The sequence below is a fragment of the Rhodoblastus sp. genome (genome assembly GCF_019449565.1).
Taxonomy (GTDB): domain Bacteria; phylum Pseudomonadota; class Alphaproteobacteria; order Rhizobiales; family Beijerinckiaceae; genus Rhodoblastus.
This window is the reverse complement of the sequence record NZ_JAGRPM010000086.1, coordinates 1-40722: the sequence shown is the minus strand read 5'-3', so window position 1 is coordinate 40722 and position 40722 is coordinate 1. Positions and strand designations below refer to the sequence as shown.

Here is a 40722-nt window from a genome sequence, read left to right as displayed (position 1 = left end):
TGAAGGCGGTCCTGTCGGGCGAGTCGGACACCGAAACGATCCTCGAAGAAGCGTCGCTGGAAACGTCGAAAGAAGACGTCGCCGCGGCGTAAACTGGAGCCGGCCGCACCGCGCGAAAAAAAAGCGCGGGCGGCATTCGCGGCGCTCAGAGGCGGGGCGCCCCGTCAGCCGTTCAGGCGCCAGACTTCGAAATTCAGCGCCGTGGCATAGGCGACCCAAAGCGCGAGCGGCAGCAGGCACAGGCCTGCGAGCCGGTCGAGCCGCCAGAACGCGAGCGCCGTGGCGATGACCAGCAGCTCCTGCGGGATGATGTCGATCAGGCCGAGCAGGGGGCTGTGCGCGGCGAAAAAGGCGAAGCTCCAGACGACATTGAGCGCCAGTTGGGCGAGGAAAAGCCCGATGGCGAGGCTGCGCCCCGGCTGCGGCGGCAGGATGAGGATTCGCCAGAAAGCCAGCGCCATCAGGGCATAGAGCAGGGTCCAGGCCGGGCCGAACACGAAATTCGGCGGGGTGAACCAGGGCTTGGCCAGGTCCTGATACCAGGGAACGAGATTGGGAAAGGTCGCGAGCTGGCCGAGCAGCGAATCGAAGAAGACCAGCGCAACGGCGATGAGCGCGGCGCGGCGCGGGGGCATTCCGGGGACAGGGCTGCCGGGAACAGGCTGCCCGGGGGCGGGCGATGCGGGAATGGCGTTGGGGGCTGATGCGTTCATGCTCTAACCTGCCGCATGGGCGCGAAAAGTCCAGTAGCGGTTGGCGGCGAAGCTCCAGAACATGACCACTCCCGTGGTGACGACCTGCGCGGGAAGATAAGGCGCGCCCCAGGCGACAACAAACAGGCGCATCAGGCCCCAGGTCAGGAAGAATCCGACGCTCGCGACCGTCACGAAACGCCAGCCGGCCTCGGTATGGGGACGGTCGCTGTCGAACACATGGCGGCGGGTGAGGACATAGGAGACCGCGCCGCCGACGCAATAGCCGGACAGGGTCGCCGGAATGACGCTCCAATGGGCCAGCTCCTTCAGGCCAATCAGGACGAGGTAATGCGCCGCCGTGGCGATCACGCCGACGAGGACGAAAGAGGAGAATTGCCGGCGCAGCGACATAGAGGCGGGTCCGTTTCAGCGCGGGGGCAGGCTGGAATAATAGGCCGCGAGCTCGCGCATGTCGTCGTCGGTCATTTTCCGGCTGATATAGAGCATTTCCTTGTGGCCGCGGCGGCCCGAATGGAAGGCTTTAAGCTGATTGTAAAGGTATAGCTCGTTCTGTCCGGCCAGATTGGGGACTTCCGAGTCGCGGCTGATCCCGTCCGGGCCGTGGCAGGGCACGCAGGATTCCTGCCGCCCCACCATATTGGTGGGCTCCGTGCGCGCCGGAGCGCCTATGCAGGAAGCGAACCCCGCCGTTAAAGCGAAGAGCCGCGCGACGTCCCTGGACCATTTTCTTTTCGGCATTGATCCATCCATAGGCGGGGCCGGTTACGATTTCTTAAAATAGCAGCCCGAACGCGCCGCGACATTCCTTCTGGGGGTTCACAGAGCTGAAAAACTCGGCTAACAGGAGCGTCATATTCGGGCCGGACGTCTCCAGACCGAAACCCTCACCCCTCGCGGGATGACCAGCGGAGGACGCGCTCCGGCTTTTCAGCCGAAAGTGCGGCCTTTTTTTGTGTGCGGCGAATGCTCGCGCTCAAGGCCGAGAGATGGGTTTGCCCGGCGAGCGCCTTGATCGTGCCGAGGCCGGGGGATGGAGTCTCGGCCAGCCCGGCAGGGCTGGCCAGGAGCGAATGCGACCAAAGCCCGTCGAAAGACGGGCGTCAGTTGACGCCCTTTGGCTGACGCGAGGGGCGCCTCGATCGCAAGGCGATCGAGGCAAAAACAGAAGAGCTTTCCAATGCCGAAACGGACAGACATCCAGACGATCATGATCATCGGCGCCGGCCCCATCGTCATCGGACAGGCCTGCGAGTTCGATTATTCCGGCGCCCAGGCCTGCAAGGCCCTGCGCGCCGAGGGCTACCGGATCGTTCTCGTCAATTCCAATCCGGCGACGATCATGACCGATCCCGATCTCGCCCATCGCACCTATGTCGAGCCGATCACCCCGGAAATCGTCGCCAAGATCATCGAGAAGGAGCGCTACGCCGTTCCGGGCGGCTTCGCGCTGCTGCCGACCATGGGCGGCCAGACCGCGCTCAACTGCGCGTTGTCGCTCAAGAAAATGGGCGTGCTGGAAAAATTCGATATCGAAATGATCGGCGCGACCGCCGAGGCCATCGACAAGGCCGAGGACCGCGAATTGTTCCGCGAGGCCATGACCAAGATCGGCCTCGACACGCCGCGCTCGCATCACATCAAGACCCTGACCCAGGCGCTTGAGGCGCTGGAGGACATCGGCCTTCCCGCCATCATCCGCCCGTCCTTCACGCTCGGCGGCACCGGCGGCGGCATCGCCTATAACAAGGCGGAATTCATCGACATCGTCGAGCGCGGCATCGACGCCTCGCCGACCTCCGAAGTCCTGATCGAGGAAAGCGTCCTCGGTTGGAAGGAATATGAGATGGAGGTCGTCCGCGACAAGGCGGACAATTGCATTATCATCTGCTCGATCGAGAACATCGATCCGATGGGCGTGCATACCGGCGATTCCATCACCGTCGCTCCGGCTTTGACGCTGACGGACAAGGAATATCAGATCATGCGCGACGCCTCTTTGGCGGTGCTGCGCGAGATCGGGGTGGAGACCGGCGGCTCCAATGTGCAATTCGCGATCAACCCGGCCAATGGTCGGATGATCGTCATCGAGATGAACCCGCGCGTGTCGCGCTCCTCGGCGCTCGCCTCCAAGGCGACTGGCTTCCCGATCGCCAAGGTCGCAGCCAAGCTGGCGGTCGGCTATACGCTGGACGAAATCGCCAATGACATCACCGGCGGCGCGACTCCCGCCTCTTTCGAGCCGACCATTGATTATGTGGTCACGAAGATCCCGCGCTTCGCCTTCGAGAAATTCCCCGGCGCCGAGCCGATTCTGACCACCGCGATGAAATCGGTCGGCGAGGCCATGGCGATCGGCCGCAATTTTGCGGAATCGCTGCAAAAAGCCTTGCGTTCGCTCGAAACCGGCCTGTCTGGCCTCGACGAGATCGAGATCGAGGGACTTGGCAAGGGCGACGACATGAATGTGTTGCGCGGCGCGCTCGGCACGCCGACGCCGGATCGCCTGCTTGTCGTGGGCCAGGCCTTGCGCATGGGCCTGAGCGAAGAGGCGATTCACGAAGCCTGCAAGATCGACCCCTGGTTCATCGCCCGCATCGCCGAAATCGTGGCGCTGGAAAAGAAGATCAAGACCTATGGCTTGCCCGAGGACGCCGAAAACCTTCGGGCGCTCAAGGCGGCGGGCTTCTCGGACATGCGGCTGGCCTCGCTCACCGGCAAGAGCGAATATGAGGTCGAGGCGCTGCGCAAAAATCTTGGCGTGCGCCCGGTCTACAAGCGCATCGACACTTGCGCGGCGGAATTCGCCTCGCCCACGGCCTATATGTACTCGGCCTATGAGACGCCCTTTGCCGGCGTCCCCGCCTGCGAGGCGCGGCCGACTGGCCGCGACAAGATCGTGATTCTCGGCGGCGGCCCGAACCGGATCGGGCAGGGCATCGAATTTGACTATTGCTGCTGCCACGCCTGTTTCGCCTTGAGCGACGCCGGCTATGAAACCATCATGATCAATTGCAATCCGGAGACGGTCTCGACGGATTACGACACCTCGGACCGGCTCTATTTCGAGCCGCTGACCCGGGAGGACGTGCTGGAAATCCTCGCCAAGGAGCGGGAGGCGGGGACGCTCAAGGGCGTGATCGTGCAATTCGGCGGCCAGACCCCGCTCAAGCTCGCCAAGGCGCTGCAGGACGCCGGGATTCCGATCCTTGGCACCTCGGTCGATTCGATCGACCTCGCCGAGGACCGCGACCAGTTCAAGCGCCTGCTCGACAAGCTCGGCCTGAAGCAGCCCAAGAACGGCATCGCCTATTCGGTGGAGCAGGCGCGTATCGTGGCGCAGGATCTTGGCCTGCCTCTCGTGGTGCGCCCGTCCTACGTCCTCGGCGGCCGCGCCATGGCGATCATCCGCGACCCGAGCGAGCTGGACGATTATTTGCTTGGCACGCTGCCGAGCCTGGTGCCCTCCGACGTCAAGGCGCGCTATCCCAACGACAAGACCGGCCAGATCAACACGGTGCTGGGCAAGAATCCGCTGTTGTTCGATCGCTATCTGGTCGACGCCATCGAGGTTGACGTCGACTGCCTGTGCGACGGCGAAGGCGTTTTCGTCGCGGGCATCATGGAGCATATCGAGGAAGCCGGCATTCATTCCGGCGATTCGGCCTGTTCGCTGCCGCCACGCTCGCTGTCGCCCGACATGATCGCCCGGCTGGAGGAGCAGACCCGGAAAATGGCGCTGGCGCTGAATGTCGGCGGCTTGATGAATGTGCAATTCGCGCTGAAGGACAGCGAGATCTATGTGCTCGAAGTCAATCCGCGCGCCTCGCGCACGGTGCCCTTCGTCGCGAAGGTCATCGGCGTGCCGCTGGCCAAGATCGCCTCGCGCATCATGGCGGGCGAGACACTGGCGAGCTTCGAACTGAAGCCCTGGAAGGGCGGCCATGTCGCGGTGAAGGAAGCGGTCTTCCCCTTCGCGCGTTTCCCTGGCGTGGACACTGTGCTGGGGCCGGAAATGCGATCGACCGGCGAGGTCATTGGTCTCGACCGCAGCTTCGACGTCGCTTTCGCCAAGAGCCAGCTCGGCGCCGGAACCAAGGTTCCGACCTCGGGCGCGCTATTCGTCTCGGTCCGCGAGGACGACAAGCTGCGCGTGCTGGAGGCGGTGAAAATGCTGGCCGATTTTGGCTTCAAGGTGCTTGCGACCGGCGGGACGGCCCGCTTCCTGAACGAGCATGGCATCTCCGCCCAGCGGATCAACAAAGTCTCGGAGGGGCGGCCCCATGTGGTCGACGCCATCAAGAATGGCGGGATCCAGCTCGTGTTCAACACCACCGAGGGCGCGCAGGCGCTGGCCGATTCGCGCTCGCTGCGCCGCGCCGCCTTGCTGCACAAGGCGCCCTATTACACCACTCTGGCCGGCGCGCTGGCGGCGGCCGAGGGCGTGCGAGCCTTCCGCGCCGGCGATCTGGAAGTCCGGGCGCTGCAGGATTATTTCGACTGAGGATCGAATGCCGGCGGCGGACCCGGGCGTTGATCCCGGCGTTGACCTTGGCGTCAGCCTGTACCATCATTACCGCTCTGGCTGACAGCCGATGACGCGCCCCATGGGGCGCGTCACGCTTTTGGCCCCATCGCGCCCCTAATCTTCGCGTTCAACGGGGCGCGTCACGCCTCATACCCCTGCGGCGCAGCGATTGCGCGCCCAAGAGAGAATTTGAAAGAGCCGTTAGATGGAAAAGCTGCCAATGACCGTCGCCGGATACGCGGCTCTCGAGGTGGAGCTGAAGCGCCGCCAGCAGGAGGAGCGTCCGCGCATCATTCAGGCCATATCCGAAGCGCGTTCGCATGGCGACCTGTCCGAGAACGCGGAATATCACGCCGCCAAGGAATCGCAGTCGCTCAATGAAGGCCGGATCGCCGAACTGGAGGACAAGCTTTCCCGCGCGGACATCATCGACGTCACCAAGCTATCGGGCAAGACCGTGAAATTCGGCGCGACCGTCACGTTGATCGACGAGGATACGGAGACCGAGAAGCGCTACCAGATCGTCGGCGACATGGAGGCAGACGTGAAATCGGGCAAGATCTCCATTTCCTCGCCGATTTCCCGCGCCCTGATCGGCAAGCAGGTCGGCGACACCGTGGAAGTGAACGCGCCCGGCGGCGGCAAGAGCTACGAGATCGTGAAAATCGACTTCATATGAGAGCCCGTTCCAACGGTTCGGAGCTGGGTTTGCTGGAGGCATTTTGTTTAAATCAGGCGCCTATGGCTGCCTGATCGTTTGACGTGCAATAACGCGCCGCTGGCTCGGCTGGCGGGATGTTTCCGACAGGCTCCAGAAGCCTTCCGTGATTGAATCGTCCAGCTCGCCGCCGTGACAAAGGCCGGAAAATCTACTTTCGGGCGATCCGATCAGAGTAAAATCCGCCGAGGCTTTATACCAACGGCCTTTATGAATGACCGATGTGAGCCTATTGGGGTCGTGTCCCGGGACGTGGTGTAGCTGGGAGGGTAGCGTAGCTGCTCGCGAAGCGCGCCTTCCAAAGGCGCCGTAGCGAGCCAGCGGCTTGCGGTGGTCATCGACGATTTCTGTGGTCAGAGTTGGGTTGCGAACATCAACGCGACCAAGGAAACCACCGATGACCGATGAGATGATGAACCTTCGCGCGCTCGTGGAAAAGGCCCCCGACGCCGATATCTTGCGTGAGATGATCGGCTTTGCCGCCGAGCGATTGATGGAGATGGAGGTCGCTGGACTGACCGGCGCCGGCTATGGCGAGAAGAGTCCCGAGCGCCTCGCCCAGCGCAATGGCTATCGGGCGCGACTGGGAGACGCGGGCAGCACGGTCGAGCTGCGCATCCCTAAATTGCGCAAGGGCAGCTATTTTCCGGGCTTTCTGGAGCCGCGCCGGATGGCCGAGAAGGCGCTGACCGCCGTGATCCAGGAAGCCTATATTCAAGGCGTCTCGACGCGCTCGGTCGATGATCTGGTCAAGGCGATGGGCATGAGCGGCGTCTCCAAGAGCCAGGTCAGCGGCCTGTGCGAGGAGATCGACGGCAAGGTCAAAGCCTTCCTCAACCGGCCGATCGAAGGGGACTGGCCCTATCTCTGGATCGACGCCACCTACGTCAAAGTCCGCAACAATGGCCGCATCGTCTCGGCGGCGGTGATCATCGCGGTCGGCGCCAACGCCGATGGCCGCCGTGAAGTGCTGGGCATGGACATCGGCCCCTCGGAAGCCGAGACCTTCTGGACGGATTTTCTGCGCAAGCTGCGCCGCCGAGGGCTGCGCGGCGTCAAGCTGGTCATCTCGGACGCCCACGAGGGCATCAAGGCGGCGGTGTCAAAAGTGCTGACCGCCAGCTGGCAGCGCTGCCGCGTCCACTGCATGCGCAATGTTCTCGGCCACGCCACGAAGAGCGGACGGCGCGTCGTCTCTGCTTTTATCGCCGCCGCTTTCGTCCAGGACGACGCCGAGGCCGCCCGCGGCCAATGGCGCAAGGTCGCCGACCAGCTGCGGCCAAAGACGCCCAAACTCGCCGCCTTGATGGATGAAGCCGAAGCGGATGTGCTCGCCTATATGGCGTTTCCGGCGGCGCATGGAACGAAGTTGCACTCAACCAATCCGATCGAGCGTCTCAACGGCGAAATCAAGCGGCGCACCGAGGTCGTCGGCATCTTTCCCAACGAAGAGGCGATCACCCGTCTGATCGGCGCCATCCTGCTGGAGCAAAACGATGAATGGGCCGTGCAACGAAGCCGCTATATGACGCTTGAGACCATGGCGCCGTTGAGCGATGATCCCCTCGTCAGCCTGCCCGTCGCGGCCGCCTGACACATCCCGGCTCGGCCAGGAAAACGACGGCGCCCACCGTCAGCTACACCACGATTTGGGACACGATCCCGGATTGCAAAGGCGAACATCCGCAAGCTCATCTCAAAAGCTTTCGCGGCGTTCTTCACGCTGACGGCTATGCCGGGTTCCGCGATCTCTACGAGCCGAAAAAGCCGGGCGAGTTCGCGACGATTGTTGAAGCCGCCTGCCTCGCCCATGTCCGGCGCAAGTTCTTCGATCTCGCAGCTGCCGGCCTGGCGCCGATAGCTGAGGAGGAGCTCCGGCGCATTGGCGAACTCTATGACGTCGAAGGCGCCATCCGCGGCGCGGCGCCCGATCGACGACGAGAAATACGCCAGCAACAAACGGCGCCACACTTCGCCGCTCTGCGCGAATGGCTTGAATCCGTGCTGAAGCAGCTGCCACGGAAATCCACGACAGCCGAAGCGATCCGCTACGCGTTGACGCGATGGACGGCACTTGCGCGCTTCATCGACGACGGCACGATCGAGATTGACAACAATGCCGCCGAGCGGTAACCGTCCGGTGAAAGCGCCTTTTGGTTTTCCGGCATTGGCCTGAGGTTACGTCGCTAATTCCGTATTTAGCGACGGAGCGATGGGGACCGATGGCTCGGGTGGAGATTTTGGCGGGGCTCGAACGGCGACGATTTTGGTCGGAAGAGCAAAAACGGGCGATCCTGGAAGAGGCTTTGACGAGCGGTTTGACGATGGCAGACGTGGCGCGTCGCCACGATATCGTCCCCCAGCAGATTTATACATGGCGTCGGCAACTGGGATTGAGTGCGCCGGTTGCGACAGATCCAACCTTCTTGCCTGTGGTCGTCGCCGCCAGCGAGAATGCCGAACCCAGGTACAGGGAACGCGACACGGCGCCCAGAGTGACGACACGTGGCAGCCGGCCCGGTCGTATCGAGATCCGCTGCACCAATGGTCGGGTTCTCAAAGTCGAAGCCGGGCTCGACGCGGGGATGCTGAAGGCGTTGATCCGTTCGGTGGAAGACGCATGATCGGCCCTGGGTCGAATGTCCGCGTTTATCTTGCTTGCGGCGCCGTCGACATGCGCAAGGGCATCGACGGATTGGCTGCATTGGCTCAGGCGAGCTTGCGCCAGAACCCGGCTTCAGGGGCGGTCTTCGCCTTTCGCGGCCGGCGCGGCGACCGGATCAAACTGCTGTACTGGGACGGCCAGGGCTTTTGCCTGTTCTACAAGGTGCTGGAGCGCGGTCGTTTTCCCTGGCCATCGGCGGCCGATGGAACCGCTCGCCTGACGGCGGCGCAGCTGGCGATGCTGTGGGAGGGTATGGATTGGCGTCGTCCCTCCTGGTCGTCGCCGCCGTCGCGAATGGCCTGAGAAACAAGGCGACTCATGGCAAAATTACTTTTTGGAAAGCGGCAAATCAGTTAAAATCCGGCCATGAGCCAAGCCGTCGCCGATTTGCCGGAAAATCTCGAATCCCTGCGCGCGATCATCGCCGCGCAGGCGGCGGAACTGGCCGAGGCGAACCGCCGGCTTCACACGCGCGACACGTTGATCGAAAAACTGAAGGCGCAACTGGCTCTGCTGCGTCGGGCGCGCTTCGGCGCCTCCTCTGAAAAAGTCGCACGCGAAATCGAGCAGCTTGAACTGGCGCTGGAGGACATCGAAGCCTCGGCGGGCGAGACCGCGCCGCCGCCGGTTCGCAAGGCGGAGGCCGAGAAGAACAAGCCGGCGCGCCAGCCTTTGCCGGAGCATCTGCCACGTATCGACGAAGTCCACGAGATTGGAGATTGCGCCTGTCCGACCTGCGGCGGTCGCGACTTCCTAAAGGCCGGCTCCGTGGTCAGCGAAGTGCTCGATTATGTCCCGGCCTCCTTCCGCGTCGTGCGGCATGTGCGGCGCAAGATGGTGTGCAAAGGCTGCGACACCGAGATCAAAGCCGCCATGCCGTCGCCACCGATCGAGCGCGGCAAGCCGGGTCCAGGCCTCCTCGCCCATGTGCTGGTGTCGAAATACTGCGACCACCTGCCGCTTTATCGCCAATCCGAAATCTATGCCCGCGAAGGCGTCGAGCTTTCCCGCTCCACCATGGCGGATTGGGTTGGTCAGGCCAATGCGCTGCTGGCGCCGCTGGTCGAGACCCTGCGCGCGCATGTGTTCGCCGGAAATCGTCTGCATGGCGACGACACGCCGGTTCCCGTGTTGGATCCCGGCAAGGGAAAGACAAAGGAGGGCCGGCTTTGGACCTATGTTCGCGATGGTCGTCCGTGGGCTGATGAGACAGCGCCGGCGGTCGCCTATTTTTATAGCCCCGACCGCAAGGGCGAACGTCCGCGAAAACATCTCGAAAGCTTCCGCGGCGTGCTTCACGCCGACGGCTACGCCGGATTCCGCCATCTCTATGAACCCAAAAAGCCTGGCGACGCGCCGGCAATCCTCGAAGCGGCCTGCATGGCGCATGCTCGCCGCCAGTTTTTCGACCTGACGGTCGCCGGCCCCGCGCCGATCGCGGATGAGGCGATCAAGCGGATTGGCGAGTTCTACGACATTGAGGCCACGATCCGCGGCGCGCCGCCCGAACGACGACGACAGGTCCGGCAGGAACAAACCGCGCCGCGCATTGCCGCCTTTCGCCGCTGGCTTGAAACCATGCTTGCTCAGCTGCCGCGAAAATCGGGAACGGCGGAAGCGATCCGCTACGCGCTGGCGCGTTGGACCGCGCTTGGCCGGTTCATCGACGACGGCACGATCGAAATCGACAACAACGCCGCGGAGCGCTCGATCCGACCGATAACTCTCGGCAGGAAAAATTGGCTGTTCGCTGGATCAGACCGTGGCGGGGAACGAGCCGCAGGCATATTGTCGCTGATCGGAACCGCCAAGCACAATGGCCTCGACCCTGAGGCCTACCTGCGAAGCGTATTCGTCCAAATCGCCGATTATCCCGCCAAAAAGGTCGCCGATCTCCTGCCATGGGGCGACGCGTTCAAGGCAAAGGCCGCTTGACCGGACGGTTACGCCGAGCGCGCCATTCGGCCGATCGCTCTCGGTCGTAAGAACTTGCTGTTCGCAGGCTCAGACAGGGGTGGCGAACGCGTCGCCGGCGTCCTGTCGCTCATTGAGACCGCCAAGCTCAATGGCCTCGATCCAGAAGCTTATTTGAGAACGGTGCTGACGCATATCGCCGATCACCCAATCAACAGGATCGGCGATCTCCTGACGTGCAACCTCGCCATCACCCCATCAGCTGCGTGATCGGATGCGCACCCTCGAACGAGGCCGTCGTCACGCGACATAGATTGGATCTGCCTGTTCGAGGATGCTGCGCCGACGGATATAATTGCCGCTGGCTTCGATGGCGCAGCGATCCATGAGGTCGACTTTGCGGCCGAGAATGCGTTCGAATGCCTCTTCGAGGTCGAGATAGAAGTCGGCTTTGGCGTCGGGGCGAAAAACGACCAGGAAGTCGAGGTCGCTACGAGCCGGGTCGAAATCATTGCCGCGCGCCGCTGATCCGAAAACATCGAGACGCGCGACATCGAACCGCAGACAGGCGGCGACGAGTTGGTCGCGTTTTTCCGAATTCATTAGATGCATGTTCGGCCTCGATCAGCTGAAAATCTAGAGCATTTTCTGATCAGATTGCGTCATAACCTGCTACGGCGAAGAAATTGGCGCATTCGTTTGGTTTGAAAGCCGGTATGAGCGCGCCGATCGCGGTCCACAAGCCCTCAACAGTGCGCTCCGACGCCTTGCGGAGCAGCGCTTTCAGCTTCGAGAAGGCCTTCTCGATCGGGTTGAATTCGGGGCTGTAGGGCGGAAGATAGAGCAGTTTCGCGCCCGCGGCTTCGATTGCGGCGCGAATAGCGGGGCGCTTGTGGCTGCCCAGATTGTCCATGATGACGATGTCGCTGGACGAGAGCGTCGGAACGAGAACCTGATCGACATAGGCCTGGAACCAGACGCCGTTGATCGGGCCGTCGAGAACCATCGGCGCGACCATGCCGGAGCGACGCAAGCCCGCGATGAAGGTCATTGTTTTCCAGTGGCCGTGTGGGATCGAGGCGCGCAATCGCTCGCCTTTGGGAGCGCGGCCGCGCGTTCGCGCCATATTGGTTGAGGTCCATGTTTCGTCGATAAAGACCAACCGGTCCGGGTCAAGGTCGAGTTGGTCGTCGAACCAGTCTTCACGTCGCCGTTTTACGTCGGGACGGTCTTGCTCGCTCGCATGAGCCGTCTTTTTTTCCACGTATATCCGCGACGCGCGAAAAACCGCCATAGCGTCGAAACCGCGACATGGACGCCTACGCCGGCTAGGCGCTCGCGAAGTTCTTCGAGCGTGATATCGGACTTTTCGGCGACGGCGGCCATGATGAAATCCCCATGCGCCTCGATGCGGTGAGAGCGTTGATCGCCGCCCATCGCCTTGGGCTTGGGATCGCCCTGGTCGCGCTCCAGCGCGCACCACCGCACCGCGCTGGCAGCGCTGACACCGAAGCGTTCCGCCGACTGCCGGCGCGAAAGGCCGTCAGTTACTGCCGCCACGACACGTTCTCTGAGATCAAGCGAAAGCGGTTTGCTCATGCATGCCGGCCTCCTTCGCCAGCATGCAGTTTGAATCTGACTCGCGCCTCTTTGGGAATCCCCTACGATTCAGAATGTTCAGAAAACGCTCTAGCACAACTGACCATTGACGCCAGCAACCGCCTGACCGGACACTTACATTTCATCGCCGCGTCATCGGTCGGAAAATGTGCCTTGGCTCGGACCGCCCGGCGCACTTTCGGATGAAACGCATAGAAGGGAACGACCTCCGTCCAGGCCCTTCGCCAGCTCTGGCCGATGGCCGGACACTTTTTCCCTAGATGCCGGCCCCGAAGGCCGCCGGGGCGGCTTCGCCGCCCGCCGCATCGTTGGCGCGAAAATACCCATGAGCTCTGCCGCCACGTTCCTGCGATCCTTGTAGGAGACGACGTCGATGCCTGCGTGATCGATCCGGCCTCGTTGATGATCGTGATAGCCAAGTAGGTTCAATTACACCGCGTCGAGAGTAACGATTTTTCTCGTAGACCACATGTCGCGAAGTTTCAAAAATGGCCGCTCTACCAAAATATATGTCATGAAAGCCATCGCATATGTTCCTGTGATATACAGCGGATATAAATAATACCAATTATCATAAATCGCCACCTTTCCATCACGGAAAGAAAATATATATTTATTAATCAATATAATCACAAGTATGTGTCCCAAGTAAATTGAGTACGACACGATGCTAGTATATACAAAAAACGTTTGAGCTGTCGGTTGTTTATTAAGCGAGATAGTTGACATATATGGAATAAGTAGTGCGCTGATAAAGGGGATAGCAGCGAACAGCGCGGATATCCGCGTGACGTGCTGCTCAAGTCCAGGCGTTTTAATCCAAAAATACACCAGCAACAGCGCGTAGGCCACAAAAAAAGCCCAAGCGTGACGCTGCAGTAATTTCCAAATCTCTGGCCGCCACGCCCGCACACTCGCCATCAGCACGCCATAGGTAATCGCGTCGAGCCGAAACATTACCGGGACCCGGATAAAGCCGAGCATATCGTTCGTCTGGTTGAACAATGGCGTCGTAAGACGCAGGGCGAGCGGCGTCATGACAAGAACGATCATTGCAGCGGCAACCGCGCGCCTGCCCGCGATAAACTTGGCTGCGATAATGAGCGTGAATGGAAATATGAGATAGAACCATTCCTCGATCGCCAAGCTCCAGGAGAGCTCAAAAAATGGAGGAGTGACGGAACTCAAATTTTGACCGAACAAAAAATATTGCCAATATTTGCTGTATGCAAATGGTCCACGCCAATCCATCTGGAAATATACAAGCAAAAAAAAGTAATATAATGGCAATGTTCGCATCCAGCGTCGAAACCAAAAATTGCTCAAATTCATGAAACTGTAGAATTTGCCGGCATCAAACTGACGAATAATGATGCCGCCAATCAAATAGCCACTCAATGCGAAAAATAGTTCCACGCCGAATATGCCCATCGGTCCAAAAAAAGTTCCGAACCATTGCGGCGGCAATGAATGTTGTGAAAAATGACCAAATATGACGAATAAAATCGCGCAAGTTCTGATTATATCAAGCCCAACGACGCGCGAGTTAATAGACAAGGAGTATTTTCCTTCGAGTTGCGTGCTTTCAGCGTGATTTTCAAACGCAATAGTGTGAGCTTGCATTAAGGCCGATAAAACCAGCTGAGAATTTTGGTGAAGCGTCGAAACGTCCGGCGTTCAAACATCGGCGGATTGGCACGCCAGATTTTTGCAAATCGTGATTCAAGAAAGTCTTTCGCTGTTGCGAACTCGGCATTTGCCTGATTTAGTTTCTCGGCGTAATGAAGCGCCCGTGCCCGCGCGGCCTCGAGTTCGGCTGACCGGCGGAGTAATTCCGGTTCGTACCATTCGTTCTTGAGTTTTAGCAAATCCTGAAGCTGCGCGCTCTGGTCTGCGAACTGCGTGTCAAATCGGACTTGCGACGTCCGCTGTTCATCCTGGAGCGCCTGTATTTGTCGCTGCGCCCCCGCAAGTTCAGACTTTAACCACTCGACCGCGCGCCAGGGCTCGAGAAAGCTCGGCAGCGACTGCGCCGCCAACACGGCGTTGACTACAGCATCGCACTCCCATAGGCCGAGATAATGCGAACAGTTTTCCCGTGACACTGCGGCGTTAGCTTGGGACGGCATAACGAAGACATTATCCATAGGTTGCAAATCAAGCAAAGCGCCAGCATCAGTGGCCCCGCTAAACACCCTCGGATCATTAAGCACGACGTTCATTTCGCCCGCAACCGGCGCGCCGACGAACCAGCGCGCGGCCTGTCCCAGTCGATCCTCGCACAGACGGCGGAACTCTTCAAAGGTGTAGCGATGCAGATGGTGCAAGTTAGGAGCCGAATCGCCAATGATCGTTTCGTCGTTCGGACAGGAAATTGCGATAACCGTATTCTGACCGCGCAAATGCGCAATCGACGTCAGAAACCGTTCAGGGTCGCGCAAATGTTCAATAGTCTCAAACGATACGATCACGTCGAAAGGGAGCTCGTCTTTTAAAAGCTCGTCCGCGAGCTCTGCATTCCCGACACGAAACTCTCGCCCCTCTCCGCCGAAGCGCTTTCGCGCGGCGGCAATAGCTTCAGCAGAACAATCGAGGCCAATGACGTGCCGGGCACCCCAGCGACTCATCAGTTCGGCACCGTAACCTTCGCCGCAAGCTATATCGAGCACGCGGCAACCGGCGACGATTTCACGAACGCTGGCGTAACGGACCGCATGCTGGGCGGCAGTATAAGCGTGAAAGACAGCGCCCGGAGCATCAAAATGCAGACGCTCGACGGTATCCCCATTTTGCGTCGGATTCCTTAACGTTTCGTTCTCGCCATCGTTTTCCAAAGGAGCGCCCCATCACTGTTGTATCGCGGAGAAACCGGCATTCAGCCCGAACAGGCGCGCCACGCCGTTTTGAAAGGCTTCGGCACCATTCCGATGTTCGACCAACCGCTTGGCTTCGCGGCGCAGGGCAATTCGATCCGTCTTATTTCCGTAAAACTCCTTTATCGCATCGACATAGGCCTGAGCAAGCAGCAAGTTGTCACAGTTATTTGGGATGATATAGCCCGAATTCGGCGAAATTATTTCGGACAGCCCACCGACGTCGGGTGCGAATGCTGTGAGGCCGGCACGCATTGCCTCAAGAATAATTGACGGTATTCCGTCATAAGCCGATGTATATAAAAATGCGTCATTCTCCGCGTAAGGTAGAGAGTCAAACCCATCGAAGGCGCCAAAATAGTGCAGGTTGCTAAGGTCAGCGAATTTGTTCGGGTCGAATTCGCCGTCTGGAGATGAACCGTAGAGATTTATGCGAAGATTCGGCATCTGCTCTGCGAGCAGGCGCGCGATCAGGGTTAGTAACTCGGGACGTTTTTGCGGTTCTAGCGAAGATGCCCATAGAAGCTGATGCTTCAAAGGTCGGTCGCACGGGGCTGCGTCCACGGACCCAGTGACCATTGGAGACAGCGTCTTGTATTTCGACCCGAGGGTATCGAATATGAAGATATCCGATCGCGCAACTTTCGAGTTATCGCAAACGATCATATCAAGACGCCAACCGATTTCGGACAGAAAATTGGCTGCATCCCCTTGGACAAACCAACCTTCCTCCAGCTGGTAGTGCGCATCACCAGTGCGATAGTAAACAAGTGTCGTACCAGACAGAAGATCAGCGAATCGCATGATAAAGTTGTTTGCAAAGGGACAGTTTAGGATATGGACCACTGCGGAGGGGGCAACGGATTGAATAAGACGCAGCGTCAAAATTTGCCGCTGCCGCTCCGAAAGGTCGTGACCCTCTGCAAAAAGATCAATAAAAACCGCATTTGGAGGCAACTGGTCTGCACTCGGAGCGCACCCCCCTGATTGCCCGGCAATCACTAAGAGCCTCCGCTGCGGATCGAGCGCTTTCAACGCGCTTAATATCTGGAGATTGTAACTTTGGACGGGGCCGGGAACTAAAAGAATATCATCAAATTGGCTTTGGCCCACGGCCTGACACATTCGATAATAGCACAGCCCCGGACGCAAATCACCTTCCATTGAACTGAAAGCATGCGAAACGGACGCTGTCGCGAGCGAGATGCCTGGGTCTATACGAGAAGCCACTAGCGTTACTTCCCGGCAGACGGCATTATCCATGAATTCCTTACGTATACTCGCGGCGTTCGGGAATGATGGCAAACGCAGACAATAGTTTTCATAATCTCTTGCGCATTTGCTGAGGTATACTTCGGGTTTGAACAAATCCGTAGCTGCCGTCACGCACGCCGAAACAGCTAGCGCATTACGTAGTAGGCTTTTTGGGCGCCCACGATAATAGACGATAATATCCTTGGCCACAATCAATTGGAAATCTCGGGCAACGGCCTCCATATTATGGTGCCAATCTTCAAACGCCACGCCAGACGAAAGTCGCGCATCCGAATACGGCAATGATAACAGGTCATCAGTCCTACAAAATATACGAGAAACGAAAGGATGATACTCAATAAATGCAAGAGATGATAAAATATCAGTTCCAAACATTTTATAAATGTGATCGTTGTCGCCGAATCCAATGTAAAACTGAGGGAACAAAAGCGCCTTTTCTTTTGTATTGCGCGCAAGCGCCACAAAGGCTGATATCGTATTATAAGAAATCAGATCATCGCCATCTGCTGTTAGTATAAATTCACCTCTCGCGGCTCGAATTCCGGCGTTGCGCGAGGGGCCAAGCGAGCCGTTTGATACATTTATTTTCATAATATCGTTAAAGGCATCAGAAACAACTTTTTTCAGCCACGCCGCAGTCTCCGGCGTTGCGCTGTCGAGCACAACAATAAGCTCAATTGTTATTCCAGATAGCCGCGCAAACCGCGCCGCGTCCTCAATTGACAGTAATGTTCGCCGAAGAAAAATAGCCTCGTTATGAACATTGAGCACAATTGAAACATCAAATTCATATACCCGCAAAATATCGCCCCATAAATAGTTGAAATTCCAGTTGAGCCTATCACCGCATCCGGGGGTGCATTTTTTACGTATATCCGGAGTCTATCTGCCATCTAAATGTTAACAGCGACGATGTGTCATAGCAAGATTTTTTACAGTCGGAAGCCCCCAAAAAACCGGTCGTCAAAACGCATTGTGACTGATTCGCCGGATGTTGCCCCGAACCGCTCGGGGTTTCCGGGGGGGGGGGGGGGTATTTTGGATAAAATCAGGCCGCCATGGCGGCCTGATCGTTTGAAGGCAGTGTGGATGAAAGTTGCCGGCTTTGCCCTCGACTTCATCGAAAGGGGCGTGAGTCGGATTCCAGTGCTTCCAGCTCGCCGCCAGCCGGTTTGCGGGATCGGTCGCGCCGTATTGCCGGAAGGTGCCGGTGGGCGGCGAAGCAAGCCGCTTAAAATCAACCGGGTGCGCGGCGTGACGATGATCGTCGCATCATCAGCGGCATTATTCACGTGTTGAAATCGGGTTGCCGCTGGCAAGACACGCCCTCTGCTTATGGCCCGCCGACCACGATCTACAATCGGTTTCGGCGTTGGAGCATCAAGGGGCATTGGCGACGGCTGTTCGCCGCCCTGGTCGAACTCAGTCCCGACGACGTCCAGATGATCGACTCGACCACAGCGAAAGCCCATCGTTCGGCCGCAGGCGGAAAAGGGGGGCGTCTGAACAGGCGATTGGGCGCTCGCGGGGTGGTCGCACGACGAAAATCCATGCCGTTGTTGATGGAGGCGGACGACCCATCGCCTTCGAGATAACGCCGGGCCAGCTGGGTGACATTCGCGCCGCCTTGGCCTTGTTGAGCCCGCTGCCATCGGCGCGGCTCTGTATGGCGGATACGGCTTATGATTCAAACGGGCTGCGTGCATTCCTTAACGAGCGCGGAACCTGTCCGGTTATCCCGAACAATCCCACACGAAAGCGCTTTCACGCTTTCGACAAGGAAGCTTACAGGCAAAGAAATCTGGTCGAACGGATGTTCTGCCGCCTCAAGGATTGGAGGCGGATCGCCACCCGATACGACAAACTCGCCCACGTCTTCGCGAGCGCTGTTTATATCGCCGCCAGCATCATATGGTGGGCCAATTGAGTCTGGGGCCGAATGCGTAAAGCCAGTCGCGTCCGCAATCGCCGCTGGTTGAAAGTTCCGTGGCAGGTCACCAGAAAAAACGCCCGGTTGCAGGTGGACAATTCGATTTCCTGCAAATAAGAGATAGAACCTGCGAGACAGTTGGTGGCAAGTTCCGGTCGTGGTGCGCGGCGGGGTCCATGTTATAAAAATCGCAAACGGCTGTAGGCCGCGGGATAGATTTGGTAAATTCAATCAATTCGTACTTCCGCGAACTTGGCGGATACCGATAGCAGGGGGCTTTGAAATGGTATGGAATTCATATCCTTGATGAACCATTCTAAGCGCTTTTCACCGATCGTTGCGGGCTTCTTTGCTGATGGCGGAAGATGAAGGCGCTTGTGCTCGGCGGTTGCGGCTTTGTCGGCTCGCATGTGGTTGATGCGCTTGTTGCGCAGGGGCATTCGGTGCGCATACTGGATCGCCAGCCCGAGCGATTCCGTTCGCCGCTCGATGGCGTTGAGTATCGCTTCGGCAATTTTTCCGACCATATGACTTTGATTGAAGCCCTTGCGGGCATCGATACAGTATTTCATCTTATCAGCACAACGTTTCCATCGACTGCTAATCTTGATCCAAAGGCAGATGTGCAAGATAATCTTATTAATACACTTTGTTTATTAGACACGATGGTCAGCTTGGGGGTGAGCCGCATTCTGTACCTGTCATCGGGAGGGACGGTTTATGGCGCGCCCGCTATAGTTCCGGTTCCGGAGGACCACCCGCTTCGTCCCATCAATTCGTATGGAATTGTGAAGGTCGCGATTGAGAGTTATCTCGAAATGTACCGGAATTTTCGGGGAGTCTCGTCGGTGGTTATCCGTGCTTCCAACCCCTATGGACCGCGTCAGGCGCATTCGGGGGTGCAGGGCGTCATTTCAACGTTCCTCAAGCGGGTGCACGACGGTCAGCCCATTGAGATTTGGGGCGATGGCAGCGTCGTGCGTGACTATTTCCACGTCGCCGATCTCGCACGGCTCTGCGTCATGGCGGCCGCCAGCGATAGCGTCGGCCCCTTCAATGCAGGCAGCGGACAAGGGCAGTCGTTGAACGATATTATCGATATTATTCGAGCGGTGTCCGGAGCCAATATCGCCACCAATTACAAGCCCGGGCGCCAAGTCGACGTTCCGCGTTCGATTCTCGATGTCTCTCGCGCTGGAAAAACTTTTGGCTGGCGTTGCAATATTGGGCTTGACGAAGGAGTAAGGCAGAGTTGGGCCTGGCTTCATTCATCCGCCAAATGAGAGCTGTTCACAGGTTCTTGGACGTAGGAACAAACTCTGAAGCTAAATGGCAATGCTGTATTCTTTTGCTGCTTCAGCGCGTGCGTACATGAGTTATGAGTGTAAGTATTAGAGCTTTTTTTGTACGCATGGGGTGTGGGTTGCTGGCGCTACATCGCAGTCTTGAGAAGGCCAACAAATGCAAGATGGGCGAGATTTGGAAAGTTTGCGAGAGCGGGTCCGGCAATGGGAAAGCAATAGCGAAAGTTCGCGCTGGCTCATTGGTCAGCTAGCCCGCAAAATTCGGCATTTTCCTCGTGATTTTTCCCGGCGCCTTCGAAAGTCGCTCCGGAAGCGATTGGCCAAGGCGGCATTGCTGCCGGGCTCACCCGCGCAGGTAGGTGAGGCGGGCTATTGCGTTGGTGGGGCGCAGAACGACGCCAGGCTTTTTCCCCCGGTCAGCCCCGCCTGGACAGCGAAATTTCAAGAATTGTACCTGACTGACCCCCAGGTTAGGGTAACTATTAACGAAATGGCGACGTTTTATGTCTCCGGCGAGATCCACAAGCTTTGCCGGCGCGCCGCCGCCTTCGAGCCGAATATTGGCATTCCCTCGGGGAATGAAGCCCAGATTCTTCCTCAGTGGCATGATGCTGAATATCACCAGATTGTGGCTATGCGCAGGATCCTGCCTCCGGGTCCGTTCGTATCGGTCGTCCTGATGCCCTGCTGCAGGCTGGGTGGAGCGGATTTTGTGGCAGGCGTGCTGGCCAACGCGATATCGAAATTGGGGCGGACGTTGATCCTGCGTACGGAAGGGTCTGAATGGGAGCGTCCAGACTGGTTTCATGAGACAGTCGCAAGCATAGATATTTCTGGTGTTCTAGCGGCATTCAGTAATAAGCCTCGTGCGCTTTATACCTTGATTCAGGAGATAGCGCCGAAGCGAATTTTCAATGTAAATAGCCGCATTTGCTTCGAAATGTTCGACGATTTTGGAGCGCAGCTGGCTGTCCAGTTCCGTCTCTATGCGTATTACTTCTGTGCTGATCGCACGCCTGAGGGGATTGAGGTCGGATACCCCGTTATGTATTTCGCTAGCATAATTCAGCATCTCAGCGCCGCTATTCTGGATAGCGCCGATTTGGCTAGGTCCCTTACAGCAAGGTATGCACTGCCGCCGGAGTTGCAGGCAAAACTATTCACGATTTATTCGCCTGCCATGACGCCTGTGGCTGAAATGCCGGCAGTGAGGCCGCAGGTCCAAAGCCGCCCGTCGCGGCCGAGGCCGCTGCTGCTTTGGGCTGGACGGCTCGACCGCCAAAAGCGTTTTGATTTATTGCTGACAATTGCCCAGTCAATGCCAGATGTCGATTTCGCCTGCTGGGGAAAGGCGGTTCTTGACGCGCCGCCGGATCTTACCCGCCTGCCGCCGAACGTGACGATGCATGGCTCTTTTGCGTCCTTCGGCGAATTGCCGCTGGCCGCTTCGGATGGCTGGATCTACACATCCGCCTGGGACGGGCTGCCGACCATTTTGATCGAATGTGCCGCCTTGGGCGTTCCAATCACGGCAAGCGCGGTTGGCGGGGTCCCCGAGTTAATCGATGAGGAAACCGGCTGGCCGGTACGGGAGCCGGAGGATCCGAGCGCCTATGTCGCGGCGCTACGCGACATGTTAAGTGATGCCGGAGCCCGAATTGCCAAAGTTCATGCGCTTCAAGCGAGGATTCGCAGCCGTCATACTCCGGCGTGCTACGACCAGGCGCTCAAAGGATTTTACGGCGAATGATAGGCGCCAAGGGGATTGGAGGTTAGCGCATTGAGTACCAATCTGGATATATCTGTTATCTTGACTGCGCATCGCGAGGGCGTGATCGCGGGCGTTTCCGCCAGAAGCGCCCAAGCGGCGCTGTTGCAGTCGACTGCGGAGGGGCTGAGTCACGAAATTATTGTCGTGCTTGATCGCGCCGACAGCGTAACGGCGTCAACACTTCGATCGGCGTTGGGTGGCTTTGCGCGATTTCTCGAAACCGACGAGGGCGATCCCGGTTTGGCGCGCAACCGCGGGATCGAAATCGCCCGGGGCCTTTGCGCAGCGTTTCTCGACTGCGATGATCTCTGGACCGAAAATTGGTTGGTAGAAGCCTGGAGGCTGGTTGAGAAACGTCCCGAGATTGTTGCCCATTCCGCCTGTAACCTGATCTTCGGTGACCGACGGCTTTTTTGGTGGCATGTCGATTCCGAAAGTGCGCTTTGCGATCCGGGTTACTTGTCTTGGATGAACTATTGGGACGCAATGTCGTTTGCGCGCACTAGCCTCTTTCGGAAGTTCCCATTTCGGCGCAATGACTTGGAGTTGGGTTTCGGTCACGAAGACTGGCACTGGAACGCGCTGACGCTTGCAGCAGGAGTGCCACATAAACCGGTAGCGAAAACAATGCATTTTAAACGGTCGCGGGCTGGCTCGCAAACAGAAAAGGTCGAGCGCGCGGGTGGAATTCGCTGGCCGCTCGAGTCAGAACGATAGATCGCTTGGTGTAAGTGTCCGTCCGGAAAGAAGTTGAATCACATGAAACGGATGTGATTCAAGGAAGTGGCCGGAATCGGGAGGGCCCCGATGTGGACGAGCCAGAACCGAATGCGACGGGCCGGACTGCTATGTGTGCGGGTGGTGAAAGGAAGATGGCCCGATTTGCGCGAGCGTGCGGAACGGCATCGATCCAACGCCCGCCCGATTTCAGAACATGAACGATGCCGCTTATGCCCCAGTTATCGTCAACGCGGGGCTTGCCGCGCGTGGCGGCCGCAAGAAGCGGCGCACTCGGTTTTAAATTGTGGACCATCCTCTCCGAAACGGCGTGCGCACGGTGCGCCGGCGAGTTTCGGCTTGCATAATTGCACCGTTAAGGCTTACGTAACGTACATGGATATATGCATGCTATTCCATGGTGGCATGATTCGGTTTGCGCGGGGGACGAGTAGGTGTAGTAGCCTTTTGCTTCGCGTAATCTAGCTGGTGAGGGATGCAGTTGGGCGACGCGGTTCTTGAGCGTGTGACGACAACGCAAGTGGGTCGCGGGCTCTATCTCCTCAAGTATGTTTCGAGTTCAGTCCTTGGGCTGCCGCCGGTTGCGATCGCGCGTCCAGCGGCGGGAAATGAGGCGTTCATCGAAGTCATTTCCGCGCCGGGCGTTTCGCCTGGGCTGCTTTCTTGCCCCGGGGAGGCGCTTGTCGTTCACGCGAAGCGGCCGGGAGAGCTCTCCATCAAGCTCATTCGCCAGAGCACAGGAGCTTCATATGAAGCCTCCTTTGCCCTCGAACTCATCGCGGCGGGAGAGGGATCATTCGCGTCAGGTTTAGGGAGCGCTCCTGGGCTCGCGACCGAGCAAGGTGGCGCCGGGCCTGGACTTCGTATTTGCGCCCACGTTGCCCGTCGAGGTGATGTGGAAGTTTCTGGGGCGCAATGGATTGCTGGTCCCGGCGCGCCTGCGGCGATCGAAGGATTAGAAATTCGTGGTGCGCTTCCGGCTGGGGTGCGAATCGATGTTCAGGTCTTGGTGGCGACCAATCCTCCGCGCTGGTTCGATTGGGCGCCGGCAGGAGTATTCGCTGGCACGCGGGGTCGCGCAACTCCGCTTGTGGGACTTCGGCTCAGGCTTGCAGGAGAAGCTTCGGCGCGATTTGCCCTTCGCGCCGAAGCTTTATTCCTGGGTGCGGCGATTGTCAGCAAGCGGGGGCGGGAAGTCGAGCTTGTGGGTTCTGGCGCGGCGGATCCGCTAGTAGGCCTTCGCCTGGATCTCGAATGCAAATCGGATGTCATGGTCGGGAATAGCTTCCCGCTCTTGCCGGCGGCGACGAATGGCGTGGCGGCGGAACAAAATAGGGAAACCCGGGTCAGGGTATTCCGGGCATCGTCGCAGGCTTAAAGAATTCGGTCAGGTATTGAACCCTGTCATTGGTTTAGAATTGCGGAGCTTGTCGTATGGCTACTTATGACCTCACCAGGTCGCAACTGGATGCTACTTTAACGGAGATCAAAAAGACTCCAGAAGAAAGTGCGCGAATTATCTCCGCGCTCACTCAGGCCGGCCTCCTTCCGAGTGGATCTGGCACTCTGCACACGACGGTAGAGGCTGCTCCGGGCTCTTACACGCTGAGCTATAGCAGTGGTGAGTTGTTCCTTTATGCGGGCTCTGATGGCACCACCGCGACCGTCACCGATTCCAATGGCGGGAATGTTCTCGCAGACCCCGGTTCTATCAATTACATCGGGCCGGGCAAAGACACGCTCGTCGGTGGCGATGGCGCGATCAGCCTAACTGTTTGGAACGGCAATAATCTGTTGTTGGCTGGTTTGGGCGCGAACACGCTTTATGCGGGTTCTGGCGCCGATGCATTGTGGGGTTCCGGCACCACCGAAATGCACGGCGGCTCCGGAAACGCAACGATCCAGGGCGGCAATTCGGTCGGCGCGACCGACACGATCTACGGCGGTACGGGCCACAACCTGCTGTCCAGCACTTATGGCAATTCGCTGCTGCTCGGCGAGAGCGGCCAGAATACGATCTGGAGCGGCTCCGGCAGCGATACGATGTGGGGCGGAGGCCATACCGCAATGCATGGCGGCTCCGGTACGGACACGATCCAGGGTGGCAACACGGTCGGCGCGACCGACACGATCTACGGCGGTACGGGCCACAACCTGCTTGCCAGCACTTACGGTAATACGCTGATATTGGCAGATGTTGGCCAGAACACAGTCTGGAGCGGCTCCGGCAGCGATACAATTTGGGGTGGCGGCCATACCGAAATACACGGCGGCTCTGGAACGGATACGATCCAGGGCGGCAATTCAGTCGGCGCGACCGACACGATCTACGGTGGCACTGGCCACAACCTGCTGTCCAGCACTGCCGGCAATACGCTGATATTGGGCGATGTCGGCCAGAATACAATCTGGGGCGGTTCGGGCAACGATACGATGTGGGGCGGTGGCCATACCGAAATGCACGGCGGCTCCGGTTCGGACACGATCCAGGCCGGTAATATGGCCGGTGCAACGGATACGATTTACGGCGGCTCCGGCCAGGCTCTCATGGCGAGCACTTACGGCAATACCCTGATGTACGGCGGCTCCGGCCAGACCCAGATGTGGGGCGGTTCGGGCAACGACACGATGTGGGGCGGCGGTAACACTCTTATGCATGCCGGATCTGGAAACGCGGAAATGCATGGCGGTCTGACTGCCGGAGCCATCGATACGATTGCCGGCGGCTCAGGCAACGATCTCATGACCAGCAGTGTGGGCAACACCACATTCTATACCAGTGCTGGAAATGACACGATTGTTGCTGGCTCGGGAAGAGACACGATCGGCGCGGGTCTCCAAGGCAATGCTACGGTCTGGGGTGGAAGCGCGGATCGCACTACGATCAACGAATCGAACACTCAGGCCAGCATCGCTTCGAAGGTGGTGTCTGGCGGCATCACAACCATCACGTTCGGCGATGGCCAGAAACTCACCTCGGTCAACGCAACCATTCATTTCGCGGGCGGAACCACTATCGTAACCTAATTTTGTTGAATCTCTCGCAACGATTGCGAAACGCGGCATTGAATCGGCTCCGAAATATGTTTCGGAGCCGATTTCTCAATTGCTCTGTCAACTCCATCCTAATTATTCCATTTTTGTGGCCTCTGTGTTACCCGGAATTGAGTTGGCGTAGGCTTTCGGCGAATGACCGCGGACAGGCATGAACGTTCTCTTTGTTCATAATAATTTCCCTGCGCAATTTCGTGGCCTGGCCAGCGAACTGGCGACCTGGCCGAACTTGCGGGTTGCGGCAATCGGTTCGCAAACAGCGCAGCAAATTCCCAACGTCGATTTGCGCCGCTATCGCATGCCAATGTATAACGTCGCTTCAACCCATCCCTTCGCGCGACGTTTCGACATTGAGTGCCAGCGCGCGACGGAGGTTCTTTATGCGCTGACCGAATTGCGCGCGTCGGGCTTCGTCGCCGACCTTATAATCGGCCATTGCGGCTGGGGTGAAACCTTGCCACTTAGGACCGTGTTCCCCGACGCGAAAATCGTTATCTATTGCGAATATTACTACCGCCCTGAGGGGCAGGATATCCATTTCGATCCCGAAGGCCCCCAACTCGGTCTGGATGGACTGGTGGGCTTGCAATGCAAAAACGCCAGCACGCTCCTCGCCCTGGCTGAAGCCGACATGGGATTGTCGCCAACCGAATGGCAAAGGCAAACCTATCCACCGGAATTTCGGGGTAAGATCCATGTCGTTCACGAGGGCGTGGATGGCGAGCGACTTTACCCCAACGAATCGGCTCGTTTCGCGCTGCCTGACGGCCGGGTGCTGCAAAAAAGCGAGGAGATCGTGACTTATGTCGCGCGCAATCTCGAGCCGATGCGCGGTTACCACATCTTCATGCGCGCCCTGCCGAAGATTTTATCGGCGCGGCCAGAGGCGCAAGTCGTCATCGCTGGCGGAGATGGGGTCTCTTACGGGGCATCGCCGCCGGAGGGAACGAGTTGGAAGTCGTTCTACCTTGATGAGGTCGCGAACCAGATCGACCATTCGCGCGTGCATTTCCTGCCCACGCTCCCTTACGACGATTACGTCCGCCTACTTCAAGTCTCACGTGTTCACGTCTATCTGACTTTTCCCTTTGTTTTGTCCTGGTCGCTCGTCGAGGCGATGGCGACCGGCTGCGTCATCGTCGCATCGGACACCGCGCCTGTGCGCGAGGCAATCACGCATGAGGTCGACGGCCTTCTGACACCGTTTCACGATCCCGCCGCCCTCGCCGAGAAGATCGCCGGCATTTTGGCGCGTCCTGAGGCGTTTGCCCATCTTGGCGCGGCCGCGAGGGCGACCGCACTCGCCCGCTACGCCAAGAGAACGTGCCTGGAACGCGCGCTGTCAATTCTTGGCCTCGACGAGCATGAATCCCGCAACGGCGACGGACGCCACTTCGCAAAAGCGTTGGATTGGTAAACGCCGAATTTGAAACTATCCTCGGTCTCTCCGTGTTTCTTGACGAAAATTCGATCCAATGACGAGCCTCTCATGAACCAAAACGCCAGGAAATCCGTCTTGAATGCCGGATGCGGCCCTGCAACCAGCAACCGCTTGCATCCCGTCTTCGCGCCCGAAAAATGGGCGGAGGTTCGCCTCGACATTGACCCGCGGACACAACCGGACATTTTGGGCTCTTTTGCGGATATGAGCGGCGCGGTCGGGGACGGGCGCTTCGACGCCTTGTTTTGTTCGCACGCCATCGAGCATCTCTACGCGCATGAAGTCATCCCCGCTTTCCGTGAATTCCTGCGGGTTCTCAAGCCCGAAGGCTTCGCGTTGGTCACATGTCCCGACTTGGCGGCGATCGCGAGGCATTTGCTGACTCATGGCGCGGAGGCGATCGCCTATCAATCGCCCGCTGGGCCGATCCGTCCGATCGATATGTTGTTCGGACACAGCCAGTCCATCGCCGATGGTCGTATTTCCATGGCCCATAATACTGGATTTACGGCCCAGCGCCTCGCGCGCACGGCCCAGGCGGCGGGCTTCGGCGAAGTGCGTATCATCGAGGGCGGGGCCTTCGACTTATGGGCGGTGCTTCTGGCGCCAGGGGCCTCCGTCGCCGAAATCGCCGAAGCGTTCGATGGAACTGAACTCAGCGAACTTTTTCGGGCGGAGGTGATGCTGGGGCCGCCGCCGGTCACGCCCGAGAAAGCTTTCGGCTGAGCGAGCTCGCGCGAGACAATGGCCCCACGTCGCGCTGAGGCGCTGTTTTGCGATCCCCAGCGCCAATTCGCGGCGTTAGCTGTTCTGGCTGCCGAAAATTTGCAAAATTGCGACTATGCGGCGGCGTTCCGTTTTGCGGATCGCCTATGCCGCCTGGCGCGGCCATCGGCGCGCGATTATCTCTTGCGCTCGGAGACTTCGCGGCGCGCGGGCTTCGTCGCCGAGGCCATAAGCGACCTCGCCCTGGCGCTCGAACGTGATCCGACCGATAGCGCCGTCCTTTGCGTCGCGCTGAACTGGGGAAGCCCCGAACAGAAGCGCGCGGCGGCGCATCTGATTGAGGCCGAGGAGCACGATCTTCTGTCGGCGCCTCGGCGGCGCGCCGAGGCTTTGCGCGCGGCTCCTGCTGCCTTGGGGCGAGGGAAACGGGCAGAACTGTCGGTCGTGACGCCGGTCTACGAAGGCTATGAGGCGACGCTCGCCTGTTTTGAGGCTCTGTTCGCCCAGGGCGAAAATCAACTCCTCCGGATCATCGCGGTTGACGACGCCAGCCCCAACGCCCCGTTGCGCGCATGGCTGGACCAACAGGCCGCCGCCGGGCGGATCGATCTGCTTCGCAATGAGTCGAACAGGGGTTTCGCGGCCTCGGTCAATCGGGCGCTGGCGCTCTGCCCGTCCGGCGACGTCATTCTGCTCAACGCCGACGCGCTGCCGCCGCCGACCAGCCTTGCGCGGCTGGCGGAAGTCGCGCGCTCAACGCCCGGGATCGGAACCGTGACGCCGCTCTCCAACAATGGCGAATATACCAGTTTTCCCGCGCCGAACGTCGTCAATCCACTTGGATCTCTGGCCGAGGTCGCGCGCCTCGACCAGCTCGCGCGAAAGGCCAATGGCGCGGATTTCGTCGATTTGCCGAACGGAATCGGCTTCTGCCTTTACATTACGCGGGCCTGCCTCGACGCCGTTGGCTTTTTGCCGGAAATCTATGGACGCGGCTATGGCGAAGACATTGAGTTTTGCCTCCGGGCGCGGGAACAGGGTTTTCGCAACGTCTGCGCGACAGGAGTCTATGTCGGCCACGCCGGAGGGCGGTCGTTTGGCGCGGAAAAACGCCGGTTGGTGATGCGCAATCTTGCGTTGCTGGAGCGGCGCTTTCCACACTATCGGCTGGAATCGGCGAGTTTTCTCAATGCCGATCCATTGCACGCCGCGCGCAGCGCCATCGAAGCTTTGTCGTCCGCTGCGGGCGAGATCGTCCTGCTCGTCTGCGCAGAGGGCGTTTCGCATTTTCTGGCGCGGGAGCGCGCGCGCGAACTGGCCGGCGAGGGTGGGGAGGCGCCGCTGGTCTGCTCCTGGGCGCCCGGGGGCCGCATCGCGCTGCGCGGCGCTGCTGAACAAGCGCCGCAGTCGCTCGGTTTCAATATCGATGTCCCGACCGGCCTCCGCGCGCTGTCGCGTTATCTTCGCGCGAGCGGGATCGTGCGGATCGAGTTATTCGATCCGCTGGCCCTGCCGCTTCCACTGCTGCGGGATCTGTTTCGTCTTGGCGCGCCGGTCGATCTGGCGGGCGGCGACCTCGAATGGGCTATTTCTCCGCGAACGCTCTTCGGCGGCCCCTGCCGGACGCCCGACAAGGCAAGTCCGCCCGATGAGGCAAGTCCCTGTCCGACCTGCGCCGATGGCGCCTTTCTGGCTGGAGATGAGACCGAAATTCCGAGCCAGATGCGAAAGCTCCTTGCGAATGCGCGGACGATACGCCCGCTCGACCGCATGGCTGAATCCTGGGCTCGCCGCATGTTTGGGGCGTCCTGCGTCGCGGTCGAGGCCGCTCCGGACATTGTCCCGACGCCGCTTGCGCGCCATGTTCCAGGCGTTCTCGCCGTGATCCTGCCCCTGCCGGATCCACAGGTGGACAAGCTTCTCGTGGCGCTTGGCCGCGCTCTCGCCAAGCGGGATGCGACCGCGCGAGTCGTGGCGCTCGGCGCCTGCGTCGATGATTTCGCGGTCATGGCGGCAGGCAATGTCTTCGTTGCCGGCGCGGTCGAGACAGGCGAATATGAGCGCCTGTTGCGCCAATATGAAGTTTCCGCCCTGATGGCTCCTTATCGCACGCGTCTTTTCGGCTGGGCCGACCGGCTCTCACGCCATTTCGCGTTGCCGCAGGCTTTTTTCGACCTTTCCATGGGCGAGCTGCCCCGGGGCGGGCTCGATCTCGCGCTCCATCCGCGCCTTTGCGACGTCAAGGCCGCCGCGCGGATCGCGGACTGGTTTTGCGCGCGCGCCGTGGGAACGCCTTCGCCATGAGCGGGCCTGACCACGACAGCAAGACGCGCGGCGCCCTGCGCTCCCGAACGATCAGGACCGGCGAGGGTCAGGTCGCGGGCCACGTTCTCGATCCTGCCGCGCCGGAGCGCCGCTTCGTGGTGGAGCTGCTGCTCGACGGCTATCCCGCCGCCCTAGGCCGCGCCGATCATTACGATCCCGATCTTGCGCGGGAAGGCTTCGGCGACGGCTGTTATGGCTTCGTCTTTTCCGTGGCGCCGCCAGCCTTGCAAACCGCGAGGCGGATCGAAATCCGCCTCGCCAACAGCGGCGAGATCGTCGGCGCGCCGCTGTTGGTCAAGACCCTGCCGCAGGAGAAAGCGACTCGTCTGCCGGGCGAGGCGCACTGGGATGGCGGCTTGCGTTTCACCGGCTGGGTCGCGGGCGATCCGGCGCGCGCGCCGCGCGTCCGCGCTTTGGTTGATGGCGAACTGGCGTCGGAGGGCCTGGCGACGCGCTGGACCCATGTCGGGGAGGGCGGCGCCGCGCGGGCCTTTCGCCGCTTCGACCTGCATCTGCCTTTGCATTTCGCCGACGGCCGCGCTCATGCGGCGAGCATCGTCAATGAAGAAGGCATGGAGCTTTCCGGCAGCCCCTGCGCCTTCGCCGCCTTTCCCGACGGGTTGGCGCGCTTTTTCGAAACGCATGCGGAGATCGAATCGGAACGGCCGCGCGGCGCGCTGGCTGACCGTCTGGCGCCGCAATCCCTGCCTTTCGCCATGTTCGAGGACTGGCGCCGCGCCTTCCCGCCGCTGGCGCCGTCCGGCTCCAAAAGGCCGAAAATCGCAGTCGCCCTGATCGGAGAGGCCGGGGTCGAGGCGAGCGTCGCCAGTCTCGAAGCGCAGCAGGACTGCGACTGGGTGGCCGGCGTGCTTGAAGGCGGCGCGGGACCGGCGGAATTTGACCCTTCGCTGCTGCGGCAATTTCTCGATGGAGAGGCCCGAGACTGTCCCGTCATGGTCTTCGCCCCCTCCGGCGCCGTTTTGCAGCCGCTGGCCCTCGCACTGCTGTCGGCGGCGCTCGACGCTTTTCCGGCGGCGTCGCTGGCCTATGCGGATGTCACCATTCCTCAACCGGACGGCTCGGAATGGCCTTTGGCTCTGCCGGCCTTCGATTATGAAGCCATGCTTGAACAGGGCTGCGGCGCGCTGTTCTTCGCGGCGCGGGCGGATCACGTTCGCGCGGCGGCCAAGGCGGGCGCGACGGATCTGTTCCGGCTGTTCTTCCACGGCCAGGAGCGGCGCAGAAGCCTCGGCTTGCGCGGCGGCAGGCCGCAGGGAGAGGAGCCCGTCCATCAGCCGGGCTTTCTGGCGCGCCTGCCCGAACTCGACCCCGCCGCCTTGTCCCAACCGCTGGCGCACGCTGTTGAGGCGCATCTATCGGCGCGCGGAATGGCTGCGCGTCTCGCGCCCGGCTTGGGCACCCTGCTGCCCTCGGTGCGGGTTGCGCGCGCCCCGCCGCGCGGGCAGGTCTCGATTTTGATCCCGACTCGCGACCGCGCCGACCTGCTCGCGGCCTGTTTCGATGCGCTCGCCCGCACCGTGGATCTGGCGCGCCATGAGCTGATCATCCTCGACAATGTTTCGGTCGAGGCGGAGACACTGGCGCTGCTCGAACGGATCGCCGCGCGCGGCGGGCGGATTGTCCGCGTCCCCGGCCCGTTCAATCATTCTCGCATCGTCAACCTTGGCGCTTCGGCGGCGAGCGGCGAATTCCTCTTGCTGCTCGACAATGACGTCGAGGCGCTGGAGCCGGGCTGGCTTGACGAGATGCTGGGGCGCATGTCCGAGCCGGACGTCGGCGCCGTGGGCGCGATGCTGATCCGGCCAAGTGGAATCGTGCAGCATGGCGGCATCGTGCTCGGATCGAATTTCGCCGCCGCCCCTGCGTTCGACGATTGCACGGACAGCGATACGGGTTATGCCGATTGGCTCCGCGCGGCGCATGAAAGTAGCGCCCTCTCAGGGGCCTGTCTGCTGACCGACAGATGGCTTTTCCAGCAAGCAGGCGGTTTCGACGAGGCGCATTTTCCGCTGGCCTATAATGATGTCGATTATTGCCTGAAATTGCAGGCGAAAGGGCTGCGCGTCGTGATGACTCCGCACGCGCGCCTGTTGCATCGGGAATCCGGCGCGCGCGGCGGGCGCGCCGACGCGACCGAGCGGTTCCCGCGTGAAACCCGCCGTCTGCGTTCGGCCTGGCGCGACGCGCTGCTGGCCGATCCCGCCTATAACCCCATGCTTTCGCTGGACAGCACGCCTTTTTCGGCTCTGGCCTGGCCGCCGCGCCCGGCGCAGTCCCGCCAGCCTTCCATCAAACCGCCGCATCCAATACCGCCCGGCTTCTGAGGCGCGCCGCCGCTGTCACGCGATTGTCATGCGACCGCGTTAGGCGGAAGGAAAACGGGTTTGCGTCTTGTCCGATCCTTCCGCGCTTTTTGATGAAATCGACCGCATTCGCGCGCAATTGCGCATTGACGCCGCGCGCCAGCTCGAGAAGTGGCAGCCGTGCCGCATCGACCCCGATTTTGCGGCCTCCGCAGAGAATCTCGCCGCCTATCTCGCCCTGCGCCATTATGATCTTCGCGCCGTCCAGCGCGATTTGATGGCGCTGGGTCTTTCCTCTCTCGGCCGTCTGGAAAGCCGCGTGCTGCCGGCGCTCGATTCCGTCGCGGCGGCTCTTGCGGCGCTCGCCGGGCGGGACCGGATCGTTGGGCCGGATGAGATGGAATTTTTCGCCGGCGAGCGTGAGCTGCATGGCCGCAGCCGCGACCTGTTCGGCGAGCCTGCCGGCGACAGGCTGACCTCGCTGCTGGTCACCTGTCCCTCCACCGCCGCCGAAGACCGCAGCTTCATGCTCGGTCTGGCAGAGAAGGGCGTCGAGGCGGTGCGGATCAATTGCGCCCATGACGACGCCGACAAATGGGCGCGGATGATCGAGCACGTTCATTCGGCGGGCGAGCGCACGGGCCGCCGCATGCGCATCTTCATGGATCTCGCCGGCCCCAAGGTGCGCACCGGCGCCATTGCCGCGCTGCGCCACGACAAACATGCCGAATTCGACGATCTGATCGCCGTGACCGCGCCCGGCGAATTGCGCCGGGTCGGCAAGAAGGACGCCGGTTTCGCGGTCGAGTGCAGCTTGCCGGAAGCCATTGAGGCCTCGCGGCCCGGCGACCGCCTGTCGATTGACGATGGCAAATTGGAAGCGAAGATCGAGCGCGTCGACGAGGGCTTTTTCGTCGCCCGCGTTATGCGGTGCGACGCCGAGGGCTATAAGTTCAAACCCGAGAAAGGTCTGAACTTTCCCGACGCCGAACTCGCCATCCCCGCGCTCACGGCCAAGGATCGCGAGGATCTGCGCTTCGTCGCCGCCCATGCCGACGCCATTGATTTTTCCTTCGTGCAGAGCGCGGACGATGTCGAAAGCCTTCAGGACGCGCTGGAAGAGGTCCGGCCCGGCGACTGGCGGCGGATTTCGCTGGTGTTGAAGATCGAGACGCCGCGCGCCGTGCGCAACCTTCCGGAGCTGATCGTGCGCGCCGCCGCGCGCCAGCCCGCCGCCGTGATGATCGCGCGCGGCGATCTCGCCATTGAAATGGGATTCACCCGGCTGGCCGAGATGCAGGAAGAAATTTTATGGATCGCGGAAGCGGCGCGCATCCCGGTGATCTGGGCGACGCAGGTGATGGAGAACCTGGTCAAGACCGGCGCCTTTTCGCGCGGGGAAATGACCGACGCCGCCATGGCCGCGCGCGCCGAATGCGTGATGCTCAATAAGGGCCCGCATCTGATGAAGGCGCTCGGCGAACTGACCCGCCTGCTAGGTCGAATGGACGCGCATATGCACAAGAAAACGCCGCAGATGCGCCGCCTGACGAGTTGGTGAAGCGCAGCTCGCGTGCATTTGCGCAAGTCCGCCCTGTCGAAACGCCCGGCGCGCAAAGCTTGTTTCCACGCCGGCCGGATCCTATGTCCGAAGGGCTCCTTTTCGTAATCTCTTCTGACAGGATCGCCCCGCCATGTTCACCGTCAAAGGCTTCGCCGCGCAATCCGCCACGACCCCGCTCGCGCCCTTCAGCTTCGAGCGCCGCGACCCCGGCCCCGATGACGTGCAGATCGACATTCTCTATTGCGGCGTCTGCCATTCCGACCTCCATCAAGCGCGCAACGACTGGAGCAATTCGCTCTATCCGATGGTCCCGGGCCATGAGATCGTCGGCCGGGTCGTCAAGGCCGGCGCCGATGTGAGCCGTTTCAAGGCCGGCGATCTGGCCGCCGTCGGCTGCATGGTCGATTCCTGCCGCCATTGCGCGCCCTGTGAGGCCAGTCTCGAGCAATATTGCGCCGAAGGCTTCACGGGGACCTATAATTCGCGCGAGCGCGGCACGAAAAACCTCACCTTCGGCGGCTATTCCGAGCAGGTCGTGGTCGAGCAGCGCTTCGTCGTCAAGGTGCCGGAAAATCTCGATTTGAAGGCCGTGGCGCCACTGCTTTGCGCGGGCATCACGACTTACTCGCCGCTGCGCCACTGGAAGGTCGGGCCGGGGCAGAAGGTTGGCATCGTCGGTCTCGGCGGCCTCGGCCATATGGGCGTGAAACTCGCCAAGGCCATGGGCGCGCATGTGGCGATGATCACGACTTCGCCGGAAAAGGGCAAGGACGCCTTGCGCCTCGGCGCCGATGAAGTGCTGGTCTCGCGCGACGAGGCCGCCATGAAGAAGGCGCGCGGAAGTTTCGATTTCCTGCTCAACACCATTCCCGTTGGCCATGACATCAACCCCTATCTCGGCCTGCTCAAGCTCGACGGCGCCATGGCGCTGGTTGGCGCGCTGACCGCGCTGGAGCCTCCGCTGCAGGGGATCAACCTGATCGGCGGGCGGAAAACCGTGGCCGGCTCGCTGATCGGCGGCATGGCCGAGACGCAGGAAATGCTCGATTTCTGCGGCAAGCATAATATTGTCAGCGATATCGAAATGATCCGAATCGACGAGATCAACGAGGCCTATGAGCGGATGCTGAAGAATGACGTGCGTTATCGCTTCGTCATCGATATGGCTTCGCTCAAGGCTGCCTGAACCGTCGGGACAAGCAGGGGGATGAAATGCTGTCGCTGGAGCCCTCGTCCTACCTGTTGTTGCTGATCGATTTTCAGACCCGGCTCGCGCCCGCGATCGAGGGCGCGGCGGCGGCCATCGACAATGCGCGGCGGCTGGCGGAAGGCGCCGCGCTGCTAGGCGCGACGATCGTCGCCACCGAACAAAATCCCGAGAAGCTTGGCCCGACCACGCCCGAACTCGCCGGGCGCGCCGCGCGGACCGTGAGCAAGATGAGTTTCGACGCTTCGGCGGCGCCCGGTTTTCCGACCGATCTGCTCGAAGGAAGGCCCATCATCGTCGCGGGATTCGAAGCCCATGTCTGCGTGCTGCAGACGGTGCTGGCCTTGCTGGCCGAGGGGCGTCAGGTCTTTGTGGCCGCAGACGCGGTCGGCTCGCGCCGGGCCGAAAACAAGGCGGCGGCGCTCCATCGCATGGAGCGTTACGGCGCCGAGATCGTCACGACGGAAATGGTGCTGTTCGAATGGCTCGGCTCCGCCGAACATCCGCATTTCCGCGATATTTCCCGCCTTGTGAAATGAAGGGGCGGCGCCTGAGCGCCGCCCGATGATCTCTTTACTGGCAGGCGTCCCAGAACCCCGCGCGGCGCGACGGGTCCGTGTAATACCAGCACAGGCCCGGTCCAGGCGGACGGCTGGAGACATAGGCCGCCGCCGCCGCCGCCGACAGCACGCCGATGGCCGCGCCGGCCGCGATGGCGCCTCCGGGCGCCCAGCCGTAACCAGGACGCCGCCAGGCGCCGTAATAGCCCGGACGGCCGTAAACCCCGCCGGGACGACCGTAAACGCCGCCGGGGCGGCCATAGACGCCGCCGGGACGACCGTAAACGCCGCCAGGACGGCCATAGACGCCGCCCGGTCGGGCGCCCGGACGACCATAGGCGCCGGGCGGGCGACGTACGCCGCCGGCGGGCCCACGGTGGACGCCGCCATGGAAGGCGAGCGTCACCGGCGTCGGAGCAACCGGCGGGGCGATGGTCATGGCGAAAGACGCCGTCGCGTCGATCAGGATCGCGAGCGCGCCGGCAAGCGCGGCGGCCGAGCGAATTCGACCCAGGATCATATTATGTCTCCCTTGTTCGGCGCCGCCATGATTGAGGCCGCCGCTTTCGTCGTCGGCCGGCTTTCGACCTCGATCACAAGCTGAACCTTACAGCGTGGAAGAAGATCCTCAAGCCCGTGCGGCCTCTTCGCGGCTGCGGAAACAAAACGGGCGGCGCTCAGGAAACGCCGCCCGTGCAAATCATAGCCTTGCGGCCCAGATCACATGGACAGGCTGAAGCCGCTCAGGCCGGCATTGGCCTCGAAGCCCGCCTGCATGCCCTTCAGCTCCAGGACGACGCCGTTGGAGTTCTGCATCCGAACGACGCGCGCTCCGCCCGCCACCGCAATGCCGGCGCCGATGGCGGTGAAGGTGCCGACGATATCGGAAGGCTGGTTGATATTGCGGGCCGTGCCGACGAGGGTGCCGCCAGAGGCGCCGATGGTGCCGACAGTGATGCCGCCGATGCGCAGCGGATAGGTGTGGCCCTGGAAGGTCAGCGTGCCGCTGCCGCCGCCGATGCCGACGATGAAGCCGGCGTTGGCCATGCGCAGGCGCACAGTGCCGGAGCCGGCGAAAGCCGGGGCGCTCGAGGCCAGGAAGGCGACGGCCAGAGCGGCGGAAGCAGTCTTGATGATGTGACGACGATTAAACATGTTGGCCTCCGTCTCGTGGCGCTGTCTTTAAATGGAGCGTTTTCGAGAGCTGATGTGGCGGGCGCGTGCAAAAGCCCAGAATGACAGGCGATTCGCCGCGAAACGGATCATTGCCCGGGCCTGGCGCTTCGGTCAATGCGCCAACGCAGGATTGTTGAAGCGCGCCGTGCATGGTGGGCCGGGCAGGACTCGAACCTGCAACCAGACCGTTATGAGCGGCCGGCTCTAACCATTGAGCTACCGGCCCCACCGAGCCCGGATCGGGCTTCGCGCCTGTTTAGACCGATTTCCGCTTTGCTTGCAACGCGGCGCTTGCGTTCAAGTCTCGCGGCAGAGTCTTGTTGCGGCGCGGAATGCGCCTATTTATATCCGGTCTGCTGTCAGGAGGCCCTGATGACCTCGAAAACTTTCAAAGTCGCTCGCACCGATGAGGAATGGCGCGCCTTGCTCACGCCCGAGCAATATGACGTGTTGCGTCGCCATGGCACCGAGCGTCCGGACTCCTGCGCGCTCAATCATGAAAAACGCGCCGGCGCCTTTTATTGCGTGGGCTGCGGGCAGGAACTGTTCCGCGCCGCCAAGAAATTCGAGAGCGGCACGGGCTGGCCGAGCTTTTTCGATCCGCTGCCCGGCGCGGTCGAGACCAGCCGCGACGCCAGCCATTTCATGGTCCGCACCGAGGTTCATTGCAGCCAGTGCGGCGGCCACCTTGGCCATGTCTTCGACGATGGCCCGCCTCCAACCCATCTGCGCTATTGCATCAATGGCGTCGCGCTGGACTTCAAGCCGGATTGAGTCTTGCCGGATAAGAGTCTTGCCCGGTTGATTCTTGCAAAATGACGCGAATCGAATCCGGCGCTGGCGATTTGGCGTGAAAACGGTTATGAGCGCGGCAAGGGATGAGGCTCCCATCAGCTTCAGGGACGTTCTATGCGCAAGGTTGTCGGCGCCAAGTTGCACGGGATCCACGTGACAGACGCCAATATCGATTATCATGGCTCTATCACGCTCGACCCCGATCATTGCGAGGAGGCGGGAATACTGCCGCTCGAATTCGTCGAGATCTGGAACAAGAATTCCGGAGCGCGTATCTCCACTTATGTCATCCTCGGCGAACGGGGGTCGCGCTGCTGCATCCTCAATGGCGCGGCGGCGCGCACCTGCCAGCCGGGCGACCAGATCATCATCTGCAGCTCGATTTATATCGACGCCGACGAGATTCCCGCGCTGCGCCCGAAGGTCCTGGCTTTCGACCGCGAGAACCGCGTGATCGACCGCCTGTCCTATCAGGTCGACCTTGATGAATCCGGCCGTTATCGTTTTTCAATCCGCGACGAAAACGGCGCGGCCCAGCCCATTCCGCTGAAGGCCAAAATCTGACTCCCAGAATCTGACTCTCACGCATTGTCCTGGACGCCGGAACGCAAAAGCGGCCCAAGCGCCGCTTTTGGCTTTTCCAGGCGAACTTAAATCGAACCGCCCGCTTCCGAATGCAGGCCGCGCCTGGGCCGGACGGGACCGAGGAGTGAATGATGAACGCACGCCTGTCGCTGCCGAAGGAAAAGATCAAGGTTCTGCTGCTCGAAGGCATTCATGAGAGCGCCGTCCAGCTGTTCCACGCCGCCGGCTACACCAATGTCACCCTGCTGCCCAAGGCGCTGGATGGCGAAGCCTTGCGCGAGGCATTGCAGGGCGTGCATATCGTCGGCATCCGCTCGCGCACCAAGCTGAAGGAAGAGGTGTTCGAGGCCGCCGACCGGCTGATCGCGGTCGGCTGCTTCTCGGTCGGCACCAATCAGGTCTCGCTGCCGTCGGCCCGCGTGCGCGGCATTCCGGTCTTCAACGCGCCTTTCTCCAATACGCGCTCGGTGGCGGAGCTGGTTATCGGCGAAATCGTGATGCTGCTGCGCCGCATTTTTTCGCGTTCGGTGTCCGCGCATGCCGGCGGCTGGGACAAGAGCGCCACCGACAGCGTGGAAGTGCGCGGCAAGACGCTCGGCATCGTCGGTTACGGCAATATCGGCAGCCAGCTGTCGACGCTGGCCGAAGCCATGGGCATGAAGGTGATTTATTTCGACATCATCGATAAATTGCGCCACGGCAATACCGAGCCCTGCGACACGCTGGACGAGTTGCTCGCGCAATCGGACGTCGTGAGTCTGCATGTGCCGGAGACGCCCCAGACCAAGAACATGATGGGCGAGGCCCAGTTTCGCGCGATGAAAAAAGGCGCTTTTTTCATCAATAACGCTCGCGGCACGGTGGTCGATGTCGAGGCGTTGGCGGCGGCGCTGAGGGACAAGCATCTGCGCGGCGCGGCCGTTGATGTGTTCCCCAAGGAGCCGGCGTCGAATGGCGAAAAATTCGTCTCGCCCTTGCAGGGGCTGGAGAATGTCATCATCACCCCGCATATCGGCGGCTCGACGGAAGAGGCGCAGGAGCGGATCGGCTCGGAAGTCGCACGCAAGCTGATCGATTATTCCGACGTCGGCTCGACGCTCGGCGCGGTGAACTTCCCGCAGGTGCAACTGCCCCCCCGCCCGAACGGCACGCGCTACATGCACGTCCATCGCAACGTGCCCGGCATGATGGGCAAGCTGAACGAGATCTTCTCCCGGCGCGGCATGAACATCGCCTCGCAGTTCCTGCAGACGGACGGCGATGTCGGCTATGTCGTGATCGAGGCCGATGGCACGCGCGAGGATTGCGAACAGGTGCTGGAGGAAATCCGCGAACTGGAAGGCACCATCCGCGCGCGCATCATCTACGAGCGCTGAGCAGTCTTCGTCCGCAAGGCAAAAGCGCCGTCTCGCGACGGCGCTTTTTCATTTGGAGCCGCTTATTTCTGCTTGGCGATGATCTGGTCCTTGATGGCGTCATAGACGCCTTGCGGGATGATCTTCTTCTGCACCAGATCGTCCTTGCCCTTGTAGGGGCGGCCGGCGACGATCGCCTTGGCGCGGACGTCGCCGACGCCCTTGAGCGCCTGTAAATCCGCCAGGCTCGCCGAATTGATGTCGAGCAAGGCGGGCTTGGCGGGCGTGGCCGCCGCAGGGGCCGGGGCGGGCTTTGCTGGCGCGGTCGTGGCGGGCGCCGGCTTGGCCGGGGCTTCGGCGAAAGCTGGTGCGGCCAGAGTGAAAAGGGCGGCGGCGGCGAAAGCGCGCAAAATTTTCTTCATGGCGATATCCCTTCCCGTGAGGGCGAGTCAGCGGCGACAAAACGGCGCGCCGCCCGACGAAGCTTCATCATTCGCCGCCCCGCGTCAACATTTGACCCCGGGCGCAAATTTTTGCGCCGCGCGCTTGCCCGACAGGCATGTGGCCAGTATGGTCCGCCCCCAATATCCGCCGAGTCGGACATTGGGGCGTCGCCAAGCGGTAAGGCAGCGGATTTTGATTCCGCCATACGGAGGTTCGAATCCTCCCGCCCCAGCCAAAGCTCCCTTGTTATGAGCTAACCTATTGAAAATATGACAATTGTTTTCCAGGTGAGAATTCCTGGAGATCAATTGTACTCAGGACTGTGCAACCGCCTGTACGCGGAGCGCCGCAAAGTCCTTGTGCCAAAATGTCCATCGGCGTGGCGGAATCTATTGGTGGCGGCGCCGCGGTGCCGCTTCCGCTGGCCGGAAACGTCCCTACATACAGCTGAGCTTAGGCGTTCGCGATCCCGAGAGCGCGCGGCGGCTGTCGCGCCTCGTTAGCGTCGAAGCGGATCGAATTGCAGGTTTGGTGAAGTCGGGCATGCTGAATTCGGATGAGCAAAGAGAGCTTTTGAAGCGGTTCATCGGCGAGCAGACCGCCCACCTCGATAGGGTGGCGATCGATGCGACATCGAAGCCCCTCGTCGATGAAGAAGGCCGCCGTTTCGATGCAATCGCCGAACACGAACAGACTGAGCGTCGTCTGTCCGCCGTTTTTGATATTCTCGCCATCGGCGGCGCCGAAGCACGGGTTCAAGAGCGTGATCGAACCCAGTCGGCCCGGATTATGAATATTTTGCGGGCGTTCTGGCCGAAATGGGGATCGCGGCCGCGCCCCACGCAATTGAACATGCCCGCCGGCTCTGGATGCGGGCGCAATCCGTCGTGTTGGCGAAAACAGATCGCCGTTATGGACTGCGACCGGCCCACATCGCGGAGCTTTATGCGGCAGTCATGGACGCGGAAACACAAGAGTGTTGATTGCCACTGAGAACTGACCCGCTTTGGGCGGGCATTTCCACTGAGATTTGACCCATGTTTGAACTTCTCCCGGCTGGCGTCAGCGGGGGTCTTTGGAGTGATAGACATGGCGTTATTGAGCGTTATCCGGCGCT

Annotated in this window: 35 protein-coding genes, 2 tRNA genes and 4 pseudogenes; 27 read left to right on the top strand and 14 right to left on the bottom strand. The window is 60.7% G+C overall.

Features of this window, described 5'->3' with window-relative positions; genetic code table 11:
• Nucleotides 1-164 precede the first annotated feature (164 nt).
• Genes QZ409_RS20240 through QZ409_RS20230 form a run of 3 tightly spaced genes read right to left on the bottom strand, consistent with a single transcriptional unit; the run spans nucleotide 165 to nucleotide 1454 of the window.
• Nucleotides 165-713, bottom strand: coding sequence for a TspO/MBR family protein (locus tag QZ409_RS20240; protein ID WP_296714989.1), 549 nt, complete (start codon nucleotides 711-713; stop codon nucleotides 165-167).
• 3 nt (nucleotides 714-716) lie between these two features.
• Complete coding sequence (locus QZ409_RS20235) at nucleotides 717-1106, bottom strand: GtrA family protein (RefSeq protein ID WP_296714987.1); 390 nt, start codon at nucleotides 1104-1106, stop codon at nucleotides 717-719.
• Nucleotides 1107-1121: 15 nt separating this feature from the next.
• Nucleotides 1122-1454 carry a cytochrome c gene (locus QZ409_RS20230; RefSeq protein ID WP_296714985.1) on the bottom strand — a complete coding sequence of 111 codons (333 nt, stop codon included), beginning with the start codon at nucleotides 1452-1454 and terminating at the stop codon, nucleotides 1122-1124.
• 439 nt (nucleotides 1455-1893) lie between these two features.
• Here QZ409_RS20230 and carB point away from each other — a divergent pair, with 439 nt between their 5' ends.
• The 8 genes and pseudogenes from carB to QZ409_RS20190 form a co-directional block, all read left to right on the top strand.
• The gene (gene carB / locus QZ409_RS20225; RefSeq protein WP_296714982.1) at nucleotides 1894-5217 is read left to right on the top strand and encodes a carbamoyl-phosphate synthase large subunit; all 3324 of its coding nucleotides are present in this window, start codon (nucleotides 1894-1896) and stop codon (nucleotides 5215-5217) included.
• Nucleotides 5218-5446: 229 nt separating this feature from the next.
• The gene (gene greA, locus QZ409_RS20220) at nucleotides 5447-5920 is read left to right on the top strand and encodes a transcription elongation factor GreA (protein ID WP_296714980.1); all 474 of its coding nucleotides are present in this window, start codon (nucleotides 5447-5449) and stop codon (nucleotides 5918-5920) included.
• A 436-nt stretch (nucleotides 5921-6356) separates the two neighbouring features.
• On the top strand, nucleotides 6357-7553 hold the full coding sequence (locus QZ409_RS20215; RefSeq protein ID WP_296714978.1) for an IS256 family transposase: 1197 nt from the start codon (nucleotides 6357-6359) through the stop codon (nucleotides 7551-7553).
• An 80-nt stretch (nucleotides 7554-7633) separates the two neighbouring features.
• A pseudogene (locus tag QZ409_RS20210) lies at nucleotides 7634-8089 on the top strand (IS66 family transposase); the annotation flags it as partial.
• 92 nt (nucleotides 8090-8181) lie between these two features.
• Nucleotides 8182-8583, top strand: coding sequence for a transposase (locus QZ409_RS20205; RefSeq protein ID WP_296714975.1), 402 nt, complete (start codon nucleotides 8182-8184; stop codon nucleotides 8581-8583).
• Nucleotides 8580-8927 (top strand): IS66 family insertion sequence element accessory protein TnpB, encoded by a 348-nt coding sequence (tnpB, locus tag QZ409_RS20200; protein ID WP_296714973.1) that lies wholly within the window; start codon nucleotides 8580-8582, stop codon nucleotides 8925-8927. The genes QZ409_RS20205 and tnpB overlap by 4 nt, the downstream gene beginning before the upstream one ends.
• A 63-nt stretch (nucleotides 8928-8990) precedes the next feature.
• Nucleotides 8991-10559, top strand: a complete 1569-nt coding sequence (locus QZ409_RS20195; RefSeq protein ID WP_296714972.1) for an IS66 family transposase — start codon at nucleotides 8991-8993, stop codon at nucleotides 10557-10559.
• Nucleotides 10560-10571: 12 nt separating this feature from the next.
• Nucleotides 10572-10808: pseudogene (locus tag QZ409_RS20190) on the top strand (transposase domain-containing protein); the annotation flags it as partial.
• A 30-nt stretch (nucleotides 10809-10838) separates the two neighbouring features.
• On the opposite strand, the gene QZ409_RS20185 reads toward QZ409_RS20190, so the two are convergent.
• The 6 genes and pseudogenes from QZ409_RS20185 to QZ409_RS20160 all read right to left on the bottom strand — a co-directional run bounded on the left by QZ409_RS20185 (nucleotide 10839) and on the right by QZ409_RS20160 (nucleotide 17107).
• Nucleotides 10839-11150, bottom strand: a complete 312-nt coding sequence (locus tag QZ409_RS20185; RefSeq protein WP_296714971.1) for a nucleotidyltransferase domain-containing protein — start codon at nucleotides 11148-11150, stop codon at nucleotides 10839-10841.
• 40 nt (nucleotides 11151-11190) lie between these two features.
• A protein-coding gene (locus QZ409_RS20180) for an IS630 family transposase (RefSeq protein ID WP_296714969.1) occupies nucleotides 11191-12137 on the bottom strand; the annotation gives its coding sequence in 2 pieces (ribosomal slippage) (nucleotides 11191-11796 and nucleotides 11799-12137; 945 coding nt in all).
• A 140-nt stretch (nucleotides 12138-12277) separates the two neighbouring features.
• Nucleotides 12278-12415: pseudogene (locus QZ409_RS20175) on the bottom strand (IS256 family transposase); the annotation flags it as partial.
• A gap of 172 nt (nucleotides 12416-12587) precedes the next feature.
• Complete coding sequence (locus tag QZ409_RS20170) at nucleotides 12588-13715, bottom strand: acyltransferase (RefSeq protein WP_296714967.1); 1128 nt, start codon at nucleotides 13713-13715, stop codon at nucleotides 12588-12590.
• A gap of 65 nt (nucleotides 13716-13780) precedes the next feature.
• Nucleotides 13781-14992, bottom strand: coding sequence for a class I SAM-dependent methyltransferase (locus QZ409_RS20165; protein WP_296714966.1), 1212 nt, complete (start codon nucleotides 14990-14992; stop codon nucleotides 13781-13783).
• A gap of 12 nt (nucleotides 14993-15004) precedes the next feature.
• A complete protein-coding gene (locus QZ409_RS20160; protein ID WP_296714965.1) occupies nucleotides 15005-17107 on the bottom strand; it encodes a glycosyltransferase in 2103 nt (700 codons plus the stop codon).
• Nucleotides 17108-17395: 288 nt separating this feature from the next.
• On the opposite strand from QZ409_RS20160, the gene QZ409_RS20155 reads away from it, so the two are divergent.
• From QZ409_RS20155 to QZ409_RS20135, 5 genes are all read left to right on the top strand, one after another.
• On the top strand, nucleotides 17396-17605 hold the full coding sequence (locus tag QZ409_RS20155) for a hypothetical protein (RefSeq protein ID WP_296714963.1): 210 nt from the start codon (nucleotides 17396-17398) through the stop codon (nucleotides 17603-17605).
• Between the two features lie 7 nt (nucleotides 17606-17612).
• Nucleotides 17613-18233 (top strand): IS5 family transposase, encoded by a 621-nt coding sequence (locus tag QZ409_RS20150; RefSeq protein ID WP_342394860.1) that lies wholly within the window; start codon nucleotides 17613-17615, stop codon nucleotides 18231-18233.
• Between the two features lie 368 nt (nucleotides 18234-18601).
• The gene (locus tag QZ409_RS20145) at nucleotides 18602-19519 is read left to right on the top strand and encodes an NAD-dependent epimerase/dehydratase family protein (RefSeq protein ID WP_296714959.1); all 918 of its coding nucleotides are present in this window, start codon (nucleotides 18602-18604) and stop codon (nucleotides 19517-19519) included.
• A 337-nt stretch (nucleotides 19520-19856) separates the two neighbouring features.
• Complete coding sequence (locus QZ409_RS20140) at nucleotides 19857-21290, top strand: glycosyltransferase family 4 protein (protein ID WP_296714958.1); 1434 nt, start codon at nucleotides 19857-19859, stop codon at nucleotides 21288-21290.
• A 30-nt stretch (nucleotides 21291-21320) separates the two neighbouring features.
• Nucleotides 21321-22028, top strand: a complete 708-nt coding sequence (locus tag QZ409_RS20135; RefSeq protein WP_296714957.1) for a glycosyltransferase family A protein — start codon at nucleotides 21321-21323, stop codon at nucleotides 22026-22028.
• Nucleotides 22029-22212: 184 nt separating this feature from the next.
• Here the strand turns inward: QZ409_RS20135 and QZ409_RS20130 are convergent.
• Nucleotides 22213-22344: pseudogene (locus QZ409_RS20130) on the bottom strand (IS5/IS1182 family transposase); the annotation flags it as partial.
• 186 nt (nucleotides 22345-22530) lie between these two features.
• On the opposite strand from QZ409_RS20130, the gene QZ409_RS20125 reads away from it, so the two are divergent.
• The 9 genes from QZ409_RS20125 (at nucleotide 22531) to QZ409_RS20085 (ending at nucleotide 35229) form a co-directional block, all read left to right on the top strand.
• Nucleotides 22531-23427 carry a hypothetical protein gene (locus QZ409_RS20125; RefSeq protein ID WP_296714955.1) on the top strand — a complete coding sequence of 299 codons (897 nt, stop codon included), beginning with the start codon at nucleotides 22531-22533 and terminating at the stop codon, nucleotides 23425-23427.
• Nucleotides 23428-23483: 56 nt separating this feature from the next.
• Nucleotides 23484-25076 carry a calcium-binding protein gene (locus tag QZ409_RS20120; RefSeq protein ID WP_296714953.1) on the top strand — a complete coding sequence of 531 codons (1593 nt, stop codon included), beginning with the start codon at nucleotides 23484-23486 and terminating at the stop codon, nucleotides 25074-25076.
• Nucleotides 25077-25254: 178 nt separating this feature from the next.
• Nucleotides 25255-26520 carry a glycosyltransferase gene (locus tag QZ409_RS20115; RefSeq protein WP_296714952.1) on the top strand — a complete coding sequence of 422 codons (1266 nt, stop codon included), beginning with the start codon at nucleotides 25255-25257 and terminating at the stop codon, nucleotides 26518-26520.
• Between the two features lie 72 nt (nucleotides 26521-26592).
• Nucleotides 26593-27270 (top strand): methyltransferase domain-containing protein, encoded by a 678-nt coding sequence (locus QZ409_RS20110; protein WP_296714950.1) that lies wholly within the window; start codon nucleotides 26593-26595, stop codon nucleotides 27268-27270.
• 18 nt (nucleotides 27271-27288) lie between these two features.
• The gene (locus QZ409_RS20105) at nucleotides 27289-29574 is read left to right on the top strand and encodes a glycosyltransferase (protein WP_296714949.1); all 2286 of its coding nucleotides are present in this window, start codon (nucleotides 27289-27291) and stop codon (nucleotides 29572-29574) included.
• Nucleotides 29571-31940, top strand: a complete 2370-nt coding sequence (locus tag QZ409_RS20100) for a glycosyltransferase (protein ID WP_296714947.1) — start codon at nucleotides 29571-29573, stop codon at nucleotides 31938-31940. Before QZ409_RS20105 ends, QZ409_RS20100 begins: the two co-directional genes overlap by 4 nt.
• Before the next feature lie 67 nt (nucleotides 31941-32007).
• Complete coding sequence (locus QZ409_RS20095; RefSeq protein ID WP_296714944.1) at nucleotides 32008-33480, top strand: pyruvate kinase; 1473 nt, start codon at nucleotides 32008-32010, stop codon at nucleotides 33478-33480.
• A 133-nt stretch (nucleotides 33481-33613) separates the two neighbouring features.
• Nucleotides 33614-34669: an NAD(P)-dependent alcohol dehydrogenase gene (locus tag QZ409_RS20090; RefSeq protein ID WP_296714942.1), complete on the top strand. Its 1056-nt coding sequence runs from the start codon at nucleotides 33614-33616 to the stop codon at nucleotides 34667-34669.
• A 26-nt stretch (nucleotides 34670-34695) separates the two neighbouring features.
• Nucleotides 34696-35229, top strand: coding sequence for an isochorismatase family protein (locus QZ409_RS20085; RefSeq protein WP_296714941.1), 534 nt, complete (start codon nucleotides 34696-34698; stop codon nucleotides 35227-35229).
• 34 nt (nucleotides 35230-35263) lie between these two features.
• On the opposite strand, the gene QZ409_RS20080 is transcribed toward QZ409_RS20085, so the two are convergent.
• From QZ409_RS20080 to QZ409_RS20070, 3 genes are all read right to left on the bottom strand, one after another.
• The gene (locus tag QZ409_RS20080) at nucleotides 35264-35770 is read right to left on the bottom strand and encodes a hypothetical protein (protein ID WP_296714938.1); all 507 of its coding nucleotides are present in this window, start codon (nucleotides 35768-35770) and stop codon (nucleotides 35264-35266) included.
• Nucleotides 35771-35970: 200 nt separating this feature from the next.
• Entirely contained in the window at nucleotides 35971-36405 is a 435-nt protein-coding gene (locus QZ409_RS20075) for a hypothetical protein (RefSeq protein WP_296714937.1), read from the bottom strand.
• A gap of 171 nt (nucleotides 36406-36576) precedes the next feature.
• Nucleotides 36577-36652 (bottom strand) — tRNA-Ile (locus tag QZ409_RS20070).
• 146 nt (nucleotides 36653-36798) lie between these two features.
• On the opposite strand from QZ409_RS20070, the gene msrB reads away from it, so the two are divergent.
• The 3 genes from msrB to serA all read left to right on the top strand — a co-directional run bounded on the left by msrB (nucleotide 36799) and on the right by serA (nucleotide 39182).
• Entirely contained in the window at nucleotides 36799-37200 is a 402-nt protein-coding gene (gene msrB / locus QZ409_RS20065; RefSeq protein WP_296714935.1) for a peptide-methionine (R)-S-oxide reductase MsrB, read from the top strand.
• Nucleotides 37201-37335: 135 nt separating this feature from the next.
• On the top strand, nucleotides 37336-37785 hold the full coding sequence (panD, locus tag QZ409_RS20060) for an aspartate 1-decarboxylase (RefSeq protein ID WP_283367824.1): 450 nt from the start codon (nucleotides 37336-37338) through the stop codon (nucleotides 37783-37785).
• A 152-nt stretch (nucleotides 37786-37937) separates the two neighbouring features.
• Nucleotides 37938-39182: a phosphoglycerate dehydrogenase gene (gene serA, locus QZ409_RS20055; protein WP_296714933.1), complete on the top strand. Its 1245-nt coding sequence runs from the start codon at nucleotides 37938-37940 to the stop codon at nucleotides 39180-39182.
• Nucleotides 39183-39244: 62 nt separating this feature from the next.
• On the opposite strand, the gene QZ409_RS20050 is transcribed toward serA, so the two are convergent.
• Nucleotides 39245-39583: a helix-hairpin-helix domain-containing protein gene (locus tag QZ409_RS20050; RefSeq protein WP_296714932.1), complete on the bottom strand. Its 339-nt coding sequence runs from the start codon at nucleotides 39581-39583 to the stop codon at nucleotides 39245-39247.
• Between the two features lie 182 nt (nucleotides 39584-39765).
• Between QZ409_RS20050 and QZ409_RS20045 the strand changes: the two genes are divergently transcribed.
• Nucleotides 39766-39840, top strand: a tRNA-Gln gene (locus tag QZ409_RS20045).
• Nucleotides 39841-40148: 308 nt separating this feature from the next.
• Nucleotides 40149-40598 (top strand): hypothetical protein, encoded by a 450-nt coding sequence (locus tag QZ409_RS20040; RefSeq protein WP_296714931.1) that lies wholly within the window; start codon nucleotides 40149-40151, stop codon nucleotides 40596-40598.
• The last annotated feature ends 124 nt before the right edge of the window (nucleotides 40599-40722 follow it).

Excerpts from the sequence above, each read along its gene's own strand:
- panD (WP_283367824.1), top strand. The coding sequence starts at position 37,336 with ATGCGCAAGGTTGTCGGCGCCAAGTTGCACGGGATCCACGTGACAGAC.
- QZ409_RS20090 (WP_296714942.1), top strand. The coding sequence starts at position 33,614 with ATGTTCACCGTCAAAGGCTTCGCCGCGCAATCCGCCACGACCCCGCTC.
- QZ409_RS20110 (WP_296714950.1), top strand. The coding sequence starts at position 26,593 with ATGAACCAAAACGCCAGGAAATCCGTCTTGAATGCCGGATGCGGCCCT.
- QZ409_RS20215 (WP_296714978.1), top strand. The coding sequence starts at position 6,357 with ATGACCGATGAGATGATGAACCTTCGCGCGCTCGTGGAAAAGGCCCCC.
- carB (WP_296714982.1), top strand. The coding sequence starts at position 1,894 with ATGCCGAAACGGACAGACATCCAGACGATCATGATCATCGGCGCCGGC.
- greA (WP_296714980.1), top strand. The coding sequence starts at position 5,447 with ATGGAAAAGCTGCCAATGACCGTCGCCGGATACGCGGCTCTCGAGGTG.
- QZ409_RS20120 (WP_296714953.1), top strand. The coding sequence starts at position 23,484 with ATGGCTACTTATGACCTCACCAGGTCGCAACTGGATGCTACTTTAACG.
- QZ409_RS20100 (WP_296714947.1), top strand. The coding sequence starts at position 29,571 with ATGAGCGGGCCTGACCACGACAGCAAGACGCGCGGCGCCCTGCGCTCC.
- QZ409_RS20195 (WP_296714972.1), top strand. The coding sequence starts at position 8,991 with ATGAGCCAAGCCGTCGCCGATTTGCCGGAAAATCTCGAATCCCTGCGC.
- QZ409_RS20085 (WP_296714941.1), top strand. The coding sequence starts at position 34,696 with ATGCTGTCGCTGGAGCCCTCGTCCTACCTGTTGTTGCTGATCGATTTT.
- QZ409_RS20235 (WP_296714987.1), bottom strand. The coding sequence starts at position 1,106 with ATGTCGCTGCGCCGGCAATTCTCCTCTTTCGTCCTCGTCGGCGTGATC.
- msrB (WP_296714935.1), top strand. The coding sequence starts at position 36,799 with ATGACCTCGAAAACTTTCAAAGTCGCTCGCACCGATGAGGAATGGCGC.
- QZ409_RS20115 (WP_296714952.1), top strand. The coding sequence starts at position 25,255 with ATGAACGTTCTCTTTGTTCATAATAATTTCCCTGCGCAATTTCGTGGC.
- QZ409_RS20105 (WP_296714949.1), top strand. The coding sequence starts at position 27,289 with ATGGCCCCACGTCGCGCTGAGGCGCTGTTTTGCGATCCCCAGCGCCAA.
- QZ409_RS20205 (WP_296714975.1), top strand. The coding sequence starts at position 8,182 with ATGGCTCGGGTGGAGATTTTGGCGGGGCTCGAACGGCGACGATTTTGG.
- QZ409_RS20075 (WP_296714937.1), bottom strand. The coding sequence starts at position 36,405 with ATGTTTAATCGTCGTCACATCATCAAGACTGCTTCCGCCGCTCTGGCC.
- QZ409_RS20185 (WP_296714971.1), bottom strand. The coding sequence starts at position 11,150 with ATGCATCTAATGAATTCGGAAAAACGCGACCAACTCGTCGCCGCCTGT.
- QZ409_RS20050 (WP_296714932.1), bottom strand. The coding sequence starts at position 39,583 with ATGAAGAAAATTTTGCGCGCTTTCGCCGCCGCCGCCCTTTTCACTCTG.
- QZ409_RS20145 (WP_296714959.1), top strand. The coding sequence starts at position 18,602 with ATGAAGGCGCTTGTGCTCGGCGGTTGCGGCTTTGTCGGCTCGCATGTG.
- QZ409_RS20155 (WP_296714963.1), top strand. The coding sequence starts at position 17,396 with ATGAAAGTTGCCGGCTTTGCCCTCGACTTCATCGAAAGGGGCGTGAGT.
- QZ409_RS20240 (WP_296714989.1), bottom strand. The coding sequence starts at position 713 with ATGAACGCATCAGCCCCCAACGCCATTCCCGCATCGCCCGCCCCCGGG.
- QZ409_RS20080 (WP_296714938.1), bottom strand. The coding sequence starts at position 35,770 with ATGATCCTGGGTCGAATTCGCTCGGCCGCCGCGCTTGCCGGCGCGCTC.
- QZ409_RS20230 (WP_296714985.1), bottom strand. The coding sequence starts at position 1,454 with ATGCCGAAAAGAAAATGGTCCAGGGACGTCGCGCGGCTCTTCGCTTTA.
- serA (WP_296714933.1), top strand. The coding sequence starts at position 37,938 with ATGAACGCACGCCTGTCGCTGCCGAAGGAAAAGATCAAGGTTCTGCTG.
- tnpB (WP_296714973.1), top strand. The coding sequence starts at position 8,580 with ATGATCGGCCCTGGGTCGAATGTCCGCGTTTATCTTGCTTGCGGCGCC.
- QZ409_RS20040 (WP_296714931.1), top strand. The coding sequence starts at position 40,149 with ATGCTGAATTCGGATGAGCAAAGAGAGCTTTTGAAGCGGTTCATCGGC.